Annotated in this window: 58 protein-coding genes, 5 tRNA genes and 2 pseudogenes (2 of these 65 cut by a window edge); 32 read left to right on the top strand and 33 right to left on the bottom strand. The window is 55.3% G+C overall.

Annotation, left to right across the window (positions count from 1 at the left end):
* Nucleotides 1-514, top strand: partial view of a phosphonate ABC transporter, permease protein PhnE gene (gene phnE, locus AWR26_RS05835; protein WP_064564265.1) — the 3' portion only. The gene continues 368 nt to the left of window position 1, outside the view; only the last 514 of its 882 coding nucleotides appear in the window; its start codon lies beyond the left edge, outside the window; it ends in the stop codon at nt 512-514.
* Here the strand turns inward: phnE and AWR26_RS05830 are convergent.
* Nucleotides 501-1,172, bottom strand: a complete 672-nt coding sequence (locus AWR26_RS05830; protein WP_064564263.1) for an HAD family hydrolase — start codon at nt 1,170-1,172, stop codon at nt 501-503. The two genes, phnE and AWR26_RS05830, sit on opposite strands and share 14 nt — an antisense overlap.
* 127 nt (nt 1,173-1,299) lie before the next feature.
* On the opposite strand from AWR26_RS05830, the gene AWR26_RS05825 reads away from it, so the two are divergent.
* From AWR26_RS05825 to AWR26_RS05805, 5 genes are all read left to right on the top strand, one after another.
* The gene (locus tag AWR26_RS05825; RefSeq protein WP_064564261.1) at nt 1,300-2,217 is read left to right on the top strand and encodes an aminoimidazole riboside kinase; all 918 of its coding nucleotides are present in this window, start codon (nt 1,300-1,302) and stop codon (nt 2,215-2,217) included.
* Between the two features lie 166 nt (nt 2,218-2,383).
* Nucleotides 2,384-3,901, top strand: coding sequence for a carbohydrate porin (locus AWR26_RS05820; RefSeq protein WP_064568964.1), 1,518 nt, complete (start codon nt 2,384-2,386; stop codon nt 3,899-3,901).
* A gap of 76 nt (nt 3,902-3,977) precedes the next feature.
* A complete protein-coding gene (locus tag AWR26_RS05815; protein ID WP_064564259.1) occupies nt 3,978-5,348 on the top strand; it encodes a sucrose-specific PTS transporter subunit IIBC in 1,371 nt (456 codons plus the stop codon).
* Nucleotides 5,348-6,757 (top strand): sucrose-6-phosphate hydrolase, encoded by a 1,410-nt coding sequence (locus AWR26_RS05810; RefSeq protein WP_064564257.1) that lies wholly within the window; start codon nt 5,348-5,350, stop codon nt 6,755-6,757. Before AWR26_RS05815 ends, AWR26_RS05810 begins: the two co-directional genes overlap by 1 nt.
* A gap of 29 nt (nt 6,758-6,786) precedes the next feature.
* Entirely contained in the window at nt 6,787-7,797 is a 1,011-nt protein-coding gene (locus AWR26_RS05805; protein ID WP_064564255.1) for a substrate-binding domain-containing protein, read from the top strand.
* A gap of 63 nt (nt 7,798-7,860) precedes the next feature.
* On the opposite strand, the gene nadS is transcribed toward AWR26_RS05805, so the two are convergent.
* From nadS to AWR26_RS05790, 3 genes and pseudogenes are all read right to left on the bottom strand, one after another.
* Complete coding sequence (nadS, locus tag AWR26_RS05800; RefSeq protein ID WP_064564253.1) at nt 7,861-8,145, bottom strand: NadS family protein; 285 nt, start codon at nt 8,143-8,145, stop codon at nt 7,861-7,863.
* Between the two features lie 8 nt (nt 8,146-8,153).
* Nucleotides 8,154-8,342, bottom strand: a pseudogene (locus AWR26_RS05795) (type II toxin-antitoxin system RelE/ParE family toxin); the annotation flags it as partial.
* Between the two features lie 31 nt (nt 8,343-8,373).
* On the bottom strand, nt 8,374-9,636 hold the full coding sequence (locus AWR26_RS05790) for a lipase family protein (RefSeq protein WP_064568963.1): 1,263 nt from the start codon (nt 9,634-9,636) through the stop codon (nt 8,374-8,376).
* 151 nt (nt 9,637-9,787) lie between these two features.
* Here AWR26_RS05790 and AWR26_RS05785 point away from each other — a divergent pair, with 151 nt between their 5' ends.
* The 5 genes and pseudogenes from AWR26_RS05785 to tcp all read left to right on the top strand — a co-directional run bounded on the left by AWR26_RS05785 (nt 9,788) and on the right by tcp (nt 14,085).
* Nucleotides 9,788-10,093: an ArsR/SmtB family transcription factor gene (locus tag AWR26_RS05785; RefSeq protein ID WP_064564251.1), complete on the top strand. Its 306-nt coding sequence runs from the start codon at nt 9,788-9,790 to the stop codon at nt 10,091-10,093.
* Between the two features lie 8 nt (nt 10,094-10,101).
* On the top strand, nt 10,102-10,626 hold the full coding sequence (locus AWR26_RS05780) for a rhodanese family protein (RefSeq protein ID WP_064564249.1): 525 nt from the start codon (nt 10,102-10,104) through the stop codon (nt 10,624-10,626).
* Nucleotides 10,627-10,830, top strand: a pseudogene (locus tag AWR26_RS05775) (RNA 2'-phosphotransferase); the annotation flags it as partial. It lies immediately after the preceding gene.
* Between the two features lie 36 nt (nt 10,831-10,866).
* Nucleotides 10,867-12,291 (top strand): DNA cytosine methyltransferase, encoded by a 1,425-nt coding sequence (locus AWR26_RS05770; RefSeq protein ID WP_064564245.1) that lies wholly within the window; start codon nt 10,867-10,869, stop codon nt 12,289-12,291.
* A 132-nt stretch (nt 12,292-12,423) separates the two neighbouring features.
* A complete protein-coding gene (gene tcp, locus AWR26_RS05765; protein WP_064564243.1) occupies nt 12,424-14,085 on the top strand; it encodes a methyl-accepting chemotaxis citrate transducer in 1,662 nt (553 codons plus the stop codon).
* Nucleotides 14,086-14,126: 41 nt separating this feature from the next.
* Here tcp and AWR26_RS05760 read toward each other — a convergent pair whose 3' ends face one another.
* On the bottom strand, nt 14,127-14,285 hold the full coding sequence (locus AWR26_RS05760) for a YqaE/Pmp3 family membrane protein (protein ID WP_035890145.1): 159 nt from the start codon (nt 14,283-14,285) through the stop codon (nt 14,127-14,129).
* 175 nt (nt 14,286-14,460) lie between these two features.
* On the opposite strand from AWR26_RS05760, the gene AWR26_RS05755 reads away from it, so the two are divergent.
* Both AWR26_RS05755 and alaE read left to right on the top strand, forming a co-directional pair.
* Nucleotides 14,461-14,640 carry a hypothetical protein gene (locus AWR26_RS05755; protein WP_064564241.1) on the top strand — a complete coding sequence of 60 codons (180 nt, stop codon included), beginning with the start codon at nt 14,461-14,463 and terminating at the stop codon, nt 14,638-14,640.
* Nucleotides 14,641-15,089: 449 nt separating this feature from the next.
* Nucleotides 15,090-15,539 (top strand): L-alanine exporter AlaE, encoded by a 450-nt coding sequence (gene alaE / locus AWR26_RS05750; RefSeq protein ID WP_007370584.1) that lies wholly within the window; start codon nt 15,090-15,092, stop codon nt 15,537-15,539.
* A gap of 30 nt (nt 15,540-15,569) precedes the next feature.
* Here the strand turns inward: alaE and AWR26_RS05745 are convergent, their stop codons facing one another.
* On the bottom strand, nt 15,570-15,914 hold the full coding sequence (locus tag AWR26_RS05745; RefSeq protein WP_043952526.1) for a DUF2002 family protein: 345 nt from the start codon (nt 15,912-15,914) through the stop codon (nt 15,570-15,572).
* A 162-nt stretch (nt 15,915-16,076) separates the two neighbouring features.
* Here AWR26_RS05745 and AWR26_RS05740 point away from each other — a divergent pair, with 162 nt between their 5' ends.
* The 15 genes from AWR26_RS05740 (at nt 16,077) to leuA (ending at nt 31,957) form a co-directional block, all read left to right on the top strand.
* Nucleotides 16,077-16,403 carry a DUF883 domain-containing protein gene (locus tag AWR26_RS05740; RefSeq protein ID WP_043952525.1) on the top strand — a complete coding sequence of 109 codons (327 nt, stop codon included), beginning with the start codon at nt 16,077-16,079 and terminating at the stop codon, nt 16,401-16,403.
* 265 nt (nt 16,404-16,668) lie between these two features.
* Nucleotides 16,669-16,914 carry a glutaredoxin-like protein NrdH gene (gene nrdH, locus AWR26_RS05735; RefSeq protein WP_064564239.1) on the top strand — a complete coding sequence of 82 codons (246 nt, stop codon included), beginning with the start codon at nt 16,669-16,671 and terminating at the stop codon, nt 16,912-16,914.
* Nucleotides 16,911-17,321, top strand: coding sequence for a class Ib ribonucleoside-diphosphate reductase assembly flavoprotein NrdI (gene nrdI / locus AWR26_RS05730; protein ID WP_035890132.1), 411 nt, complete (start codon nt 16,911-16,913; stop codon nt 17,319-17,321). Before nrdH ends, nrdI begins: the two co-directional genes overlap by 4 nt.
* Nucleotides 17,294-19,438, top strand: coding sequence for a class 1b ribonucleoside-diphosphate reductase subunit alpha (nrdE, locus tag AWR26_RS05725; RefSeq protein ID WP_064564237.1), 2,145 nt, complete (start codon nt 17,294-17,296; stop codon nt 19,436-19,438). The genes nrdI and nrdE overlap by 28 nt, the downstream gene beginning before the upstream one ends.
* Nucleotides 19,439-19,448: 10 nt before the next feature.
* On the top strand, nt 19,449-20,411 hold the full coding sequence (gene nrdF, locus AWR26_RS05720; RefSeq protein ID WP_064564236.1) for a class 1b ribonucleoside-diphosphate reductase subunit beta: 963 nt from the start codon (nt 19,449-19,451) through the stop codon (nt 20,409-20,411).
* Nucleotides 20,412-20,799: 388 nt separating this feature from the next.
* Nucleotides 20,800-22,002 carry a glycine betaine/L-proline ABC transporter ATP-binding protein ProV gene (gene proV / locus AWR26_RS05715; protein ID WP_043952522.1) on the top strand — a complete coding sequence of 401 codons (1,203 nt, stop codon included), beginning with the start codon at nt 20,800-20,802 and terminating at the stop codon, nt 22,000-22,002.
* The gene (gene proW, locus AWR26_RS05710) at nt 21,995-23,059 is read left to right on the top strand and encodes a glycine betaine/L-proline ABC transporter permease ProW (protein WP_064564234.1); all 1,065 of its coding nucleotides are present in this window, start codon (nt 21,995-21,997) and stop codon (nt 23,057-23,059) included. The genes proV and proW overlap by 8 nt, the downstream gene beginning before the upstream one ends.
* A 61-nt stretch (nt 23,060-23,120) precedes the next feature.
* Nucleotides 23,121-24,116, top strand: a complete 996-nt coding sequence (proX, locus tag AWR26_RS05705) for a glycine betaine/L-proline ABC transporter substrate-binding protein ProX (RefSeq protein WP_043952520.1) — start codon at nt 23,121-23,123, stop codon at nt 24,114-24,116.
* Between the two features lie 246 nt (nt 24,117-24,362).
* The gene (locus tag AWR26_RS05700; protein ID WP_064564233.1) at nt 24,363-25,547 is read left to right on the top strand and encodes an MFS transporter; all 1,185 of its coding nucleotides are present in this window, start codon (nt 24,363-24,365) and stop codon (nt 25,545-25,547) included.
* Between the two features lie 122 nt (nt 25,548-25,669).
* Nucleotides 25,670-26,416 carry an AzlC family ABC transporter permease gene (locus tag AWR26_RS05695; protein WP_043952518.1) on the top strand — a complete coding sequence of 249 codons (747 nt, stop codon included), beginning with the start codon at nt 25,670-25,672 and terminating at the stop codon, nt 26,414-26,416.
* Entirely contained in the window at nt 26,406-26,741 is a 336-nt protein-coding gene (gene ygaH, locus AWR26_RS05690) for an L-valine transporter subunit YgaH (RefSeq protein WP_035890139.1), read from the top strand. The genes AWR26_RS05695 and ygaH overlap by 11 nt, the downstream gene beginning before the upstream one ends.
* A 90-nt stretch (nt 26,742-26,831) precedes the next feature.
* Nucleotides 26,832-27,362: a transcriptional repressor MprA gene (gene mprA, locus AWR26_RS05685; protein WP_064564230.1), complete on the top strand. Its 531-nt coding sequence runs from the start codon at nt 26,832-26,834 to the stop codon at nt 27,360-27,362.
* A gap of 116 nt (nt 27,363-27,478) precedes the next feature.
* On the top strand, nt 27,479-28,651 hold the full coding sequence (emrA, locus tag AWR26_RS05680) for a multidrug efflux MFS transporter periplasmic adaptor subunit EmrA (protein WP_064564228.1): 1,173 nt from the start codon (nt 27,479-27,481) through the stop codon (nt 28,649-28,651).
* Between the two features lie 15 nt (nt 28,652-28,666).
* Nucleotides 28,667-30,202 (top strand): multidrug efflux MFS transporter permease subunit EmrB, encoded by a 1,536-nt coding sequence (emrB, locus tag AWR26_RS05675; RefSeq protein WP_043952515.1) that lies wholly within the window; start codon nt 28,667-28,669, stop codon nt 30,200-30,202.
* 105 nt (nt 30,203-30,307) lie between these two features.
* Entirely contained in the window at nt 30,308-31,957 is a 1,650-nt protein-coding gene (gene leuA / locus AWR26_RS05670) for a 2-isopropylmalate synthase (RefSeq protein WP_064564226.1), read from the top strand.
* On the opposite strand, the gene AWR26_RS05665 is transcribed toward leuA, so the two are convergent.
* From AWR26_RS05665 to mltB, 27 genes are all read right to left on the bottom strand, one after another.
* Nucleotides 31,954-32,724 carry an AraC family transcriptional regulator gene (locus AWR26_RS05665; protein ID WP_064564224.1) on the bottom strand — a complete coding sequence of 257 codons (771 nt, stop codon included), beginning with the start codon at nt 32,722-32,724 and terminating at the stop codon, nt 31,954-31,956. The genes leuA and AWR26_RS05665 overlap by 4 nt on opposite strands.
* 68 nt (nt 32,725-32,792) lie before the next feature.
* Nucleotides 32,793-33,308 (bottom strand): S-ribosylhomocysteine lyase, encoded by a 516-nt coding sequence (gene luxS, locus AWR26_RS05660; RefSeq protein ID WP_064564222.1) that lies wholly within the window; start codon nt 33,306-33,308, stop codon nt 32,793-32,795.
* A gap of 153 nt (nt 33,309-33,461) precedes the next feature.
* Complete coding sequence (gene gshA, locus AWR26_RS05655; RefSeq protein ID WP_064564220.1) at nt 33,462-35,006, bottom strand: glutamate--cysteine ligase; 1,545 nt, start codon at nt 35,004-35,006, stop codon at nt 33,462-33,464.
* Nucleotides 35,007-35,086: 80 nt separating this feature from the next.
* Nucleotides 35,087-35,515, bottom strand: coding sequence for a YqaA family protein (locus tag AWR26_RS05650; RefSeq protein ID WP_064564218.1), 429 nt, complete (start codon nt 35,513-35,515; stop codon nt 35,087-35,089).
* Nucleotides 35,512-36,078: a fructose-1-phosphate/6-phosphogluconate phosphatase gene (gene yqaB / locus AWR26_RS05645; RefSeq protein WP_043952510.1), complete on the bottom strand. Its 567-nt coding sequence runs from the start codon at nt 36,076-36,078 to the stop codon at nt 35,512-35,514. The genes AWR26_RS05650 and yqaB overlap by 4 nt, the downstream gene beginning before the upstream one ends.
* A 389-nt stretch (nt 36,079-36,467) precedes the next feature.
* Nucleotides 36,468-36,544 (bottom strand) — tRNA-Arg (locus AWR26_RS05640).
* Nucleotides 36,545-36,740: 196 nt separating this feature from the next.
* Nucleotides 36,741-36,817, bottom strand: a tRNA-Arg gene (locus AWR26_RS05635).
* Nucleotides 36,818-36,878: 61 nt separating this feature from the next.
* Nucleotides 36,879-36,955: transfer RNA gene (locus AWR26_RS05630), tRNA-Arg, on the bottom strand.
* A 196-nt stretch (nt 36,956-37,151) separates the two neighbouring features.
* Nucleotides 37,152-37,228, bottom strand: a tRNA-Arg gene (locus AWR26_RS05625).
* A 4-nt stretch (nt 37,229-37,232) separates the two neighbouring features.
* Nucleotides 37,233-37,325 (bottom strand) — tRNA-Ser (locus AWR26_RS05620).
* Nucleotides 37,326-37,661: 336 nt separating this feature from the next.
* Nucleotides 37,662-37,847 (bottom strand): carbon storage regulator CsrA, encoded by a 186-nt coding sequence (gene csrA / locus AWR26_RS05615; RefSeq protein WP_007370562.1) that lies wholly within the window; start codon nt 37,845-37,847, stop codon nt 37,662-37,664.
* Nucleotides 37,848-38,087: 240 nt separating this feature from the next.
* Entirely contained in the window at nt 38,088-40,718 is a 2,631-nt protein-coding gene (gene alaS / locus AWR26_RS05610) for an alanine--tRNA ligase (RefSeq protein WP_064564216.1), read from the bottom strand.
* 130 nt (nt 40,719-40,848) lie between these two features.
* Entirely contained in the window at nt 40,849-41,349 is a 501-nt protein-coding gene (gene recX, locus AWR26_RS05605; protein WP_064564214.1) for a recombination regulator RecX, read from the bottom strand.
* 68 nt (nt 41,350-41,417) lie between these two features.
* Nucleotides 41,418-42,482 (bottom strand): recombinase RecA, encoded by a 1,065-nt coding sequence (recA, locus tag AWR26_RS05600; RefSeq protein ID WP_007370558.1) that lies wholly within the window; start codon nt 42,480-42,482, stop codon nt 41,418-41,420.
* Between the two features lie 90 nt (nt 42,483-42,572).
* A complete protein-coding gene (gene pncC / locus AWR26_RS05595; protein ID WP_064564212.1) occupies nt 42,573-43,070 on the bottom strand; it encodes a nicotinamide-nucleotide amidase in 498 nt (165 codons plus the stop codon).
* 192 nt (nt 43,071-43,262) lie between these two features.
* Nucleotides 43,263-44,141 (bottom strand): metal ABC transporter substrate-binding protein, encoded by an 879-nt coding sequence (locus AWR26_RS05590; protein ID WP_064564210.1) that lies wholly within the window; start codon nt 44,139-44,141, stop codon nt 43,263-43,265.
* A gap of 12 nt (nt 44,142-44,153) precedes the next feature.
* Nucleotides 44,154-45,017, bottom strand: a complete 864-nt coding sequence (locus tag AWR26_RS05585) for a metal ABC transporter permease (RefSeq protein WP_064564208.1) — start codon at nt 45,015-45,017, stop codon at nt 44,154-44,156.
* Nucleotides 45,014-45,688 carry a metal ABC transporter ATP-binding protein gene (locus AWR26_RS05580; protein ID WP_064564206.1) on the bottom strand — a complete coding sequence of 225 codons (675 nt, stop codon included), beginning with the start codon at nt 45,686-45,688 and terminating at the stop codon, nt 45,014-45,016. The genes AWR26_RS05585 and AWR26_RS05580 overlap by 4 nt, the downstream gene beginning before the upstream one ends.
* Nucleotides 45,689-46,071: 383 nt before the next feature.
* Nucleotides 46,072-46,758: a D-lyxose/D-mannose family sugar isomerase gene (locus tag AWR26_RS05575; protein ID WP_064564202.1), complete on the bottom strand. Its 687-nt coding sequence runs from the start codon at nt 46,756-46,758 to the stop codon at nt 46,072-46,074.
* Nucleotides 46,755-47,672 (bottom strand): ROK family protein, encoded by a 918-nt coding sequence (locus AWR26_RS05570; RefSeq protein ID WP_064564200.1) that lies wholly within the window; start codon nt 47,670-47,672, stop codon nt 46,755-46,757. The genes AWR26_RS05575 and AWR26_RS05570 overlap by 4 nt, the downstream gene beginning before the upstream one ends.
* 48 nt (nt 47,673-47,720) lie before the next feature.
* On the bottom strand, nt 47,721-48,581 hold the full coding sequence (locus AWR26_RS05565; RefSeq protein ID WP_007370551.1) for a ketose-bisphosphate aldolase: 861 nt from the start codon (nt 48,579-48,581) through the stop codon (nt 47,721-47,723).
* An 81-nt stretch (nt 48,582-48,662) separates the two neighbouring features.
* Nucleotides 48,663-49,514 carry a class II fructose-bisphosphate aldolase gene (locus AWR26_RS05560; RefSeq protein WP_043952501.1) on the bottom strand — a complete coding sequence of 284 codons (852 nt, stop codon included), beginning with the start codon at nt 49,512-49,514 and terminating at the stop codon, nt 48,663-48,665.
* 11 nt (nt 49,515-49,525) lie between these two features.
* Complete coding sequence (locus AWR26_RS05555; protein WP_039080097.1) at nt 49,526-50,617, bottom strand: PTS fructose transporter subunit IIC; 1,092 nt, start codon at nt 50,615-50,617, stop codon at nt 49,526-49,528.
* 18 nt (nt 50,618-50,635) lie between these two features.
* Entirely contained in the window at nt 50,636-50,950 is a 315-nt protein-coding gene (locus tag AWR26_RS05550) for a PTS fructose transporter subunit IIB (protein ID WP_064564198.1), read from the bottom strand.
* Nucleotides 50,951-50,969: 19 nt separating this feature from the next.
* Complete coding sequence (locus tag AWR26_RS05545; RefSeq protein ID WP_035890276.1) at nt 50,970-51,440, bottom strand: PTS sugar transporter subunit IIA; 471 nt, start codon at nt 51,438-51,440, stop codon at nt 50,970-50,972.
* 26 nt (nt 51,441-51,466) lie between these two features.
* Entirely contained in the window at nt 51,467-53,020 is a 1,554-nt protein-coding gene (locus AWR26_RS05540) for a BglG family transcription antiterminator (RefSeq protein ID WP_064564196.1), read from the bottom strand.
* 354 nt (nt 53,021-53,374) lie between these two features.
* Nucleotides 53,375-54,457 carry a lytic murein transglycosylase B gene (mltB, locus tag AWR26_RS05535; RefSeq protein WP_064564194.1) on the bottom strand — a complete coding sequence of 361 codons (1,083 nt, stop codon included), beginning with the start codon at nt 54,455-54,457 and terminating at the stop codon, nt 53,375-53,377.
* Nucleotides 54,458-54,495: 38 nt separating this feature from the next.
* Between mltB and AWR26_RS05530 the strand changes: the two genes are divergently transcribed.
* The 4 genes from AWR26_RS05530 to srlB all read left to right on the top strand — a co-directional run.
* Nucleotides 54,496-54,651: a hypothetical protein gene (locus tag AWR26_RS05530; RefSeq protein ID WP_156525207.1), complete on the top strand. Its 156-nt coding sequence runs from the start codon at nt 54,496-54,498 to the stop codon at nt 54,649-54,651.
* A gap of 79 nt (nt 54,652-54,730) precedes the next feature.
* Nucleotides 54,731-55,291, top strand: coding sequence for a PTS glucitol/sorbitol transporter subunit IIC (srlA, locus tag AWR26_RS05525; RefSeq protein WP_043952498.1), 561 nt, complete (start codon nt 54,731-54,733; stop codon nt 55,289-55,291).
* The gene (gene srlE / locus AWR26_RS05520) at nt 55,288-56,247 is read left to right on the top strand and encodes a PTS glucitol/sorbitol transporter subunit IIB (protein WP_064564192.1); all 960 of its coding nucleotides are present in this window, start codon (nt 55,288-55,290) and stop codon (nt 56,245-56,247) included. Before srlA ends, srlE begins: the two co-directional genes overlap by 4 nt.
* A 9-nt stretch (nt 56,248-56,256) precedes the next feature.
* Nucleotides 56,257-56,532, top strand: the 5' portion of a protein-coding gene (srlB, locus tag AWR26_RS05515) for a PTS glucitol/sorbitol transporter subunit IIA (protein ID WP_007370542.1). 87 nt of this gene lie beyond the right edge of the window; 276 of the gene's 363 nt are visible here — the first part of the coding sequence; its start codon is at nt 56,257-56,259; its stop codon lies beyond the right edge, outside the window.

Here is a 56,532-nt window from a genome sequence, read left to right as displayed (position 1 = left end):
CGGCGCGGTGGCGTTTTGTATGCGTCGCCTGTTCGACATTCTGCGCGGCATCGATATGGCGATCTGGGGGCTGATTTTTGTGCGCGCCGTTGGCCTCGGGCCGCTGGCCGGGGTACTGGCAATCATCATGCAGGATACCGGTCTGCTTGGCCGCCTGTATGCAGAAAGCCATGAAGCGGTGGATCGTTCGCCGGGACGCGGTATGACGGCTGTCGGCGCGAGCGGCCTGCAAAAACACCGTTTCAGCACCTTTACCCAGTCATTCCCGACCTTCCTCGCGCTGAGCCTTTATCAGATCGAGTCCAACACCCGTTCGGCGGCGGTGCTGGGGTTTGTCGGCGCGGGCGGTATCGGCCTGATTTATGCCGAAAACATGCGGCTGTGGAACTGGGATGTCGTGATGTTTATCACGGTGATTCTGGTCGCGGTGGTGATGCTGATGGATATGGCATCGGCCTGGCTGCGCCGACGCTATATCATCGGTAAAGCGGTGCCGCTGTTTAAGCCGGAGTAAGCTGCCAGTTAAGTTGCGGCCAGCGGCGCAGCTCTCCGTGCGCCGCCAGTTGCGGACAGGGATTCACCATAAATACATGGTCGGCGTATTCACAGAGTGGCAAATCGTTAATCGAGTCGGTATAAAACGTCACCGCCCCACGATGCTGCGGGTGATGAACAAGGAAGTTTTCCAGACAGGTAATTTTGCCTTGCTGATAGCTCGGCGTACCGTCGATGAGCCCCGTGTAGCGCCCGTTATCAGTTTTCACTTCCACGCCAATCGCGTGCGCAATGCCCAGCACTGGCGCAATCGCCTTCACCAGTAAACTGACCGATGCGGAGATAATCAGCATCGCCTGGTTGCTGGCCTGCAATTCCCTGATTAATGCCAGCGCCTGCGGGTAGATGCGCGGCACAATCTCCGTTTTCACACACCGCGCCACCATACGATCCACCAGCGCCATCGGGAGATCGCGCAGCGGCGACATGGTCAGCGCCACATACTCATGCAGATTCATTTCGCCGCGCGCGTAATCCTGCATCATGCGCTCTTCATCGCGCAAATAGTCCGTGCCATCGGCAAAACCTTCGCGCACCAGGTAGCGGCTCCATAGCGTGCTACTGTCACCAGAAATCAAGGTGTTATCGAGATCGAAAACGTACAGCGGTTGCGGCATTGTCGCGTCCAGAGTAAAGAAATCCGCCCTGCACTCTAGCAAAAAAAGATGACAACTTAACGATGCGGTTGATTTGCTAAACCGGTTTAGTTAAGTTTTAGCGATTATTTTAAAGCGGGAGAGAGTTATGTCAGCACGAGTCTGGTGTCTGGGCGACGCCGTGGTCGATTTACTGCCGGAAGGCACAGGGCGCTTGTTGCAGTGCCCCGGCGGCGCACCAGCGAATGTGGCGGTCGGCATTGCACGTTTGCAGGGAAACAGCGGTTTTATCGGCCGCGTCGGTGACGATCCTTTTGGTCACTTTATGCGTCAAACCCTCGCCGCCGAACAGGTGAATACCGCGTTTATGTCCGCCGACCCGGCGCAGCGCACCTCCACGGTGGTGGTCGCACTCGATGAAGTGGGTGAGCGCTCATTTACCTTTATGGTACGACCGAGCGCCGATCTGTTTCTCGCGGTGGATGATTTACCGCCCTTTCAGCGCGGCGAATGGCTGCACTGCTGCTCGATTGCGCTCTCTGCCGAACCGTCACGCAGCACCACATTTACGGCGATGACGCGCATCCGCGACGCCGGGGGATTTGTCAGCTTCGACCCAAATATCCGCCACGATCTGTGGGCCGATCCGCAGCAGTTACATGACGCGCTGAGCCAGGCCTTCACGCTGGCCGACGTGGTGAAACTCTCGGAAGAAGAGCTGGCCTTTTTTAGCGACCAAGCGGATATGGATGCCAACATGCAGCAATTGGCCGAACGCTTCGCCATCCCACTGTTGCTGGTGACGCAAGGTAAAGCGGGTGTCAAAGCCTGCCTGCGCGGCGCGCTCAGTGCCTGGTCAACGCAGCCGGTTATCAGCGTCGATACCACCGGCGCGGGAGATGCGTTTGTTGCCGGGTTGCTGTGGGAACTGGCGCAGCACGGGCTACCGGATAACCAGGCGCAACTTGGTGCACGTCTTGCCACCGCGCAGCGCTGCGGGGCGCTTGCCACCACGGCAAAAGGTGCCATGACGGCCTTGCCCTATCGTCATCAACTGAAGGAGTAACCCACCTGCGTGCCGCTCCGTTTTGCGAGCCGTCTCACAATCACTAAACCGGTTTAGCAAATTTGATTGCGTGAAGAAATTAGCCTTGCGTATGATTCATCACCTAAACCGGTTTAGCAAAAAAAATAATCCTGTGATGATAGCTCTTCCTTAGGGATGCAAAATGATGAAAAAAAGCACGCTTGCCGTAACCCTTGGTTTGATATTCAGCTCTGGCTCTGCACTGGCCGCCGATCCCAGCATGAGCAGCATAGAAGCCCGTCTTGCCGCGCTGGAACAACGTTTACAGGCGGCAGAACAACGCGCAAATGCCGCAGAAACCCGCGCCAAAGCGGCAGAAAAACAGGCGCAGCAACTGGCTGCCGCGCAGCAGCAGACGCAAACCACCACCAGCCAGGTTGAGCAGCGCACCGCCAAACTGGAGCAAAAAGCCACCGATGAAGGCGGGTTTGAATTCCACGGCTACGCCCGCTCCGGTCTGCTGATGAATAACTCCGCCGCCAAAACGCAGGGCGGACCAACGGTGACCCCGGCAGGTGAAACCGGCGGTCATGTTGGTCGTCTGGGTAACGAACCGGATACCTATGTCGAGATGAACCTCGAACATAAACAGACGCTGGCAAACGGCGCGACCACGCGCTTTAAAGTGATGCTGGCCGACGGGCAAAAAACCTACAACGACTGGACCGCCTCCAGCAGCGATCTCAACCTGCGCCAGGCATTTACTGAAATCGGCCATCTGCCGAGCTTCACCGGCGCATTTAAAGACTCCACCGTCTGGGCCGGTAAACGTTTTGACCGCGATAACTTTGATATCCACTGGATCGACTCCGATGTGGTGTTCCTCGCCGGGACCGGCGCCGGGATCTACGACATGAAGTGGAATGATGACACACACAGCAACCTGTCAATTTACGGCCGCACCTTCGGCGACATTGAGAACAGTGAAAACACGGCGCAGAACTATATTCTGTCGCTGAACAACTTCTACGGCCCGCTGCAACTGATGGTCAGCGGCATGCGCGCCAAAGATAACGACGATCGTGTCGATCTCGACGGCAATAAAGTGAAGGGCGATGCCGCGAATACCGGCGTGCATGCGCTGCTCGGCCTGCATAACGACAGCTTCTATGGGCTGCGGGAAGGCTCGGCGAAAACCGCCCTGCTCTACGGCCACGGCCTGGGCGCAGAGGTGAAATCGATCGGCTCCGACGGCGCGCTGCTGCCGGAAGCGGACACCTGGCGCCTCGCCAGTTACGGCATTACGCCGCTGGGCGGCGGCTGGCATATTGCACCGGCCGTACTGGCGCAAAGCAGTAAAGATCGCTACGTCAAAGGCGACAGTTACCAGTGGGCGACCGCCAACTTGCGCCTGATTCAGGGGATCACTGAAAACTTCGAAATGCAGTACGAAGGCAGCTACCAGTACATGGATCTGCGCCCGGAAGGCTACAACAGCCGTAACGCGGTGAGCGGTAGCTTCTATAAACTGACCGTCGCCCCGACGCTGAAAGCCAGCGACGTCGGCGAATTCCTCAAGCGCCCGGAAATCCGCCTGTTTGCCACCTGGATGGACTGGGATCACCGTCTGGATAAGTACGCCAGCGATGATGCCTTTGGCAGCAACGGCTTTAAATCCGGCGGCGAGTGGAACTTCGGCGTCCAAATGGAGACCTGGTTCTAATGAGTTCGGCCCCTGCGGGGTGCGGGGGTCGTCTCAACCGGGTTAACACCACAATAACGAGAAGACAGAGGTTGTTATGGATTTTGCACAAATTGCCCGCGCGCTGCTGCCGCTGCTGGGCGGTAAGGATAATATCGCCAGCGCCGCGCACTGCGCCACGCGCCTGCGCTTAGTGCTGGTGGAAGACGCAAAAGCCGATACCGCGGCAATCGGCAAAATTGACGGTGTGAAAGGCTGTTTTCGTAACGCCGGGCAGTTGCAGATTATTTTCGGTACCGGCGTGGTGAATAAAGTCTACGCGGCGTTTATCGCCGAGGCCGGAATCAACGAATCGAGCAAGTCAGAAGCCGCCGATATCGCCGCGCGCAAGCTCAATCCGTTCCAGCGCATTGCCCGCCTGCTGTCGAACATTTTCGTGCCGATTATCCCGGCGATTGTTGCCTCCGGCTTGCTGATGGGGCTGCTGGGAATGGTGAAAACTTACGGCTGGGTGAACCCGGATAACGCCCTGTACATCATGCTCGACATGTTCAGTTCGGCGGCGTTTATCATCCTGCCAATCCTGATTGGCTTTACCGCCGCCCGCGAGTTTGGCGGTAACCCCTATCTTGGCGCGACGCTGGGCGGCATTCTGACGCACCCGGCACTGACCAACGCCTGGGGCGTGGCGGCGGGCTTCCATACCATGAACTTTTTCGGTATCGAAGTGGCGATGATCGGCTACCAGGGAACCGTTTTCCCGGTACTGCTGGCCGTGTGGTTTATGAGCCTGCTGGAGAAGCAACTGCGCCGGGTGATCCCGGATGCGCTGGATCTGATCCTGACGCCGTTCCTGACGGTGATTATCTCTGGTTTTATCGCCATGCTGGTTATCGGCCCGGCGGGTCGCGCACTGGGTGATGGCATCTCTTTTGTCCTCAGCACTTTGATTAGCCATGCAGGCTGGCTGGCCGGTATGTTGTTCGGCGGGCTCTATTCGGTGATTGTGATTACCGGCGTGCATCACAGTTTTCACGCGATTGAAGCCGGGCTGCTGGGCAACCCGTCGATCGGCGTCAACTTCCTGCTGCCGATCTGGGCGATGGCGAACGTCGCGCAGGGCGGTGCCTGTCTGGCGGTGTGGTTTAAAACGAAAGATGCGAAGATCAAAGCCATTACTCTGCCTTCGGCGTTCTCGGCGCTGCTCGGCATTACCGAGGCGGCGATTTTCGGTATCAACCTGCGCTTTGTAAAACCCTTTATCGCCGCGCTTATCGGCGGGGCTGCGGGCGGCGCGTGGGTGGTTTCGGTGCATGTGTATATGACAGCGGTCGGCTTAACGGGCATCCCTGGGATGGCGATTGTGCAGGCCAGCTCGCTGCTCAACTATGTTATTGGGATGGTGATTGCATTTAGCGTCGCGTTTGTTATCTCTTACCTGCTGAAATACAAAACGGACTCCGAATAATGGCTTCAATTCCCCTGCTGCCTGCCATGTTGCAGGCAGTAATGAAAGGCCAGCCGAAAGCGCTGGCCGACCCGCACTACCCCGCCTGGCATCTTGCGCCGGTGACCGGGCTGCTTAACGATCCGAACGGTTTTATCCAGTTCGCCGGGCGTTATCATCTGTTCTACCAGTGGAATGCGCTGGGGTGTCAGCACCTGCACAAATGCTGGGCGCACTGGAGTTCGGCGGATTTACTCCACTGGCAGCATGAACCGATCGCGCTGATGCCCGACGAAGAGTATGACCACAACGGGTGCTACTCCGGCAGCGCCATTGATAACAATGGCGTGCTGACGCTGTGCTACACCGGCAACGTGAAGTTTGACGATGGTTCCCGCACCGCGTGGCAGTGCCTGGCGGTACAAAACAGCGACGGCGGTTTCGACAAGCTCGGCCCGGCCATTCCGTTGCCGCACGGCTACACCGGCCATGTGCGCGACCCGAAAGTGTGGCGGCACGACGGGCAATGGTACATGGTGCTGGGCGCGCAGGATTTACAGTTGCAGGGCAAGGTGCTACTGCTGCGCTCAGAGAATTTGTGGAACTGGCAAAACCTCGGTGAAATCGCCGGTAGCGGCCTGAACGGGCTGGATGATGCGGGCTATATGTGGGAGTGCCCGGACATGTTCCCCCTTGGCGAGCACACCTTCCTGATCTGCTGCCCGCAGGGTGTCGCACGCGAGGAGAAACGCTACCTCAATACCTACCCGAGCGCCTATCTCAGCGGCACGCTGGATTACGCCCGCGCGCAGTATCAGCACGGTGAGTTTACCGAACTGGATGCCGGGTTTGAGTTTTACGCCCCGCAAACCACCCTCGCCGACGATGGCCGCCGCCTGCTGGTCGGCTGGATGGGCGTACCGGATGGCGAAGAGATGTTACAGCCAACCGTGGCGAATGGCTGGATCCACCAGATGACCTGCCTGCGTCAACTGACTGAACATAACGGTAAGCTCTATCAGCAGCCGGTGGCTGAGCTACAGGCGCTGCGCGGTGAAGAACAGCGCTATCGCGGTACGGCAGAAGCGATGCCTGCGCTGGAGGCAGAGCAACTTGAGCTGGTGCTGGAAGGCGAGGGCGGGTTAACGCTGAATTTCGCCGATACGCTGATTCTCGAATGGCGCGGCGACGAACTGCGTCTGGCCCGTCGCAGCCTGCAAACCGGCGAGTGGCTGTACCGTTACTGGCGCGGCAGCGCGCAGAAGTTGCAGATCCTTTGCGATCGCTCAAGCGTGGAGATCTTTATCAACGAGGGCGAAGGGGTGATGAGCAGCCGCTACTTCCCGACGCATCCGGCGCAATTAACCCTGCGCGGAGTCGCAGAAGTACAGGCCCACTACTGGTCGTTACGTTCTTGCATGGTAGAATAAGTGCTTGTTTCCTTAAACGATGCAAAACCGTGCGAAAAACAAAACGCGTTACCATCAGTGATATCGCTGCGCTGGCGGGGGTGTCGAAAGCCACTGCCAGCCTGGTGCTTAACGGCCGCGGCAAAGAGCTGCGCGTGGCGCAGGAGACGCGCGACCGCGTGCTGGCGATCGCCCAACAGCATCACTACCAGCCGAGCATTTATGCCCGTCTGCTGCGCGAAAACCGCAGCCACACGCTGGGGCTGGTGGTGCCGGAAATCACCAACTATGGTTTTGCCGTTTTTTCTCATGAGCTGGAAAACCTCTGCCGCGAAGCCGGTCTGCAACTGCTGATCGCCTGTACCGACGAAAATGCCAGCCAGGAGACAGTGGTGGTCAATAACCTGGTCGCGCGTCAGGTGGATGGCCTGATTGTCGCCTCCAGCATGCAGAGCGACAGCGACTATGTGAAGCTCAGCGAGCAGTTGCCGGTGGTGCTGTTTGACCGCCACATCAATGACACCCAGTTGCCGCTGGTGATCACCGATTCGCTGACGCCGACGGCGGATTTAGTCGAACGCCTGGCGCGGGCAAACCCCGATGAAATCTATTTTCTTGGCGGCCAGCCACGGCTTTCACCGACCAAAGATCGGCTTGCCGGGTTTATGCAGGGGCTGGAGCGTGCGGGCGTAACGCCGCGCCCGGAGTGGATTATTCACGGTAACTACCACCCGAGCAGCGGTTACGAGATGTTCGCCGCGCTGTGCGCCAGGCTGGGTCGCCCGCCGAAGGCGCTGTTTACCGCTGCCTGCGGGCTGCTTGAAGGGGTGCTGCGTTATATGAGCCAGCACCATTTGCTGGAGAGCGACATCCATATCGCCAGCTTTGACGACCACTACCTGTATGATTCGCTGTCGCTGCACATCGACACCGTCGAGCAGAACGTGCCGCGGCTGGCGCAGGATTGCTTCGAGATAATCACTCAAATGATTGAGGGCAATGAACCGACAATGCCGCAGCGCGTACTGCCCGCCACGTTGCGCTGGCGTCATGCCCAGTAATGGCGGCCCGGAATTCAGATACCTGGCCCGGTAACAGAACAAAAGCCCCGATAGGGCTTTTGTTTAATGAGCGGCAAGCTCATGAAAGAAAGCGGGATTTGCCTGAATTGTTGCCAGTACCTTGGCTGCCAGGCCTGTCGGGTTACGCCGTTTGGATTCCCAACTTTTAATGGTATCAACGCTGGTTCCCAGCGCTTTCGCCATCTCACTTTGTGAAACGTTGAGTTGCTCTCTAATCGCTTTTACATCAGCTATTTCATAGCGGGTGACATTTGCCGGCGCTTTATCCCCATTTTTGATGTCTACAGCCTCTTCCAGAGAGGTTTTTAGCTCGTCAAAAAAATGCATGTCACACCTCATTTTTTCAGTAATTTCGTCAGTTTTTTCAATTCACTCTTTTCCACATCAGTCAGGTTATCTTTGATGTTTTTCGGATAAGCCATAATCAAATAGATAACCTCTTTGGTCGCCAAAAAATAAATGACTCTGGCGCTACCGCTTTTCCCCTGCGAACCCGTAGCCATTCTGATTTTTCGCCGCTCACCGCTTTTCGGTATAAAGCTGACTTTTGTGCGACTAATTAAACGCCACGCCCTTTGTGGGTTGCTGCAATTTCCCGGGCGGCTGCAACGAGCCGCAACTGTTGGGCTGCGGAGCGTTTTCCATCACGCCGCGAACAAACTTCAGTTCATCGGCAAAAGCGACGTTGACGGTGCCGTTATGGGTAATGCCGGGATAGGTTTTCCACTCCACCGCATTGCCGCCAGCGCACAGCGCGGCCACTGCGGCGTATTGATGGTGCGGCGATAAGGTGTGATCGGCGAGACCGGTGGCGGCAAACAGCGGTGCCGGGAAGGCTTTGACTGGCATATCGGTTACCGGCAGCAGCGCGTTAGTGACCTGCGCAGAACCGCCGATAAATGCCGCGCTGCCGTCGAGTTTTTCGCGGCGCTCATAGCGGCCCAGTTCGCTCATACAGGCGGTTTTCGCCAATGCCAGCAGCTTCGCTCCCTTTTCTGTTACCCATTTTTCAGCGGGCGGTGCGCCATCCGGCAGCGAGCCGCCAATCAATCGTAACATCGTAAAGCGTGAGGGATCGCGATTACCCGGACGCGCATTGCCGGGTTTCACCGGCCCATCCGGAAACGTTGCCACCACGCCCGTGGCAAGGGTGGCGCGCAGTTTCAATTCCGGGGCGTAATCCGGTGCAATCAGGCTGGCGCCAAGCGACGCGCCCGATCCCTGCGACTGGCCGCTGATCACCAGGTTATTCGCGAGCTGCTGCGGCCAGGCCTGTAGCGCCGCGCGAACGCTGTCGAGCACCGAACGTCCTTCCGCTTCCCAGTTCATATAGGGATGAGGCCCCGGCCCGCCGAGCCCCTGATAATCGGTGGCGACCACCGCAAAGCCCTGCTGGAGCCACTGGTTAATATAGTGCGCATCCCGCGCTGTCGGGTTAGTCCACGACGGCGCACAGCTATCGGCAACGCCCAGCGTACCGTGCGCCCAGGCGAGAATCGGCCAGCCTCCGGCCGGTGGATTGCCTTTCGGGAACCAAAGCGCGCCGCTGACCGGCACAATTCCGGCGTTCCAGCGTTTATCGCGCGAGGTATACAGAATGCGTTGCGCCTTGCTGGCTGCGGTGATTTCCGGCTGTGCGGGCAGCGGCTCTTCGCGCAGCATTATGCCGGGGTTTGCAGGCAAAGAACCGTCCCAGATGTAGAAAGGTGAAAGCGATTGATCGCCTGCCGCAGGCCCGACGGGCAAAGCATTACTCCAGGCGCTCGCGCCATTAATCCAGACGCTGACAGCGCAGAGCGCATATTTCAAAACCTTCACATTCTTCTCCGGAAACATCGCCATACACTGCCCTCAGTAAACGAAGGTGTTACAGAGAATTCAAACCAAAAGTGTTAAGGATTTATTCAGTGCTTGAATTCTTCCGCCCTTTATTTTAGATTTATCTAAATTTAGAAAAATCTAAACAACCATGACCAAACCTGATATCCCGTTACTTCAGAAACAGGCTGAGCAGGCATCCGGATTGCTGAAAGCGATGAGCAACCCGCACCGGCTGCTGATCCTCTGCATGCTGTGCGATGCGCCGGGCACCTCTGCGGGTGAACTGAGCGCCATTACTGGCCTTAGCCCTTCAGCGACATCGCAACATCTGGCACGGATGAAAGAGGAAGGCCTGGTTGAAAGCCTGCGCCAGGCGCAGCGGGTCAACTACTTCATTAAAGGTGAAGCGGTTGGCAAAATTATCAGCACACTCAAGGGGCTCTACTGCCCGTAGGAGTAACTATGTCTTATACCCGGATCTCCGCGGCTGACGCCCGCGCACAGCAAGCGGCAGGCGCACTGCTTATCGATATTCGCCAGCCTGATGAATTTCGCCGCGAACACGTGCCCGGAGCCGTCTCACTGCCGTTGGAAGCATTGCTGAACGGTGCGCCGATTGCTACCGACTCGCCCACACAAACGGTGATTTTTCACTGTCAGTCCGGCAGACGTACGCAGGAAAATGCCGATGCGCTGATACGTGCCGCAGGACACGCGCCGGTGGCCATTCTCGAAGGCGGGCTAAATGGCTGGAAACAGGCGCATCTGCCGACGGTGGAAGATAAACACCAGCCGCGTCCGCTGATGCAGCAGGTGCAAATGGTGGCGGGCAGCCTGATCCTGCTCGGCGTGATACTCGGTTACGCAGCGCATCCGGGATTTTTCCTGCTCTCCGGTTTCGTCGGCGCAGGCCTGCTGTTCGCCGGAGTCAGCGGCTGGTGCGGCATGGCGCTGCTGCTGGCGAAAATGCCATGGAACAAAGTGTGAAAATATGTGCATTTCTCTGCCGATGAGGCAACGGCAACCGCCGTCGGTCAGCGCCACGGCAAACCGATAGTGCTGATCGTTGAAGCGGGGCGGATGCACGCGCAAGGCTTTGTTTTCTATCAGGCGGCTAACGGCGTGTGGTTGACGGAAAGCGTTTATCTGCCAATAACGGCTTGTCTGGCGTTTCTCCTCTGGGTCAAATGAGTGATATATTTCAGAGCGTCAATCCAAGGAGACGCCATGGCGGAATTTGATTCACTCGCGCAGGAACTGCTGGCGCAGGCAGAGACTGAACAACAGCGACAGCAGGAACGCGACCGGGCATTACTCGATCAGGTGCTTGAAATCTACGGACAAAAGTACGTGGCCGAGCAGTTGAAAAAGGCGGGCAAAGCGGAATGGAGCCGTGAATCGCTCAACCGTTGGATAAACGGCAAAGGCAGCGCCAAAACGCTGACCGCCGCCGAAGAGGCGCAACTGCGTGCGCTGCTCCCCTCGCCCCCCGCTCATCACCCCAACTATCGTTTCCGTTTTATCGATCTCTTTGCCGGTATTGGCGGTATTCGCAGCGGGTTTGAAGCTATCGGCGGGCAGTGCGTGTTCACCAGCGAATGGAACAAAAACGCGGTGCGCACCTATAAGGCCAACTGGTACAACGATAAGTCCACGCATATCTTTAATCAGGATATCCGCGAAGTGACGCTGAGCGGCAATCCTGCCGTCTCTGAAGCCCAGGCTTACGCCCACATCAAACAGCAGATCCCCAAGCACGACGTGCTGCTGGCGGGCTTTCCCTGCCAGCCTTTTAGCCTCGCCGGGGTGAGTAAAAAGAATGCCCTTGGTCGCGCCCACGGCTTTGAGTGCGAGGCGCAGGGAACGCTGTTTTTCGACGTTGCGCGCATTATCAAAGCCCGCCGTCCGGCAATCTTCGTGCTGGAGAACGTCAAAAACCTTAAAAGCCACGACAAAGGCAAAACCTTCAGCGTGATCATGAATACGCTGGATGAACTGGGCTATGACGTGGCCGATGCCGATGCTTCCGGCAAAGACGATCCGAAAATCATTGATGGCCGCCACTTTTTACCGCAGCACCGCGAACGCATTGTGCTGGTTGGTTTTCGCCGTGATTTACAGCTCAATGAAGGTTTTACCCTGCGCGATATCGACCGCTTTTACCCCACGCAGCGCCCGACCTTCGGCCAACTGCTCGACCCGACGGTCGACAGCAAATATGTGCTGTCGCCAAAGCTCTGGGAGTACCTCTATCGCTATGCGCAAAAACATGCAGCAAAAGGGAATGGCTTCGGTTTCGGACTGGTGGATCCCACCCATGCCGCAAGCGTGGCCCGCACGCTGTCGGCGCGCTATCACAAAGACGGTTCAGAGATCCTTGTCGATCGCGGCTGGGATAAAGCACTGGGTGAAGCTGATTTCGGCAATGCAGAGAACCAGGCGCGCCGTCCGCGTCGCCTGACGCCGCGTGAATGCGCGCGTCTGATGGGGTTTGAAAAAGTCGGCGAACAGCCGTTTCGCATCCCGGTTTCCGACACCCAGGCGTACCGCCAGTTTGGCAACTCGGTGGTAGTGCCGGTATTCGCCGCCGTGGCGAAATTACTGGAGCCGCGCATTGCGCTGGCAGTAAAAAAACGCCGCAACAACCTGTAACGCACTTCCCGGCATGTGATATGCCGGGCACTTATTAAAGTCTTATTTAAGCGTTTAAAAAGCGATTATAAAGTTACCTTTGGCCAGGCCGATATTAGCAGAGCAATCCCGACTCTCTCACGGACTATGGCCATGCTCAAAAATATACGGGTTATTACCGGCATCATTATTGCTCTTTCGGTATTTTGTCTTCTCCAGTTGGTCACCGGGGGACTTTTCTACTCTGCGGTCAATAATGACAGGCTGAACTTCCAGAACAGCGGGGTTCTTAACGCGCAGCAAGAAAACTTAGGCGACAGCGTTAACACGCTGATCAAAACGCGCGTCACCGTCACCCGCGTGGCGATTCGCTTTTTGAAAAACCAACGCGATCCGGCCTCCCTTGCCAGCATCGATAAACTCCTCACCACCGCAACCGACTCGCTCGGCAAAGCAGAAGGTTATTTTAATAACTACAAAAACACGCCGCGCGTGGCGGGCCAGGACAGCGCTTTAGCCGACGAAGTTTCGCAAAACATCAGCAAAATGCATGACGTTTTGCAGCAGTCGATCACCTTCCTGCGGGCCAATAATTACGAGGCTTACGGCAACCTGGATGCGCAACAGGCGCAGGATGATATGGACGCCAGCTATACGAAGTGGCGGGCGGAAAACAACACCTTCCTGCAAGCGGCAGCACAGCAAAACCAGAATAGCTTCACCAGTATGCAATGGACGCTGGGCGTAATTTTGCTGGTGGTAATTGCGGTAATGGTCATGATCTGGCTGGGTCTGCAACACCTTCTGCTGCGACCGCTGCACAGCATTATGGGGCATATTCGCGCCATTGCCGGGGGCGATCTGACGCAATCGATCGCTGCCGAAGGCCGCAACGAGATGAGCCAGCTGGCGACCGGCCTGCATGAGATGCAATCAGCGCTGGTGCAAACCGTCAGCGCGGTGCGTAACAGTTCTGATTCGATCTACACCGGCGCCAGCGAGATCTCCACCGGCAACAACGATCTCTCTTCCCGCACCGAGCAGCAGGCGGCTTCGCTGGAAGAGACTGCGGCCAGCATGGAACAACTCACCGCCACCGTGAAGCAGAACACCGATAACGCCCGCCAGGCATCGCTGCTGGCGAAAAATGCCTCCGATACGGCAGCTCGCGGCGGTGAAGTGGTCAGCAATGTGGTGCGGACCATGAGCGAGATTTCCGACAGCTCTCAGCAAATCGCACATATCACCAGCGTGATTGATAGTATCGCCTTCCAGACCAATATTCTGGCGCTGAACGCTGCGGTGGAAGCCGCCCGCGCAGGCGAACAGGGACGCGGCTTTGCCGTGGTGGCCGGTGAGGTGCGTACGCTGGCAAGCCGCAGCGCACAGGCAGCAAAAGAGATTAAGACGCTGATTGAAAACTCGGTGAACCGCGTAAACTCTGGCACCACGCTGGTTGCCGAAGCAGGCGATACCATGAAGGAGATCGTCAACGCGGTGACGCGCGTAACCGACATTATGGGTGAAATCGCCTCCGCTTCCGATGAGCAGAGCAAAGGGATTGAGCAGGTCAGCCTTGCGGTATCGCAGATGGACAGCGTCACGCAGCAGAACGCCTCGCTGGTGCAGGAATCGGCGGCGGCCTCAGCAGCGCTGGAAGAGCAGGCCGAGCAGTTGCGTCAGGCTGTGGCAGTGTTCCGCGTGAATGGACACAGCACGCTGCTGAGCAAAAAAGCCGGTACGCCAAAACCGTCAGCGCTTCGCCCGGCTACGCCAACGGCAGCCTCCGGGGACAGCAACTGGGAAACGTTCTGATAACTTCGCACAGGCGCGATACTTGTTATCGCGCCGCTGCGTTAATCGCGGGTTTGCACCCAGAAAGCGTGAATCAGGCCGGGAACGTAGCCCAGCAGGGTGAGCAGGATATTGATGATAAATGCCCAGCCAAAGCCTTTGCCCAGCAGCACGCCGAGCGGCGGAAGAATAATCGTCAGGACAATGCGCCAGAAACCCATGTTGCCTCCCATGCAGAAAATTTCAGGTAATTGAAATAAAAGACTTTCTCTTTAAGAATAGACACTCTGCAATGTACCGCCACTTCCACCACGCGCTTTTACCCTCTTTTACGCTGTACCCCCCACGGCCTCCAGGCTAAGGTTAGAGACACAACAAATGAGAAAGGAGGAAGGTATGTTTTCTGTCGGCGATATTGTGCAACCGCGCATTGGCGGGCCAAAACTTAAAGTGCTTGAAGTTCATCAGGATCAAATCGTTGCGGTTCCCGCCCACGACGAAACGGCAGACAAAATTACGCTGAAAGCGGAAGATGTCTCGCCGTATAAAGAAGACGGCGATTTCGGCGTCTGTTAATGCCTCAGCGGTGGGCGTTCCCCACCGCTCTGGACATTATTTTATGCAAAACATAAGCATAAATAATCACACACCATATCAGAATTAAACTCCGCAAAAACACCTTTATCAGCATAAAAAATTCTGTTGATTATTTTATCCGCATGCCGGAAGCAGAGTACGCTAAAACGCGCCCTGTATTCCTCCCGCAAAGTGCTGCATTTTTTCTCACATCAACCATAAGCTTTTGATATTGAATAAATTTAATAACCACTCCAGTTAAAATAATGAAATGGGCAGAAAACGCGCAAACGCAGAGCACTTTATCCAACAAAGAAAAGAAAATAAAAATTTATCTCTAGTTGTTAGTTTCAAACCAGATGGATACTCTATCCGCATTAATTCAGCCACTTCAAAACGCTAAAAGACCCGTTCATTCGCCTTTTCGTTGATTCTCAAGGAGCAGCACCATGTTCTCTTCGCAGTCTCGCCTGCGTCACGCCGCAGCAGACACCTTTGCGATGGTTGTCTATTGTTCGGTAGTGAACATGCTGATTGAAATATTTCTCTCCGGAATGAGCTTCGAACAGTCACTTTCATCGCGCCTGGTCGCCATCCCGGTGAACATTATTATTGCCTGGCCTTATGGTTTGTACCGCGATGCCTTTATGCGTTATGCGCGCCGTATTAGCCCTTCAGGCTGGATGAAAAATCTGGCGGATGTGCTGGCGTATGTCACCTTCCAGTCGCCGGTTTACGTGGCGATCCTCTGGTCGGTAGGTGCGGACTGGCATCAGATTGTCGCTGCGGTCAGTTCGAATATTGTGCTGTCGATGATGATGGGCGCCGTTTACGGCTACTTCCTCGATTACTGCCGCCGTCTGTTCCGGGTGAGCAGTTACCACCAGGCCAAAGCCTGATTGCGGATGGCAGGCGATGCCTGCCATCGTTTAGTGCTGTTCGCCAAATAATCCTTTTAGAAAACGTTCCAGCGCCACGCGCGAACTGAATCCGTGCGGAATGCCGTAATGCTCCTGGGAATCGCCGCCAAAATAGAGCGGGAAATTCTGGTAGTGATCGCACAACTTGATGTCCGAGGCGGGTTCCGCGAGCGACGAACTGCGTTCTTTCAGCGTGGGGTGGATCACCAGCGCCGTACGGCCCATTCGCGCTTCGCGATTCACATAAACATAATTTTCACCGCGACGATAACCATAGGTTTTTGGCGTCGCCACATCCATTGTAAATCCCACGTTTTCCAGAACGCGTGCCACTTCATCGGGTCTTAAATACATAGATTTTCCTCGTCATCTCTCTACAGCCTCGCCACCTTACATGACTAAGCATTGACCGTGATTCAGAAAATTCCACAAACTGGCGTGAAAGAGGTGATTGCCGTCAGGCCTTAAAAATTATGGTCTAAACTAAAATTCACATCAAAAACGAGGGAGGATCCTATGTTTAACAGACCGAATCGCCGTGATGTTGATGAAGGCGTCGAGGATATCAACAACGATGTCAGCCAATTAGCCGATAGTCTCGAAGAGGTACTTAAATCATGGGGCAGCGACGCCAAAGACGAAGCGGAAAGCGCACGTCGTAAAGCACAGGCGCTGTTAAAAGAGACCCGCGCACGTCTGCATGGCCGCAACCGTGTGCAACAAGCTGCGAGCGACGTTGTAAGTTGCGCAGATACCTTTGTGAAAGACAAACCCTGGTGCAGCGTTGGTGCTGCCGCCGCCATCGGTATTTTCGTCGGCGCGCTACTCAGTTTGCGTCGCTAAAATCCACGGTTTTCGCAAAAACCCCTGCCCGGTTAACCCGCGCAGGGGTTTTTATTTGCCCTCGCATCGCTGTATCCCTGTGTAAAATGTGTACAAATCACCCTTACCCATTGTGTCCATCCTTTGGGCAAAGCCTATGACAATTTCCTATATATTGTGTGGTTGCATCTTTCTATAACTACATCTAGTATTCTTCTCAGTGGCACACACACTAACTGACGCGAACCTTCGCGCCGTTCTTCTATTTTAAACGGAAATACGAATTATGCGCATTACCATTTACACTCGAAATGATTGTGTTCAGTGCCACGCCACGAAACGTGCCATGGAAAGCCGTGGCCTGGCGTTCGAAATGGTGAACGTTGACCATGTGCCCGAAGCAGCCGATGAGCTTCGCGCGATGGGCTTTCGTCAGTTACCGGTGGTTGTCGCCGGGGAAACGCGCTGGTCCGGCTTTCGCCCGGATATGATCAACCGTCTGCACAGCGCCCCCAACATGGCCAGCGCATGAGTACCCTCGTCTACTTCTCCAGCAGCTCCGAAAATACGCAGCGCTTTATTACGCGTCTTGGGCTGCCGGCAGTGCGTATTCCGCTCAATGAGCGGGAGCGCCTCCGGGTAGACGAACCTTATATCCTTGTTGTGCCCAGTTATGGCGGCGGCGGAACGGCAGGCGCGGTTCCCCGCCAGGTGATCCGCTTTTTAAACGATCCGCATAACCGGTCGTTGATTCGCGGCGTGATCGCCTCCGGTAACCGGAATTTTGGCGAAGCATACGGTCGTGCCGGCGATGTGGTGTCGCAGAAATGCGGCGTGCCGTATCTCTACCGTTTTGAGCTGATGGGTACGCAGCAGGACATCGACAATGTGCGTAAAGGAGTGAGCGAATTTTGGCAACGACAACCGCAGAGCGCGTGAAACACGAAACGCTGGATTACCATGCACTGAATGCGATGCTGAATCTTTATGATAAAGATGGCCGCATTCAGTTTGATAAAGATCGCGAGGCGGTTGACGCCTTTATGGCGAATCATGTGCGCCCCAATACCGTCACTTTCAGCAGCCAGGATGAACGGCTGAACTGGCTGATGAGCGAAGGTTATTACGATGCTACCGTGCTGGCGCGTTACGACCGTGCGTTCGTCGTCGATCTGATTGCGCACGCGCACGCCAGCGGTTTTCGTTTTCAGACCTTCCTTGGCGCATGGAAGTTTTACACCAGCTACACGCTAAAAACCTTCGACGGCAAACGCTATCTTGAGCACTTTGAAGACCGCGCCTGCCTGGTCGCGCTGACGCTGGCGCAGGGCGATGAAGCGCTGGCGCGGCAACTGGCGGAAGAGATCCTCTCTGGCCGTTTCCAGCCCGCGACGCCAACCTTCCTGAACTGCGGTAAACAGCAGCGCGGTGAACTGGTTTCCTGCTTCCTGCTGCGCATTGAAGACAATATGGAATCGATTGGCCGCGCGGTGAACTCGGCGTTGCAGCTCTCCAAACGTGGCGGCGGCGTGGCGTTTCTGCTCTCCAACCTGCGCGAAGCGGGCGCGCCAATCAAACGTATTGAAAACCAGTCTTCCGGCGTGATCCCGGTAATGAAAATGCTGGAAGATGCCTTTTCCTACGCCAACCAGCTTGGCGCGCGTCAGGGCGCGGGCGCGGTTTATCTGCATGCGCATCACCCGGACATTCTGCGTTTCCTCGATACCAAACGTGAAAACGCCGACGAGAAGATCCGCATCAAAACCCTGTCGCTGGGCGTGGTAATTCCGGATGTCACCTTCCGGCTGGCCAAAGAAAACGCGCAGATGGCGCTGTTTTCGCCCTATGATGTCGAGCGCCTGTATGGCAAACCGTTTGGCGATATAGCGATTAGCGAGCTGTATGATGAACTGCTGGCCGACGATCGCGTGCGCAAAAGCTACATTAACGCCCGCGACTTCTTCCAGACGCTGGCGGAGATCCAGTTTGAGTCCGGCTACCCGTACATCATGTTTGAAGACACGGTGAACCGCGCGAACCCGATTGCCGGGCGCATCAATATGAGCAACCTGTGCTCGGAGATTTTGCAGGTCAACAGCGCTTCGACATTTGATGAAAACCTCGATTACGCCACGACCGGCCACGATATTTCCTGCAACCTGGGTTCGCTGAATATCGCGCATACCATGGATTCGCCGGACTTCGGCCGCACGGTGGAAACCGCGATTCGCGGGCTGACGGCGGTGTCCGATATGAGCCACATCCGCTCTGTACCGTCGGTTGAGACCGGCAATGCCGCCTCGCACGCCATTGGGCTGGGCCAGATGAACCTGCACGGTTATCTGGCGCGCGAAGGCATCGCCTATGGCAGCCCGGAAGGGCTCGATTTCACCAACTTCTATTTCTACACCATCACCTGGCATGCGCTGCACACCTCGATGATGATTGCCCGCGAGCGCGGCCAGCATTTTGCCGGTTTCCCGGCGTCGCGCTACGCCAGCGGCGAATACTTCAGCCAGTACCTGGAAGGCGACTGGCAACCGAAAACGGAGAAAGTCCGTGCGCTGTTTGCCCGTTCCGGCATCACCCTCCCGACGCGCGAGATGTGGCAGCAACTGCGTGAAGATGTGATGCGTTACGGCATTTATAACCAGAATTTACAGGCGGTTCCGCCGACCGGCTCCATCTCGTACATCAACCATGCGACATCGAGTATTCACCCGATTGTGTCGAAAATTGAGATCCGCAAGGAAGGCAAAACCGGGCGCGTTTACTACCCGGCCCCGTTTATGACCAATGAAAACCTGGCGCTGTACGAAGATGCGTATGAGATTGGCCCGGAGAAGATCATTGATACCTATGCCGAAGCCACGCGCCATGTCGATCAGGGGCTGTCGCTGACGCTGTTCTTCAAAGACACCGCCACCACGCGCGATATCAACAAAGCACAGATCTACGCCTGGAAGAAAGGCATCAAGACGCTGTATTACATTCGCCTGCGCCAGCTTGCGCTGGAAGGCACTGAGATCCAGGGCTGCGTGTCCTGCGCGTTATAAGGAGAAAAGGATGAGCCAACTAACACGTATCAGCGCGGTGAACTGGAACAAAATCCAGGACGATAAAGATCTGGAAGTGTGGAACCGGCTGACCAGCAATTTCTGGCTGCCGGAAAAGGTGCCGCTGTCGAACGATATTCCCGCCTGGCAGACGTTAAGCCCGGCGGAGCAACAGCTTACCATCCGCGTTTTTACCGGCCTGACGCTGCTCGACACCATTCAGAATACCGTTGGTGCACCGGCGTTAATGAGCGACGCGCTGACACCGCATGAAGAGGCGGTGTTGTCGAACGTCAGCTTTATGGAAGCGGTGCATGCCCGCTCCTACAGTTCGATTTTTTCCACGCTATGCCAGACCAAGGATGTCGATGCCGCGTATAGCTGGAGCGAAGAAAACCCGGCGTTGCAGCGCAAGGCGCAGATCATCCTGCAACACTATCGCGCCGATGAGCCGCTGAAAAAGAAGATCGCCAGCGTTTTTCTGGAATCTTTTCTCTTCTATTCCGGTTTCTGGCTGCCGATGTACTGGTCAAGCCGCGGCAAACTGACCAACACGGCAGACCTGATTCGGCTGATCATCCGCGATGAAGCAGTACACGGTTACTACATTGGTTATAAGTACCAGAAAGGGCTGGAGAAAGTTAGCGCAGAAAAACGCGAGGAACTGAAGAATTTCGCGCTGGATCTGCTGATGGATCTCTACGATAACGAGCTGCAATACACCGAAGATGTATACGCGCAGAGCGGCTGGGCCGAAGAGGTGAAAGCGTTCCTCTGCTATAACGCCAACAAAGCGCTGATGAACCTCGGTTATGAAGCGCTCTTCCCGGCGGAAATGGCGGACGTGAACCCGGCCATTCTTGCCGCGCTTTCACCGAATGCTGACGAAAACCACGACTTTTTCTCCGGCTCCGGCTCTTCATATGTGATGGGAAAAGCCGTCGAAACCGAAGACGAAGACTGGAATTTTTAACCGCCTGTTCCTCTCCCTTTCCGGGAGAGGAATATTCCCGCCGATATTATTTTTTAAAAACCCGCTTGTGAAAAAGGTTATTGCTATTACGCGAATATCTGCGCATTTTCCCGGCATAATATTCAAACAGGCACTACACTGTAATTTCTTTGTCATTTTCACCTGAAGCGCTCCATTTCAGGTGCGATTTCGCGACGAAAACGAAAAAATTATCATCCGCCGTCAGCCCTTATCTCATGGGAAATAGAGACGATTCTGCAAACGTCAAATTCAGCAGGCCCGGCAATTGAGGGTTGTCTCAGATTCTGAGTATGTTAGGGTATAGCCAGTCAATTATTCTCATCAGGTATTATATCGACACAATAAATAACAGGAACTCTTTTATTGCATGGCAATTAAATTAGAAGTGAAGAATCTCTATAAAATATTTGGCGAGCATCCGCAGCGGGCTTTCAAATATATTGAGAAAGGATTTTCAAAAGAAGCGATTCTGGAAAAAACGGGTCTGTCGCTTGGCGTTAAAGACGCCAGTCTGGCCATTGAAGAAGGCGAGATATTTGTCATCATGGGGTTATCCGGATCGGGTAAATCCACTATGGTACGCCTTCTCAATCGCCTGATTGAACCCACCCGTGGACAGGTGCTGATTGATGGCGTGGATATCGCCAGAATATCAGACGCCGAGCTACGCGAGGTGCGCAGGAAAAAGATTGCGATGGTCTTCCAGTCGTTTGCGTTAATGCCCCATATGACGGTGCTGGATAACACCGCATTTGGTATGGAATTAGCGGGAATTGCACCGCAGGCGCGACAGGAAAAAGCGCTCGACGCCCTGCGTCAGGTCGGGCTGGAAAATTATGCGCACGCATATCCGGATGAACTCTCCGGCGGTATGCGTCAGCGTGTTGGTCTGGCGCGTGCGTTAGCGATTAATCCGGACATTCTATTAATGGATGAAGCCTTCTCGGCGCTCGATCCATTAATTCGTACGGAAATGCAGGATGAACTGGTAAAACTGCAAGCGAAACATCAGCGCACCATCGTATTTATTTCTCACGATCTGGATGAAGCTATGCGTATTGGCGACCGGATTGCCATTATGCAAAATGGCGAAGTGGTACAGGTCGGTACGCCGGATGAAATATTGAATAATCCGGCCAATGATTATGTGCGCACCTTCTTCCGCGGTGTGGATATTAGCCAGGTGTTTAGCGCGAAAGATATTGCACGTCGAACACCGGTGGGTTTGATCCGTAAAACGCCAGGTTTTGGCCCGCGCTCAGCGCTGAAATTGTTGCAGGATGAAGACCGTGAATACGGTTATGTGATTGAACGCGGCAATAAATTTGTCGGCATTGTCTCCATCGACTCCCTGAAAGCGGCGCTCAGCCAGAACGCGGGGATCGAGGCGGCGTTAATTGACTCCCCGCTTGCGGTGGAGGCGGAAACGCCGCTCAGCGAGTTGCTCTCCCATGTCGGACAGGCGCCCTGCGCCGTGCCGGTCGTCGGTGAAGAACAACAGTACGTGGGCATCATCTCGAAACGGATGCTGCTACAGGCTTTAGATCGCGAGGGGGCAAACAATGGCTGATCAAAATAACCCGTGGGATAGCGCGCCAGCAACCGATAGCGCGGCGCAGTCCGCAGATGCCTGGGGCGGCGGTTCTGCCGCGCCTGCCGACAGCGGCGGTGCCGACTGGCTGCACAGCGCGCCAGCACCCGCGCCGGAACATTTCAACATTATGGATCCGTTCCATAAAACGCTGATCCCGCTGGATAGCTGGGTAACGCAGGGGATCGACTGGGTAGTGATGCACTTCCGCCCGGTATTCCAGGGGATCCGTATCCCTATCGACTATATCCTGAGCACTTTCCAGCAACTGCTGCTTGGGATGCCCGCGCCGGTTGCGATCATCGTATTCTCGCTGATCGCCTGGCAGATGAGCAGTGCCGGAATGGGGATTGCCACGCTGGTATCGCTGATTGCCATTGGCGCGATTGGTGCCTGGTCGCAGGCGATGGTTACGCTGGCGCTGGTGCTGACCGCGCTGCTGTTCTGCGTGGTGATCGGTTTACCGCTGGGGATCTGGCTGGCGCGTAGCCCACGGGCGTCGAAAATCATTCGCCCGCTGCTGGATGCCATGCAGACCACGCCGGCGTTTGTTTACCTGGTGCCGATTGTGATGCTGTTTGGTATCGGCAACGTGCCCGGCGTGGTGGTGACGATTATCTTCGCCCTGCCGCCGGTGGTGCGTCTGACGATCCTCGGTATTAATCAGGTTCCGGCGGATTTGATTGAAGCTTCACGCTCATTTGGCGCCAGCCCGCGTCAAATGTTGTTCAAAGTACAGTTACCACTGGCCATGCCTACCATTATGGCGGGAATTAACCAGACGCTGATGCTTGCCCTCTCCATGGTAGTGATCGCCTCAATGATCGCCGTTGGCGGGCTTGGCCAGATGGTACTGCGCGGTATTGGCCGCCTCGATATGGGGCTGGCGACCGTCGGCGGCGTTGGGATTGTCATCCTCGCCATCATTCTCGACCGCCTGACGCAGGCTGTCGGCCGCGATTCCCGCAGCCGTGGAAATCGTCGCTGGTATCAAACCGGCCCGCTGGGTCTGCTGACCCGTCCATTCGCCAAATAAACCTGTTTCCCGGCGCTCAGCGCCGGGTCAACACGTCCCACCTGAACAATAAGGAACAACGATGCGACATAGCGTACTTTTTGCCACAGCGTTTGCCACCCTTGTCTCTACCAGCACATTTGCTGCAGACCTGCCCGGCAAAGGCATCACCGTACAGCCCTTCCAGAGCACCATTTCTGAAGAAACCTTCCAGACGCTGCTGGTCAGCCGCGGGCTGGAAAAACTCGGTTATACGGTGAATAAACCGAGCGAAGTGGATTACAACGTCGGTTATACCTCTCTTGCCGCTGGCGACGTCACCTTTACCGCCGTTAACTGGCAGCCGCTGCACGACGACATGTATGCCGCCGCAGGCGGTGACAGCAAGTTTTACCGCTCCGGAGTATTTGTCACCGGCGCGGCGCAGGGTTACCTGATCGATAAGAAAACCGCCGAGCAGTACCACATTAAAAGCATCGATCAGCTTAAAGATCCGAAAATCGCCAAACTGTTCGACACCAATGGCGACGGCAAAGCCGATCTGACCGGCTGCACACCCGGCTGGGGCTGTGAAGCGGTAATTAATCACCAGATCGACGCTTACGGCCTGAGCAACACCGTGGTGCATAATCAGGGCAACTATGCGGCGATGATGGCGGACACCATTACCCGTTTCAAAGAGGGTAAACCGGTGCTTTATTACACCTGGACGCCGTACTGGGTGAGCGATGTGCTGAAACCGGGTAAAGATGTGGTCTGGTTGCAGGTACCGTTCTCTTCCCTGCCGGGCAAGCAGAAAGATATCGACACCAAACTGCCGAACGGCATGAACTACGGCTTCCCGGTGAACACCATGCACATTGTCGCCAACAAAGCCTGGGCGGAGAAAAACCCGGCAGCGGCGAAATTGTTCTCGCTGATGAAGCTGCCTATCGCCGATATCAATGCGCAGAACGCGATGATGCATGACGGCAAAGCCTCCGAAGCGGATATTCAGGGTCATGTTGACGGCTGGATTAAAGCCCACCAGCAGCAGTTTGACGGCTGGGTAAAAGAAGCGCTGGCCGCGCAGAAGTAATCCTCTCCTGATAAAGCGCCATTCGGTTTATGCCGGATGGCGCTTTCGCGTATCCGGCCTGCGCGCCATATACCGCCAGCGTTGCAAATTCAGGTATCGCCCGTAAGTCGGATAAGGCTGCGCCGTCATCCGGTAATCGACGCGCCATCGGCTCTCCCCGCAACGACTGCACAGATAACAACACGCCCTCTCAAGTAATTGACTATGATAGGTTTCTGAAAAAACCATTACTGATTACGCATTCCTATGACACAAGCAAACCACGGTCTTAGCCCGGCGCTGATTGCGCTGATGTCCGTCGCCACGGGCCTTGCGGTCGCCAGCAATTACTATGCGCAACCGCTGCTCGACACCATCGCTCATGCCTTTTCGCTGTCGCCTAATCAGGCGGGCTTTATTGTTACCGCCGCCCAGCTTGGCTATGCCGCTGGCCTGCTGTTTCTGGTGCCGCTCGGCGATATGTTTGAGCGGCGCACGCTCATTGTGGTGATGACGCTGCTGTCGGCGGGCGGCATGTTGATTACCGCCAGTAGTTCGTCGCTGAGCTTCATGATCCTCGGCACCGCGCTGACCGGACTATTTTCCGTCGTCGCGCAGATCCTCGTGCCGCTGGCCGCAACATTAGCCACGCCGGATAAACGTGGCAAAGTGGTCGGTACCATCATGAGCGGGCTGCTGCTGGGGATTTTACTGGCGCGCACCGTTGCCGGATTGCTCGCCAGTCTCGGCGGCTGGCGCACGGTGTATTGGGTCGCCAGCGTGCTCATGGTGCTGATGGCGCTGGCGCTGTGGCGCGGTCTGCCGAAGCTCAAACAGGAAACGCACCTCAATTATCCGCAACTACTCGGCTCTGTGTTTACGCTGTTCGCCGGGGATAAAGTGCTGCGCACCCGCGCCCTGCTCGGCTGCCTGAGCTTCGCCAACTTCAGTATTCTCTGGACGTCAATGGCGTTCCTGCTGGCCTCGCCGCCGTTCAACTTCTCCGAAGCGGTCATCGGTTTGTTCGGCCTGGTCGGCGCGGCGGGCGCATTAGGCGCGCGCCAGGCTGGCGGTCTGGCGGATCGCGGTAAATCGCATCTCACCACCACGGGCGGTCTGCTATTGCTGCTGCTTTCCTGGCTGGCCATTTGGCTCGGTCACAGCTCGATTATCGCGCTGATTATTGGCATTATTGTGCTCGATCTCACCGTGCAGGGCGTGCATATCACCAACCAGACGGTGATTTACCGCATCAAACCGGATGCGCGTAATCGCCTGACCGCCGGGTATATGACCAGCTACTTTATTGGCGGCGCAGCAGGTTCGTTGATCTCGGCCTCCGCCTGGCAGCATGCGGGCTGGACGGGCGTCTGCGCGGCGGGCAGTACGCTGGCGCTGTTGAATCTGCTGGTCTGGTGGCGAGGATTTCACCGCCAGCAAGTGACGAAGTAAGCAAGCGCTCACATTTACATCATTCCACTAAAAACCGGGTGTTAACGAGTCCTTCAGTCTGTTAAGGTTATAGGACTTGTTTATCCCGGTTATATTAACGTGGGTGATATATAACAAACACTATGGATAGTTCAGCAATACCTCCAGACGCCGAGCCAGTGAAAGTAGCCACGCTACAGGAAGGCATCAAAGACAGTCTTCCTATCGTTTTAAGCTACATCCCCGTTGCATTTGCCTTTGGTATGAATGCCAGCAAACTCGGTTTTTCTCCTCTCGAAAGCCTCTTTTTCTCCTGCATTATCTACGCGGGCGCCAGCCAGTTCGTGATTACCACCCTGCTTGCTGCAGGCAGCACCTTGTGGGTTGCCGCGCTGACCGTCATGGCGATGGATGTTCGCCACGTGCTGTATGGCCCGTCGTTACGCAGCCGTATTCTGCAACCGCTTAAAAATCCGAAAACCGCGATCTGGGCCTTCGGCCTGACGGACGAAGTGTTTGCCGCCGCAACCGCTAAACTGGTGCGTGATAACCGTCGCTGGAGCGAAAACTGGATGATCGGCATCGCATTATTTTCCTGGCTCTCCTGGGTTGCGGGAACGGTGCTGGGTGCGTTTTCCGGTAGCGGCCTGCTGGAGGGATATCCGGCGGTTGAATCGGCGTTAGGTTTTATGCTGCCTGCCCTGTTTATGAGCTTCCTGCTGGCATCGTTCCAGCGTCGCCAGACGCCGAGCGTCACCGCCGCGCTGCTTGGCGCACTGGCCGGTTTAATGCTGTTCTCTATCCCTGCGGCGATCCTCGCCGGGATCGGTTCTGGCTGCGTTGCCGCGCTAGTGCAGGCGTTTTATCAGGGTGTTCCCGATGAGGCATGAAATTTTACTGCTCGGTCTGCTGGTGGGCGGCGTTAATTTTTTATTTCGCTACCTTCCTCTGCGCGTTCGCGTCGGGCGGCCAAATCCGACAAAACGCGGGGTCGCTGGCATCCTGTTGGACACTATCGGCATCGCCTCTATTTGTTCATTACTGGTGGTGTCATGCGTACCAGAAATTATTCATGACGGCCGCCGCCTGTTGCCAACGCTGATTGGCTTCGCGGTATTGGGCCTGAGTTTCTGGAAAACACGCAGCATTATTCTCCCCACGCTACTGAGCGCGCTTGCGTACGGAATCGCATGGAAACTGCTGACGGATGCATAGATGAGGCAAATTTATTAGCAGCAATAATACATTTACTTTATTTGTCACTGTCGTTACTATATCGACTGCAATTAATGAGGTCATACACAAATGGATAGTTCGTTTACGCCCATAGAGCAAATGCTTAAGTTTCGCGCCAGCCGCTATGAGGATTTTCCGTTTCAGGAGATTTTGCTCACCCGTCTTTGCATGCACATGCAGGGTAAGCTGCTGGAAAACCGCAACAAAATGCTGAAAGCGCAGGGTATTAACGAGACGTTGTTTATGGCATTGATCACGCTGGAGTCGCAGGAAAACCACAGCATTCAGCCGTCTGAATTGAGCAGCGCGCTGGGTTCTTCGCGTACCAATGCCACACGTATTGCCGATGAACTGGAAAAACGCGGCTGGATCGAGCGTCGCGAAAGCGATAACGATCGTCGCTGCCTGCATCTGCAACTGACCGATAAAGGTCACGAATTCCTGCGTCAGGTTCTGCCCCCGCAGCACAACTGTCTGCATCAACTGTGGTCTTCCCTGAGTGACGCGGAAAAAGACCAGCTTGAGCAGATCACACGCAAGTTACTTACGCGTCTCGACCAGATGGACGAAGACGGCGTCATTCTTGAGGCGCTGCGCTAACGCGACAAGCCGCTCGAATATCCAGGATATAAGAATATAAGGGCCAGCCTGATGCTGGCCTTTCTAACGGAAGGTCGGCTGTGCCGACATCAAAAAATAAGATCGTGGAGAAAAGCATGAGCGCAAATGCGGAGAGTCAAACCCCGCAGCAACCGGTCAAAAAGAAAGGCAAACGTAAAGGCGCCCTTCTGCTGTTGACCTTGCTCTTTGTTGTTATTGCCGTGGCATATGGAATTTATTGGTTTTTGGTACTGCGTCATTATGAAGAAACCGATGACGCTTATGTAGCAGGGAACCAGGTGCAAATCATGGCGCAGGTATCCGGCAGCGTGACGAAAGTCTGGGCTGACAATACCGATTTTGTAAAACAGGGAGATGTACTGGTTACGCTGGATGCCACCGATGCGCAGCAGGCGTTTGAAAAAGCGCAGACGGCACTGGCAAGCAGCGTTCGTCAAACCCGTCAGTCGATGATCAACAGCAAGCAGTTGCTGGCGAGCATCGAAGTGAAAAAAACCGCCCTCGCCCAGGCGCAGAGCGATTTAAACCGTCGTATTCCGCTTGGTACTGCCAATTTGATTGGTCGCGAAGAGCTGCAGCACGCCCGTGATGCCGTGACCAGTGCGCAGGCCGATCTGGACGTGGCCATTCAGCAATACAATGCCAACCAGGCGATCGTGCTTGATACGCCGCTGGAAGATCAGCCGGCCGTTAAGCAAGCCGCGACGGAAGTCCGCAATAGCTGGCTGGCGCTGCAACGTACGAAGATCGTCAGCCCAATCACCGGCTACGTTTCGCGTCGCGCGGTACAGCCTGGCGCACAAATCAGCCCAACCACCGCATTAATGGCCGTCGTTCCGGCCACCAATTTGTGGGTGGACGCAAACTTCAAAGAGACGCAGCTTGCGCATATGCGTATTGGCCAGACGGCAACTGTGGTCAGCGACATCTATGGCGATGAAGTGACCTACAACGGGAAAGTGGTCGGGCTCGATATGGGCACCGGCAGCGCGTTCTCACTGTTGCCTGCGCAAAACGCGACCGGTAACTGGATCAAAGTGGTTCAGCGTCTGCCGGTTCGTATTGAGCTGGACGCCAAACAACTTGCCGATCATCCGCTGCGTATTGGTCTCTCTACGCTGGTGAAAGTCGATACCGCCGATCGTGAAGGTCAGGTACTGGCAAGCCAGGTGCGTAGCAGCCCGGCGTATGAAAGCAACGCCCGGGAAATTAGCCTTGAGCCGGTCAACACACTGATCGAAAACATCGTGAAAGCCAACGCCGGTTAATCTGAGGTGAGTGCAATGCAACAGAAACCGCTGGAAGGCGCGCAGCTGGTCATTATGACCATTGCGCTGTCGCTTGCGACCTTCATGCAGGTGCTGGACTCCACCATCGCTAACGTGGCGATTCCCACGATCGCTGGCAACCTTGGCTCGTCGCTGAGCCAGGGGACATGGGTGATCACCTCTTTCGGGGTGGCGAATGCCATCTCGATCCCGATCACCGGCTGGCTGGCAAAGCGCGTCGGGGAAGTAAAGCTGTTCCTGTGGTCAACGGTGGCCTTCGCTATCGCCTCCTGGGCGTGCGGCGTCTCCAACAGCCTGACAATGCTGATCTTCTTCCGCGTGATCCAGGGGATTGTCGCCGGGCCGTTGATCCCGCTCTCCCAGAGTTTGTTGCTGAGCAACTATCCGCCCGCTAAACGCTCTGTCGCGCTGGCGCTGTGGTCAATGACGGTGATCGTCGCGCCGATTTGCGGGCCGATCCTCGGCGGTTATATCAGCGATAACTACCACTGGGGCTGGATCTTCTTTATCAACGTGCCGATCGGCGCGCTGGTGGTGTTGCTGACGCTGCAAAGCCTGCGCGGCCGCGAGACGCGAACCGAACAGCGACGCATTGACGGTATTGGTCTGGCGCTGTTGATTATCGGTATCGGCAGCTTGCAGGTGATGCTCGACCAGGGCAAAGAGCTGGACTGGTTTAACTCGACAGAGATCATCGTGCTGACGATTGTCGCCGTGGTGTCGATCAGCTTCCTGGTGGTCTGGGAGTTGACCGATGAAAACCCGATAGTCGATCTGTCGCTGTTTAAGTCGCGCAACTTTACCATCGGCTGCCTCTGCATCAGCCTCGCCTATATGCTCTACTTCGGCGCGATTGTGCTGCTGCCGCAGCTCTTGCAGGAAGTCTATGGCTATACGGCAACGTGGGCGGGCCTGGCCTCCGCGCCTGTCGGGGTGATTCCCGTACTGCTGTCGCCAATTATTGGCCGCTTCGCCCATAAGCTGGATATGCGCCGTCTGGTGACCTTCAGCTTTATTATGTATGCGGTGTGCTTCTATTGGCGTGCGTATACTTTCGAACCGGGAATGGACTTTGGCGCTTCCGCGTGGCCGCAGTTTATTCAGGGTTTCGCCGTGGCCTGTTTCTTTATGCCGCTCACCACCATTACGCTCTCCGGTCTGCCGCCTGAGCGACTGGCGGCGGCGTCCAGCCTGTCGAACTTCACCCGTACGCTGGCCGGTTCGATTGGGACATCGATCACCACCACGCTGTGGACTAACCGGGAATCGCTGCACCACGCGCAGCTCACCGAGTCGGTCAACCCGTACAACCCCAACGCGCAGGAGATGTATAACCAACTGCAAGGCATGGGGATGTCGCAACAGCAGGCGTCCGGCTGGATAGCGCAGCAGATCACTAACCAAGGGCTAATCATTTCCGCCAATGAGATTTTCTGGTTCTCGGCGGGCATATTCCTGATCCTGCTCAGTCTGGTGTGGTTTGCCAAACCCCCTTTCGGCGCCGGTGGCGGCGGAGGCGGCGCGCACTAATTTTTGTCGCGCCTTGTCCAGAACGCGACAGTAGTTGTCAGTTCCGATAAAGCAGCGCTCCTGAAATCGCTTCACGATGGTGAAAAGACAACAGGAGCGCATCACATGCTGAAAAACCCCGCAGAAAAATATTCCCCGTTCATCCCTTTCGCCCTGCCCGATCGCCGCTGGCCGGAACAGCGCATTAGCCATGCGCCGCGCTGGCTCTCCACCGATCTGCGCGACGGCAACCAGGCGCTGGCAGAACCGATGGACAGCGCACGCAAGCTGCAATTCTGGGAGCTGCTGCTGGCGTGCGGCTTTAAAGAGATTGAGGTGGCTTTCCCTTCGGCCTCGCAAACGGATTTCAACTTTGTTCGCCAGTTGATTGAAGAGCAGCGCATTCCCGACGATGTGACGATTCAGGTATTAACCCAGGCGCGGGAGGATTTAATTCACCGTACCTTTGCTTCGCTGCACGGAGCCAGGCAGGCGACAATTCATTTGTATAACGCCACAGCGCCGCTGTTTCGCCGCCTGGTATTTGGCATGGAGAAAGCGCAGATTGTCGAGCTGGCGACGCGTTCCACACAACTGATTCGCCGGCTGTGCGAAGAGAATACGCAAACGCGCTGGCAGTATGAGTATTCGCCGGAGACGTTTTGCTTTACCGAAGCCGACTTCGCGCTGGAGATTTGCGAAGCGGTGGCCGATGTCTGGCAACCGTGCGCCGAACGCCCGATGATCATTAACCTGCCGGCGACCGTGGAAGTCAGTACGCCGAATGTGTATGCCGATCAAATTGAACATTTCTGCCGTCACTTCAGCCGCCGTAGCGACGTGTGCATTAGTGTGCATCCGCATAACGATCGCGGCACCGGCGTTGCCTGCGCAGAGCTGGCGGTGATGGCCGGAGCCGATCGCGTTGAAGGCTGTCTGTTTGGTAACGGTGAGCGTACCGGTAATGTCTGTCTGGTAACGCTGGCAATGAATCTCTACAGCCAGGGGATCAGCCCGCAACTCGATTTCAGCGATATGCAGCGCGTAGTGGAAGTGGTGGAAAGCTGTAACCAACTGCCAGTACACCCGCGTCATCCGTGGGCTGGCAGCCTGGCCTATACCGCGTTTTCCGGCTCGCATCAGGATGCGATCAAAAAAGGGTTCGATGCCCGTAAAGCAGGTAGCCGCTGGGAGATGCCCTACCTGCCAGTCGATCCGCAGGATATTGGCTGTAGTTATGAAGCGGTGATCCGTGTGAACAGCCAGTCTGGAAAAAGCGGTAGTGCCTGGCTGATTGAACAAAACCATGGCCTGAAACTGCCTCGCGCCCTGCAACAGGATTTTAGCCAGCATGTGCAGCAGGAGACGGATAAACACGGCAAAGAGATGACGCAAAATGCGCTGTGGCAACTGTTCCGCAATCGCTACGGTCTTATACCTTCGCCGCCGCTGGCGCTGCAACGCTATCGCAGCGACAGCCAGCAGGATGGTCAGTTGCGCCTGACGGCGACGGTCATGCGCGAAGGTAAAACACGCGAGCTGACCGGCAGCGGCAATGGCTTGCTTTCGGCGGCCGCCAACGCCATCACGCCATGGCTGGGCACCCCGTTTGTCATCAAGGATTACCATGAACATACGCTTGGCGCGCGCAGCGACAGCCGTTCAGTGGCGTATATTCGCTGCCTGTACCAGGATGGCAGCAGCCGCTGGGGCGTGGGGATTGATAATGATGTCGCGCGCGCCTCATTACAGGCGTTGCTGAACGCGGTGGGCTAAAGGGAAGATTCGCGGAAGTAATCGCTGGGTGAGACGCCCATCACCCGGCGAAACATCGCCGTAAAGGCGCTATGGCTGCCATATCCCAGATCCAGCGCCACGCGCAGTACCGATTGCCCTTGCGCCAGGCGCAGCAACGCCGCCAATAAACGGGCGCGTCGCACCCATTCGCCGTAACTTAGCCCCGTTTGCTGCTGAAAATGCCGGTTCAGCGTGCGCTCGCTCATGTTCGTCAGGCTGGCTGACTGCGCACTGCTCCAGCTTAATCCCGGTTCGGCGCGGATCTGTTCGCAGAGCTGGCGAAACGCTGCGCTTTGCGGCTCCGGCAGGTGAAATGGCAGCACCGGCATGGCGCGGATTTCATCCAGAATCAGTTCATAGATGCGTTCATCACGGCTGCCGGGCGCATACTCCTGGGTCAGATCGAACGCAGCGACGATGAGTTCGCGCAGCAGCGGCGTGATCTGCACGATTTGGCAGGACGCAGGCAGATCGGCGCGAGCCAGCGGATCGATAAACAGCGTGCGGGCTGCGACGCTACCGGTAATGCGGATAGCATGCTGTGTTCCGGCGGGTAACCACACGCCGCGACCAGGCGGAACGACCCAGCATCCGGCAGCGGTATCCACGCGCACCACGCCGCTCAGGCTATGCAATAGCTGTGCGCAGTCGTGCTGATGCCACGGTTCGCTGTCGCCGTGCTGATAATCATGGGCGAAGGGATGCAGAGGACGGTGCGTAAAGGAGAAGGTTAAGGTGGTGGTCATTGGGTTGCCGCTGGGTGGCGAGAAAGCAGGCCCGGTAAGCGAAGCTACCGGGCGCTACAATGACAGCACTAGATGTGCAGTTCCTGCAATTTTTCTTTCGGCAGGGCCAGCTCTTCGTTGCTGTTAACGCGGACATCGCGGTCGAGAATGTGACGGGCGATTTCCTGCGCCTCTTCCAGCGAGTGCATGGTATAGGTGCCGCACTGGTAGACGTTCAGTTCCGGGATCTGGCTCTGTTCTTTCACCTTCAGCACATCGGCCATCGACGCTTTCCACGCATCCGCAACGCGCTGCTCACCCGGCGCGCCGATCAGGCTCATATAGAAGCCCGTGCGACAACCCATCGGTGAAATATCGATGATCTCAACGCCGTTGCCGTTGAGGTGGTTACGCATGAAACCAGCAAACAGATGCTCAAGCGTATGGATTCCTTTTTCCGGCATGACTTCTTTGTTAGGGACGCAGAAACGCAGGTCGAATACGGTGATGGTATCGCCATGCGGCGTGTCCATGGTCTTGGCTACACGGACAGCAGGGGCTTCCATACGGGTATGATCGACAGTGAAGCTATCCAACAATGGCATTTAGTCACCTCCGACAGTGATTTTTTTTAAATAAAAGTGAACTCTTCTTTTTCATGCGAGTCTGAGTATATGAAAGACGCGCATTTGTTATCATCATCCCTGATTTTCAGAGATGAAATTTTGGCCACAGCAATGTGGCCTTTTTCTTTTCTGTCAGGCGTGACGCGCGAGTAACGCTTCAAATGATTCGCTATCCCCGGCTTCAACCTCTGCCTGACGCGCCAGTGATGCTTTGCACTCGGCGATAAAATCTTCCTCGTGCAGGATTTCCAGCGGCTCTTCGCGAAGCTGTGAACGATACTGATCGCCCAGCGCTTTGCCGGTGCCACCAATGCCGTTATCGATCATCGAACGCAGGATGCGCGCCGAGAAAGTGAGCTCCGGATCGTCAAAGCTGGCAACCAGTTGTTCACACACCTGCTCGTATTCGTTGCCACCGTACACGCCATCGAGCGTCTGCGCCACTCGTTTCAAATCCCGGAACAGATCTTTGCCGACGTTCACCAGCGGGAATTGCGCGGTTTCACAGCCAATTCCCAGCGTCAGACCCGGCTTACGCCCTTCCAGAATCACGCGATTCCAGTTTGTACGCGTACACAGCAGTTCGTCACTGCTCATCTCCGGCGCATCGGCCAGCACGCACCAGACCATAAACAGATCGAGGAAGCGAACCTGCTGCTCGTCAACGCCAATCGCCGTGAAGGGGTTGATGTCCAGCGAGCGCACTTCAATATATTCAATGCCGCCGCGCAGCAGCGCATCCGACGGCGTTTCACCGCTGCGGGTCACGCGTTTCGGGCGAATCGGCGCATACAGCTCATTCTCGATCTGCAAAATATTGGTATTGATTTGCAGATACTTATCGCCTTTCTTCAGACCAATTTTAGCGTACTCTTCCGAAGGCGTTTTTATTGCCCGCTTCAGCGCCACCACATAATCGTGCAGATTATTAAAGGTGATGCCCAGGTTGTTCTGCGATTTATTGGTATAGCCCAGATCGCTCAAGCGCAGCGATGTGGCATACGGCAGGTAATACATACCGTTCGGCGTTTTCTCAAACGGCAGCGTGGTCGGTTTCCCTTGCAGGAACGACGGGCAGATCGCCGGAGACGCCCCAAACAGATATGGGATCACCCAGCCAAAACGGTAATAGTTACGGATCAGGCGGAAATAGCCGTCGGATACCGTTTCTTTATCGGTACCGCCGCTTTTCGCTTCCCAGAATGCCATCGGCAACGAGAAGTTGTAATGCACGCCGGAAATGGTTTGCATCAGCGCGCCATAGCGGTTTTTCAACCCTTCGCGATAGAGCGTTTTCAGGCGACCGATGTTGGAGGTGCCGTACTGCGCCAGCTCAATCTGCTGGCCGTCTTTGATATAGCACGGCATACTCAGCGGCCACATCCGCTCGTCGCCAATCTGGCGGGCAGTGTAGCGATGAATATCACGCATGATCGTCAACATATGGTCGATATCGCCATCGACCGGCGTAATAAACTCCAGAAGCGCTTCCGCAAAATCAGTAGTGATCCACTGATGAGTTAAGGCAGAGCCGAGCGTCGCCGCATGACCGGTGGTCGCCAGCGAGCCATCTGCGTTTACGCGCAGCGTCTCACGTTCAAGACCGCGTTGAATCCCCTTTACTGCCTGAGGATGTTTTTCCAGCCAGGACAATGCCTGTGATACGTCCGGGATCAAGTTGACCTCCCGCCTGTAATAATCATTTTATTAAGCATAATTGTAATGGTTGACGATTAAAGGTCACTCACTCAGTCCAATTAGTGCCACCACGTCATACCCTGTAGCGTTACCAGGGCTATCGCCACATAGCGTAACGCCTTGCCAAGGCATAAAAAAAACAGCACTGGTCCCCATGAAAGGCGCATCCAGCCCGCCAGCAGACACAGCACATCGCCTATAACAGGCATCCAGCTCAGAAGCAGCGCTGCCGCGCCGTAACGTCTGAGCCAGTGAGTCGCTTTTTCCTGCCAGCGCGATGTTTTACGCTGCGGAAAGAAACGCCCAAGAATAACGTTAGTCAGCCCTCCAAGGCTATTACCCATTGTTGCTATTACTACGAGTAGCCAGGGCTGACTGACACCAGAGAGCAGCATCGCAATCAGCACAACCTCAGAATTGCCGGGCAACAGCGTGGCGCTGAGGAAGCTACTGGCAAACAATGACAGGAGCGACAGACTGTCACTCACAATAAGCGTACATCAACTGCATCCATACCGGCGGCCTGCGCCGCCTGGATACCGAAATCTGCATCTTCAAATACCACGCACTGCGCCGGTTCCACGCCCATTTGTTGGGCGCAAAGCAGGAAGGTATCCGGTGCAGGTTTGTGATTTTTAACATGATCGGCGGCAACAACCGCATTGAAATAGTGACGCAGACCAAGGTGCGCCAATAGTGCTTCCGCAATAGCGCTTTCACTGCCGGTTCCCACCGACATGGGGCGACGGCCGTGCCACTCTTTTACAACGTCGATTAATGGCAGAGGGCGTACTGAATCCAGCAGCATCGCTTTGACCGCTGCGGTTTTCTCCTGCGCCAGCGCATGCGGATCGAGATCGCCCTGATTCGCTTCAATGATGAACTGCGCGATACGCCAGGTCGGTGAGCCGTTTAGCCCGACCATGGACTGCTCGTCAAAACGCATCCCGTAACGTCCCAGCACTTCATGCCAGGCTTTACGGTGGGTCGGCTCGGTGTCCAGGATGGTGCCATCCATATCAAAAATCAGACCAGCGTAACGTTCGTACATCATGTTCTCACAAAGCGGATAACAAACAGTTACTTTAACGTAAACAACGTTTTTTGTCGCTGCTGGTAAGAGAAAGCTGAGATGTCTTTACTGGAAGGAGGTTCGCAGAATATGTTTTTTCAGAAGAGGCAGAGTTTATAGAAGATGCAGTGGAGATTTTGCAGAGATGGTGTAAACAACGATGCCCGCCCTGGTGCAGGCGGTTTTATCCGCGACGTCAGAAACATCAGGCTGGCTGTTATTTTATAAGAAGATGGTGCATCCGGGAGGATGACTCGTCTTTCGACTCGCCCTGCGGGCCGTTGCTAAAGCAACGTTATCCGCCCTGGTGCAGGCGGTTTTATCCGCCGTTTCGGAAACGACAAACTCGCTGTCATTTCCTCAAAATATGGTGCATCCGGGAGGATTCGAACCTCCGACCGCTCGGTTCGTAGCCGAGTACTCTATCCAGCTGAGCTACGGATGCATCGGAAATACTTATTTACTACGCTGATTCAGTGCTGCGTTCCTCGCCACACTGATAAAGATGGTGCATCCGGGAGGATGACTCGTCTTACGACTCGCCCTGCGGGCCGTTGCTAATGCAACGTTATCCCCCCTGGTGCAGGCGGTTTTATCCGCCGTTTCGGAAACAACAAACTCGCTGTCATTTCCTCAAAATATGGTGCATCCGGGAGGATTCGAACCTCCGACCGCTCGGTTCGTAGCCGAGTACTCTATCCAGCTGAGCTACGGATGCATCGGGATTACTTATTTACTACGCTGATTCAGTGCTGCGTTCCTCGCCACACTGATAAAGATGGTGCATCCGGGAGGATTCGAACCTCCGACCGCTCGGTTCGTAGCCGAGTACTCTATCCAGCTGAGCTACGGATGCATCGGGAATACTTATTTACTGCGCTGATTCAGTGCTGCGTTCCTCGCCACACTGACAAAGATGGTGCATCCGGGAGGATGACTCGTCTTGCGACTCGCCCTGCGGGCCGTTGCTAATGCAACGTTATCCCCCCTGGTGCAGGCGGTTTTATCCGCCGTTTCGGAAACAACAAACTCGCTGTCATTTCCTCAAAATATGGTGCATCCGGGAGGATTCGAACCTCCGACCGCTCGGTTCGTAGCCGAGTACTCTATCCAGCTGAGCTACGGATGCAAAATGGCGGTGAGGCGGGGATTCGAACCCCGGATGCAGCTTTTGACCGCATACTCCCTTAGCAGGGGAGCGCCTTCAGCCTCTCGGCCACCTCACCACACGCCTCTTTCGAGTGCTTTGAAGAACTTGTTGAGAGCTCATCGTCGCTGCGTGGCGCACATATTACTTTCTGGGACTTATAAGTCAAACAATTTTTCCAGCCCCTGAATCGTTTGCACACTTCGCAGTCAATTAGCCTGTAAAAAGGCCAAAAAGGATGTTTTCTCAGCAGAATTTCCGCCGCTTCGTTGAAGAAAGACAAAAACAAGCCAGCCACGAAAATACGAGGCTGATATAAAAAATCAGCGGGCTGAAATAAAAAGGAAACCTGGAGAGGAGAAAATCTGGAGGAGGTGTTGCGTCTCGCCGTAGAGCCGCGAGACGCATAATAGCATCAGTAGTTGGACTGCTGTGATTTTTCAGCCTGGATACGCTGGTAGATCTCTTCACGGTGAACAGATACTTCTTTCGGGGCATTAACGCCAATGCGCACCTGGTTACCCTTAACCCCTAAGACAGTCACAGTGACCTCATCCCCAATCATGAGGGTTTCACCAACTCGACGAGTCAGAATCAGCATTCTTTGCTCCTTGAAAGATTAAAAGAGTCGGGTCTCTCTGTATCCCGGCATTATCCATCATATAACGCCAAAAAGTAAGCGATGACAAACACGTAAAGTGTAAGCAGTCACGGCATCACATTCTGTTAAACGTAAGTTTAGCCGATATACACAACTTCAACCTGACTTTCTTGTTATCAATAGCGTAGTGGCAACAAGGCCATAATCGGTAAGATTATGGCCTGTGCATTCGCTTTGTAGTTATGACAGTTTTGCGCTTACCCAGTCTTTAACACTGGCAAGAGCAGCAGGAAGCGCAGCCGCGTCGGTACCACCGGCTTGCGCCATGTCCGGACGTCCGCCCCCTTTGCCCCCGACCTGCTGGGCAACCATACCAACCAGATCCCCTGCTTTCACACGGTCAGTCACATCCTTCGAGACGCCCGCAATCAGAGAAACTTTCCCTTCAGCCACAGTGGCGAGAACAATAACAGAAGCACCCAACTGGTTCTTCAGATCGTCCACCATGGTACGCAGCATCTTCGGCTCGACGCCTGCCAGTTCGCTGACCAGCAATTTCACACCGTTAAGATCGATAGCTTTACCGGACAGGTTCGCGCTCTCCTGCGCTGCCGCCTGCTCTTTAAGCTGCTGCAACTCTTTTTCCAGCTGACGCGTACGATCAATAACGGTACGCACTTTGTCGCCAAGGTTCTGGCTATCACCTTTCAGCAACTGCGCGATATCGTGCAGCTGATCGCTCTGTGCATGCAGACTGGCAATCGCACCTTCACCGGTAACCGCTTCGATACGACGCACACCCGCAGCAGTGCCGGATTCAGACACAATGCGGAACAGACCGATATCACCGGTGCGGGAAGCATGTGTACCGCCACACAATTCGGTAGAGAAATCGCCCATGCTCAGTACACGTACGCGCTCATCGTATTTCTCGCCAAACAGCGCCATCGCGCCATTCGCTTTCGCAGCTTCCAGATCCATGATGTTAGTTTCGATCGGCAGGTTACGGCGAATTTGCGCGTTCACCAGATCTTCCACCGCGCGGATCTCAGACGGCTTCATAGCTTCGAAATGAGAGAAGTCAAAGCGCAGCGCTTTGTCATTCACCAGCGAGCCTTTCTGGGCGACGTGGGTGCCAAGAACGGAACGCAACGCAGCGTGCATCAGGTGCGTTGCAGAGTGGTTCAGGCGGATGCGCGCGCGACGCGCTTCGTCGACTTCCGCTTTCACGCCGTCACCCAGTTTCAGGGTCCCGGTCGCCAGCTTGCCGATGTGGCCAATTGCCTGACCATATTTCTGTGTGTCCTGCACGGCAAACGCAAAACCGTTGCCTTTCAGTTCGCCTTTATCGCCAACCTGACCGCCGGATTCTGCATAGAATGGCGTTTCATCAAGCACGACAACCGCTTCCTGCCCTGCAGCAATCGCGTTCACCGGTTTGCCATCGACAAACAGCGCAGTCACTTTGCCGTTCAGTTCAAGATGATCGTAGCCTTTAAATTCAGAGGCGCTATCCACGCGAATCATCGCGTTGTAGTCCGCGCCAAAACCGCTGGATTCGCGGGCGCGACGGCGCTGCTCTTCCATGGCGGCTTCAAAACCGGCTTCATCAATTTTCAGGTTACGCTCGCGGCAAACGTCCGCTGTCAGATCCATCGGGAAACCGTAGGTATCGTACAGACGGAAGACCGTTTCACCGTCCAGCGTATCCCCTTTCAGTTTTGCCAGCTCTTCGTCCAGCAGCGCCAGACCGCGCTCCAGAGTACGGGCAAACTGCTCTTCTTCGGTTTTCAGAACCTGTTCAACCTGCGCCTGCTGGCGTTGCAGATCTTCACCGGCAGAGCCCATCACAGCGATCAGCGGCGCAACCAGTTTATAGAAGAAGGTGTCCTTCGCGCCCAGCATGTTACCGTGGCGGATAGCACGACGGATGATACGACGCAGCACGTAGCCGCGGTTTTCGTTCGATGGGATCACGCCGTCAGCAATAAGGAAAGCACAGGAGCGAATGTGGTCCGCGATAACACGCAGGGATTTGTTGCTCAAATCCGTCGCGCCGGTTACTTTCGCTACGGCTTCGATCAGCTTAACGAACAGATCGATTTCATAGTTGGAGTTCACATGTTGCAGTACGGCTGCCACACGCTCCAGGCCCATACCAGTGTCCACTGACGGTTTCGGCAGCGGTTCCATGGTGCCATCAGCCTGGCGGTTAAACTGCATAAAGACGATGTTCCAGATTTCGATGTAACGGTCGCCATCTTCTTCCGGACTGCCCGGAGGGCCGCCCCAGATGTGATCGCCGTGATCGTAGAAAATCTCAGTACACGGGCCGCACGGGCCGGTATCGCCCATCTGCCAGAAGTTATCAGACGCGTAAGCTGCGCCTTTGTTATCACCGATGCGAATAATACGCTCACGCGGGATACCAACTTCTTTTTCCCAAATTTCGTAAGCTTCATCATCCGTTTCGTACACCGTCACCCACAGACGCTCTTTCGGCAGGTTGAACCAGTTTTCACCGGTCAGCAGTTCCCATGCATATTGAATAGCATCATGTTTGAAGTAATCGCCGAAGCTGAAGTTGCCCAGCATTTCAAAAAAGGTGTGATGACGTGCAGTGTAACCGACATTTTCCAGGTCATTGTGTTTACCACCGGCACGGACACAACGCTGTGCCGTGGTGGCGCGGGAATAATTACGCTTGTCGAGCCCAAGGAACACATCCTTGAACTGGTTCATCCCTGCATTGGTAAACAGCAAAGTCGGGTCGTTATTTGGCACAAGGGAGCTGCTGGCAACTACCTGATGTCCTTTGCTATGGAAAAAATCGAGAAACGCCTGACGGATCTCAGCGGTGCTCTTGCTCATAATTATCCTGAAATCAAGCTAACGAAATATGGTAACCAGCCGCCGCCATGACATAGCAGACGCGCCAGTTACTGGAAAAAGTGGGAATAAGATAAGTTTTCTTTAGTGCGAAGTAAAATCCCGTGTGCGCTCAGTCGGCAAAATTTCGCCATATCTCCTGAATATCTTCCTGCAAAAAGCCCCGATAGAGCAAAAAGCGTTGCACCTTTACTTTCGCGACAAATTCCGTTGGTAGTGGTTCTCCATACTTGCGCAGCGCCTGATCGCGGGCACTGGCGACCCAGTCAACATCGCATTCCCGCATCGCCTGCTCCGTCGTTTCCCGCGCGATCCCTTTTTGATTCAGTTCCTGGCGAATACGAACAGGCCCATAGCCTTTGCGTGCGCGACTGGAGATAAACTGTCGCACGAAACGGGCATCATCGAGAAAATGGTGCTCAAGACACCACTCCACAATCTGCTCCACCTCTTCTTCCGTACAGTCGAGCTCCTCCGGGCCGTTTTTTCCCATTACCGGCGCCGTTAATTTGCGGCGAAACTCTTTTTCGCTGTGATCGCGCATCGCCAGAATCCGCATCGCCCGATCGCGCAAACGGGGAAGAGCAGAACGGCGGGGAGTATCATCAGACATGGCACATTCCTGTGGTCGCAGAAAAGCAAAAGGGCTGCGTCAGCAGCCCTCGATTGCGGTTCAGATTATCAGAAATCTTCGTTGGTTTCTTCAACGTCTTCGCCGTTGCTATCCACCGAGAATTCCGCAGCGGAATTCTGATTACTGAGCAGAATCTCGCGCACTTTTTTCTCGATCTCTTTCGCCGTTGCCGGGTTCTCTTTCAGCCAGGTTGTTGCATTCGCTTTACCCTGTCCGATTTTTTCACCGTTGTAGCTGTACCAGGCACCCGCTTTTTCGATCAGCTTCTCTTTCACGCCGAGGTCAACCAACTCGCCGTAGAAGTTGATACCTTCACCGTAAAGGATCTGGAATTCAGCCTGTTTGAACGGCGCAGCGATTTTGTTTTTCACCACTTTTACGCGGGTTTCGCTGCCGATAACGTTGTCACCCTCTTTTACCGCGCCGATGCGACGGATATCCAGGCGCACAGAAGCGTAAAACTTCAGCGCGTTACCGCCGGTGGTGGTTTCCGGGTTGCCGAACATCACGCCAATTTTCATACGGATCTGGTTGATAAAGATCAGCAGCGTGTTGGACTGTTTCAGGTTACCGGCCAGCTTACGCATCGCCTGGCTCATCATACGTGCCGCGAGGCCCATGTGAGAGTCGCCGATTTCGCCTTCGATTTCCGCTTTCGGCGTCAATGCTGCTACGGAGTCGACAACCAGCACGTCAACTGCGCCTGAACGCGCCAGCGCATCGCAGATCTCCAGCGCCTGCTCACCGGTGTCCGGCTGAGAGCACAGCAGGTTGTCGATATCAACGCCCAGCTTACGGGCATAGATCGGATCCAGCGCGTGCTCCGCATCGATAAACGCACAGGTTTTACCTTCGCGCTGCGCTGCGGCAATCACCTGCAATGTCAGCGTGGTTTTACCGGATGATTCCGGCCCGTAGATTTCGACGATACGCCCCATCGGCAGACCGCCTGCGCCCAGCGCGATATCCAGCGAGAGCGAACCGGTGGAGATAGTTTCCACATCCATGGAGCGGTCTTCACCCAGACGCATGATGGAGCCTTTACCGAATTGCTTTTCGATCTGACCCAGTGCAGCTGCAAGCGCCTTTTGTTTGTTTTCGTCGATAGCCATTATTACTCCTGTCATGCAGAGTGAAGCGCATTACGCCCCGCGGTGAATTACTGTTCTGTTGTCACAATTATACTGTATAGTCATACAGTATCAAGTCTTTTGTAGAAAATGTTGCCAGAGTGTTTGCAGCGCATAAGCCGTCGCCTGCCTGCGTACCGACTCACGGTCGCCAGGAAAGCATTCGCGCCGTGTAATCCCTTCCCCGCTGACGCAGGCAATGCCAAACCAGACGGTGCCGACCGGCTTCTCCTCACTGCCGCCGTCCGGGCCAGCGATGCCGCTGATCGAAATAGCATAATCGGCACGCGCGGCTTTCAGCGCGCCAATCGCCATTTCCACCACCACCGGCTCGCTCACCGCACCGTGCGCATCCAGGGTGTCGGGCTGCACGCCAATCATTTGCGCTTTGGCTTCATTACTGTAGGTAACAAACCCACGTTCAAACCAGGCGGAACTGCCGGCAATGTCGGTGATGACCTTTGCAACCCAGCCGCCGGTGCAGGATTCCGCCGTCGTTAGCGTTGCGCCGCGCGCTTTTAACGCCTGCCCGATACGCTCACTCAGTTGCATTAATTCAGTGTCCGTCATGATGGCTCCCGTGCGCAAAAAATCGTGGCGGAAAAGATACCACTTTCCGGGCAAATGTGGGGATGGGTTAATGAATTTACGAGGAGGCTTCCGAAAAAAGCGCGGTAGAGAAAATGGCGGCCTGAAGCACAAGCCCGGCCGCCGGGTAATTCGCCGGATGGCGGTTGTCGCTTATCCGGCTTACAGAGGGGGTTATTTCATGCTGTTTGCGATGGTGTCAACGTTATGGCGAAACGCTTTCTGATAAGTATCCGCCACGCCGCCTTTCGAGCTGAGCGCTTCCGGATAGAGTTCACCGCCCGGCTGCGCGCCGGTGGCACTGGCAATCTGTTTCACCAGGCGCGGATCGAGCTGGTTCTCCATAAACCAGACATGTACGCCATCGGCTTTGATCTGCTTAATCAGCGAGGCCACCTGCTCTGCGCTGGCTTCGCTCTCCGAAGAGATCCCCTGCGGCGCCATAAACTCCACGTTATAGGCACGGGCGAAATAACCGAAGGCATCATGGCTGGTCAGCACTTTGCGTTTCGCCTGCGGGATTGCACTGAAGCGCTCTTTCGCCCAGCTATCCATTTGTTTTAATTCGGCGATATAGCGCTGGCCGGACGCATTGAGCGCAGCTTCATCTTCCGGATCGGCTTTCACCAGCGCAGCCAGAATATTTTGTGCATACAGCGCACCGTTAGCGGCGCTGTTCCAGGCGTGGGGATCGGTCACGGTTTTACCATCCTCTTCCAGCGTATGCGTGGATACGCCAGTTGAAGCCACCACCAGTTGGCCTTTAAAACCGGAGGCTTTCACCAGCCTGTCGAGCCAACCTTCCAGCCCTAAACCATTAACCACCACCACATCGGCTTTATTCAGCAGCGCACTATCTTTCGCTGAGGGTTCAAAGGTGTGCGGATCGCCATCCGGCCCGACCAGCGTCGTCACCTTTACATGCTCGCCGCCCACTTCTTTTGTAATGTCGCCCAGAATCGAAAAACTGGTGACCACATTTAACGTTTTTGCCATCGCGCCCTGCGCCATCAAGCCCAGCGCAAGCGCCAGTATCACCCCTGTACGTTTCATCATTTCCCCTTGCTACGTTAAAAGTGCGCGCAGGCTTTGAGCCAGCCCGCTGCGCGTGCCAAATAAAACGGAAAAAAAGAACACCGCGCTGGCGGTCAGCACGATGGCAGGGCCCGCAGGCAGGCCCGCCATCCACGATAAACTTAAGCCCAGCCAGGCACAGAGCGCACCGGTCACCGCCGCCAGCAGCAGCAAGGCGGGTAGCGTGCGTACCCAACAGCGTGCTGCCACGGCGGGCAGCATCATGACGCCCACTGCCATCAACGTGCCGAGAACCTGAAACCCGGCGACCAGATTTAATACCAGTAGCGCCAGAAACAGCCCGTGCAGCAACCCCGGCAAGCGGGAGGCATTCACCTGCAAAAACGCACTGTCGAACGCTTCGCTGACCAACCCGCGATAACCCACCGCCAGCACGATCAGCGTCAGGCTGGCGACACCTGCAACAAACAGCGCCGCATCACTATCCACCGCCAGAATCGAACCAAACAGCAGGTGCAACAGATCGACGTTTGAGCCACGTAACGACACCAGCGTGACGCCCAGCGCCAGTGAGCCGAGATAAAAACCGGCAAAGCTGGCGTCCTCTTTCAGCGGCGTACGGCGGCTGACCCAGCCGGCGACCAGCGCCACGGTGATGCCGGCAACGAAGCCACCAATACTCATCGCCAGCAGCGACATACCGCTCAGTAAGTAACCAACTGCCACACCCGGCAGAATGGCGTGCGAAAGCGCATCGCCCATCAGGCTCATACGACGCAGCAGCAAAAAGACGCCCAGCGCCGTAGTGCTAACCGAAAGCGCCAGGCAAACCACCAGCGCGCGGCGCATAAAACCAAATTCAATAAACGGCTGGAAAAAGAGATGCCAAATCATGCGCTGCACACCTCAGCCGTCGCCTGAAACTGAGCGGATGCGCCCCACTGCGCGGCTTTTTCGCCAAGGCGCAGAGTTTGCGGAAAGTAACGCGCCACGCGTTCGCTATCGTGCAGCACTGCCAGAATGGTCTGCCCTGCGCGATGCATATCAACGATTTGTTCCATCAATACCTGCGAGGTAATTTCATCAATGCCGGTGAAGGGTTCATCCAGCATGACCAGCGGCGCGTTTTGTACCCAGACGCGGGCAAATAACATGCGCTGGAATTGCCCGCCGGAGAGCGTATCAATAGTTTCACGCGCCATGGCCGTTAAGCCCACGCGTTCCAGCCCCTGCGCAACCCGCTTACGCGCATCACGATTCAGGCCGCGAAACAGGGAGATACGCGGCCAACAGCCCATACAAACCACATCCTGAACGGTGAGTGGAAACTGTGATTCCAGCGCGTGACGCTGCGCCAGCCAGCCAATTGTCGGGCGAGACGGTTGCCAGCGCAGTACGCCGCTCACCGGCGGTAAAAAGCCGGCCAGCGTTTTTAGTAATGTCGATTTGCCGCAGCCGTTAGCGCCGACAATAGCAGTCATACTTCCGCGCTCCAGAGTGCCACAAAGCGCAGGCGTAATTGCCAGCCGGTCATATCCCGCCACTAAATGGTCAAGTTCAATCATGGCAACGTGACCGCCCAATCAGTCAGGAGCCAGAGCACCAGCAATAACGCGACGGCCAGCAGCAGCCGGGTCGCACCAGACAGAGAAAACAGAGTTACGGGGATCATCGACACGCCTCAAATATGTTATAACGTAACAATAAACATTCACGGCGTTGATGTAAATGCAGAGGCGAAACGGGAGTGCATCGAAATGTTTCAGATTCCCCTTCCGCAAGCTATCTCTTGATCAGATCTTCGCAAGAGCCATTTACGCTCATGTTTTGCCCATGGACGGGGAAAAGGTTCAAAAAAATCCCCGACGACCACATCAGGGATTTGAATATAAGAAACAGAAAAGGGAAAGGGGGAAAAAGGCGCTGTACATATAAGATACCGTTCGTGTCACGTCACATTCAAACGATCATATTCTTTGCATAACAACCACTTCACGGGGACATCCTCCTCAATGGTCGGAAAACGCCCGCCAGGTTCGAGGAAATAGTTATCGCGCTTATCGTCATTCACCATCGAAATCTCCCAACCGAGCACAAGTGTTTTCTCGGCCCAGAAACGGTGATACAAACGCGGCGGCAGACACACCCCCTGCCCCGGTTTTAACACCAGCGTCTCGCCGGGCTTAAACGTACGTTGCCGCCCGTCCACGCTCACTTCAACCGTGCGCCGCTCGTCAAACAGCGCCTCATCCGTCGCCCAGCCGAGCTGCATACACAAATCGCCGCGGCCCCGGTTCAGAATGTCTTTCATCTTATGGGTATGAAAATGCCACGGCGTCTGCTGCTCCTGCTGAATTTGCAGCATCTTTTCGGCATACGGCTTTGGGTACGCTCTCGAATTCAGCGCGCCGTTACGCAACGTCAACAGCGTCAGGCCAATCTTGCCGAAATCACTCCGGCCAAAATCGGTGATATCCCAGCCCAACTGCAGATCCAGCACTTCGCCCCACTCCCCCAGCGGCTGCTTTCGCCAGGCATCGGCGGTAAAAAACGCAAACTCCGGCAGGCACACCCCGAACGTCTCGGCGATGGCATGAGCTTTATCAATGGCATAGTTAATCTGCGAACGTTTCATTCTGTTCTCCCGGTTCGAATGGCAAGCCAGGCAGCGCCACGCATGCCGCTGCTGTCGCCGTGATGGGCTTTCACAATAGGAGTGGAGAAATGATCGGTAAAAACAAAGTGGGCCACTTCGGTGTCCAGGTTCGTGATAAGCAACGCCGCATTCGACAGCCCGCCGCCAATCACAATCACACCTGGATCGAGAAGATTCACCACCGTCGCCAGAGTGCGGGCAAGCTGCTGGCGAAACCGCGCGACCTGCCGCACGGCATCGGGCTCCCCCTGCTGCGCCAGCGCCACAATCGCATCGCCCGTAAGATCCTGCCCGTTAAGCCATTGATAGCGTTCACTCAACCCCGTCCCGGAGACAAACGACTCCACGCAGTTATCTTTACCGCAGTAACAGCGCACTGGCGGCCCATCGAGTTGCTCGCTGTAGCCAGGCAGGGTGATATGTCCGCACTCGGCGGCATTCCCCCACGCGCCAACAAACGGCTGGCGGTGAATGGCTATCCCGCCACCGCAGCCGGTACCGAGCGTGATACCGAACACGACTTCATGCTGCTGCCCCGCACCGTCACAGGCTTCCGACAAAGCGAAACAGTTCCCGTCGTTTGCCATTACAATTGTCTGCCCCAGCAACTGCTGGAGATCCGTCTGCAACGCGCGACCATTAATCACCTGGATATTAGAGTTCTTAATCAGACCGCTCAGCGGCGAGACGCTGCCCGGCAGGGCAATCCCGGTCATCATCGGCAGTTGTATGTCATGGCTAATCTGGTCGATAAAGGCGACCACCGACTCCACAAACTGCGGATAACTCGCTTTCTGCGTCGGGCAACGGTAACGGGCTATTTCCTGCCCTTGTGCGTCCATCACCACCGCCGCCATTTTCGTGCCGCCGATATCCAGCCCCAGGTAGTACATATCTCTTTCCTTATTGCGAAAAAGGCGGGCGACCCCGCCTTAATGGCCTTAGTAGAGTGATGCTTTCCCGGTTGATCCAAACAGCTTCATTTTGTGGCGGATCACATCTCGCGCAGCGTTGATCGCATCCGGATAGATCACGTTTGGATCCCACCAGGTTTCTCTGGCAAGGATCTCACGCACTTTCTGGAAGTAGGCGTACTTCATGTCGCTGGAGATATTGATTTTACCCACCCCCAGGGTCACGGACTCGGCGATTTCTACATCCGGGTTGGCCGAACCTCCATGTAGCACCAGCGGAATATCCAGACGCCCGGCAATATCGCGCAGAATGTTCATTTGCAGCTTCGGCTGCATCCCTTTCGGGTAGATGCCGTGTGCCGTCCCGATCGCCACCGCCAGAGTATCTGCCCCGGTGCGGGCAATAAAATCCTCTGCCTGTGCCGGGTCGGTATAGGTCACTTCCGACACGCCGCCTTCCACAGACGTGCCCGTCTGGCCGATGGTGCCCAGTTCCCCTTCCACCGAAACGCCCACCGCATGCGCCAGACGCACCACTTCTTTGGTCAGCGCCACGTTCTCCTCATAGGGCAGCAGCGAGCCGTCGATCATCACCGAGGTGAACCCGCACTGGATTGCCCGAAGCACATGCTCGACCGATGCGCCGTGATCCAGGTGCAGGGTGAACGGCACCGGGCTGCGCATGGTGATATCGCGGACATAGCCGAAAAAGCTATCCCCGACAAAATCGTGTTCGCTGGGGTGGATAGAGATAATTGCAGGCGTGTTGGTGGCTTCCGCTTCTTCCACCACCGCGCGAATGAAGCAGCTGTCCGCTACGTTGAACGCACCAATGGCGAAACCGTGTTGGCGGGTGGGTTTCAGTAACTCTTTCATCGAAATTAACATGTTAATTCTCCAGTTTCAGGGTGTAGCAAGCCCTGCCGGTGCATCGTTGCAGAGGCATAGAAGGCGTTACAGAAAAATGAATCAGGCTTTGCCGATGGCGCCGCTGGCCTGTAGATACGGGATAATGGCTTCCTCGCTGGCCTGCTCCATGGCCATCAACACATCCACCAGTTCGCGAGAATTGTCATGACACAGGGTATGCAGCAGCGCGGCTTTCCCGGCTTCGAACACCGCAGCGCCAACGTTGATCTTGGCGACGCCAAATGACGGACAGCGCTGCATCTGGTCAAACGGGGTTCCGCTGCCGCCGTGCAATGCCAGGGGCACCGTCGATTTGCGAGCCACCTCTTCCAGGCGCTGAAAATCGATGGCGGGCGTGATGCCGGGGGCGTACATGCCGTGCGCGGTTCCGACTGACACTGCCAGAAGGTCAATCCCAGTCTGCTGGATAAACGGCTCGACGTCGGCGGCCTGGGTCATCAGATCCGCATTGGTGGCGTGATCGTAGCGCGGTGCATCGGCCAGATGGCCCAACTCTCCCTCCACACACAGCCCGGCGCTGGCAGCCAGCTCAACCACCGCGCGGGTCTGACGGACGTTCTCTTCCAGCGGGAAGGCGGACGCATCAATCATCAGCCCGCTAAACCCGGCGCGAAACGCCTGGCGAATGCGCACGGGATCTTTCCCGTGGTCCAGCGCCAGTGTGACCGGCACCGTGGCCTCCTCGGCCAACGCTTTTACCACCGCCACGGCAACCGGTGCCGGGAAATGGGCAAGATGCTCCTGATACAGGTTCAGGATGATCGGTGCGCGGTGTTTCTCGGCAACCCGAACCGCCGCACGGGCGCTTTCCAGGTTCATACAGTTGATAGCGAGCAATGCATAGTGTTCACACCAGGCTTTGGTCACCATGCTTTTCATATCGGCAAACATAGGGTCTCCGTTTATTCCAGGGTGAAGGTGATCTCTTCGTCTTTCAGTTTCTTATCGCTGAGCTCGTCAAACTCTTCGTCACGCTCGGTCACCGGTTTCTTCCACAGTGACAGCATCACGCCGCAGATAACCGTGCCGATCCCCAGCGCCAGGCAGAACAGCAGCGGATGGGTAAACAGCGGGACCACGAACATGCCACCGTGCGGCACCGGGCTTTCCACGCCCCACACCATGATCAGACCACCCGCAATAGCCGAGGCCACCACACAGGAGCCGACCACGCGCAGCAGGTCACGCGCCGCAATCGGAATAACCCCTTCGGTAATCATGCAGATCCCCATCGGGAAGGCGGCTTTCAGCGCTTCACGTTCAGCGCGAGTGTATTTGTGGCGTGTCAGCAGGAACGAGAGGGTAATGCCGAACGGCGGAATAATAGAGCCGACAAACTTCACCGCTTCCGGCCCGTACACACCACTCACCAGCAGCCCATCGGCGAACAGCGACATGGTTTTGTTCACCGGGCCGCCGAAGTCGAACGTCGCCATTGCACCGAGGATGGCCCCCATCAGGAAGCGTGAACCGCCCTGCATCGACTCCAGCATGTGGATCAGCGCTTCCTGCAGCCAGGCGATGGGTTTGCCGATCAGCGTCATCATCAGCAGGCCGCCGATAATGGTGCTCAGCACTGGTAGCACCATGATGGGCATCAGACCCTGCATTGATTTCGGCAGGCGAATATAGTGCTTAAGCAGCAGGACGGTATAACCCACCAGGAACCCCCCCAGCATCCCGCCAATAAACCCGGTATGAATCTGCCCGCAGACAAAGCCAACAATCAGGCCCGGCGCGAATCCGGGACGGTCAGCAATGGAGTAGGCAATGGCGGCGCTGATCAGGGGAACAATCAACCCCATTCCCCAGCCGCCAATCTGATTGAGCATCCAGGGGATGGTGCCCGTTTTTTCTCCAACGTTTGTGCCGCCGAGTACCTGGCCGAGGGCAATACAAATGCCCGCTGCCACAATTAACGGAATCATCCACGAGATGCCCGTCAAAAGATGTCTTTTTATTTCCTGCGAAACAGGAACTTTATTTTCACTCATGTGACCTCCAGATAAGGATCACGCATTAGCTAATGATTTCTCGACCTTTTCAAGAAACTGAACGGATGATTTAATGACAATTTCGGTTTTAACTCGCACGATGCGTTTATTAATAAAGCGCTCTTCTCCTTTTATTTTGACATCGACCGCAAGAATAACGACGTCGGCTGCAGAAATATCTTCCGCCAGCAACTCATTTTCAGTACCGATAGTGCCCTGAGTTTCAACTTTAATATTATGCCCAAGCGCTTTCGCGCCTTTAATCAACTTCTCGCGGGCAATATACGTATGTGCAATTCCTGCCGTACAGGCAGCGACACAAACAATATTCATAACATACCCCACTTTTTATTTAGCAAACATCGGATTCAGCATATTGACTAAATAAGTCAATAATCTTTTGTGGACTGCTCTCTTCAAGCAATTGCTCGATGATTTCTTCATCCGCCAGTGCACCTGCCACCTGAGAAAGCAGGCGAATATGCGTCGTATTTTGATCTTCAAGCCGTACAGCAAATAAAATAATGCAGCGCACGTTACTGCCATCCAGTGTTTCCCAGGGAATATCGTGGTGTGTACGTCCAATCGCCAGGGTGGTATTAACTACCGCCGAGGATTTACCATGGGGTATCGCGATATGATTTTCGAAGCCGGTCGATCCTTCTGATTCACGTTGCCAGACATCCTGAATAAACGTTTCCCGGCAACTAATAGCGCCATCTTTTTGTAAAAGATCGGTTAATTCCTCAATCGCCTCCGTTTTATTCGTAGCTTTCATATTTAAAATAACGCGATTTGTATTCAGGATTTTTGTTATGTCCATTAAACATACCTCATGGATTCATGATATTAATGTTCGACGACCAGAGACGTCGCACGATGCAATTTTTCCGTAATAATCGTTTCCGTCACGCGCTTAATATCGGCGTCATTAAAAAAAGCGGTGACGTATACCACTGGCAGAGCAATGGCCGGCAGATTGATCGTCGAGACAACCAGTTCAATATCTTCTGTCAGTACCGACGGCAAGCTCCCCGCAGAGACCACGCCAACGATGGTCCAGTCCGGGAAAGCGCGCAGAATGCGGCTTTTCAGCAGATGCGAGGTGCCGACCCCCGTCGAACAGACCAGCAGTACGCGCTTACGGGCAATCTGTCGCTCCATCGCCGCCTGGAAATGCACGGTTAAATAGCCGACTTCATCTTCCGATACCGCCTGCTCGCCCCAGCCGCTGAACACCCGGTTCACCGCACACTGGGTCAGCCGCCAGACGTCCTGTAACTCGCCTTTGATATCGTCCAGCAGCGGGTTACGAATGCAAATCTGGTAATTGAGACGGTTAATCAAAGGCTTAATGTGAATCAGCAGTCCGTCGTACAGCGCGATGTCCTGGCTAAAATCGCTGTCAACCATCTCGGCGAAGGTTGCGATAAGCCGCCAGGTAATCAGCCGGGCCTCATCGCTGGAGTGCATATGGCCAATCACGCTGACATCGTTATGCTCTTCGATGACCACGCCGGAAGAGATAATATATTGATAAATAAACCAGACTTCGTCTTCCGGCAGCGGATGGGCAATGCGTGTTTCGATACGCTGAATCATGCGGCTGGCAACGGAAAAGATGTTTTCATCGAAGACGCTGGCGTTATCGTCCTTTTTCGGCAGCGCATTGCCGCGCGTAATGCGGTACATCATGATCAGGATATGAGTAAAAATATTGACGTAATACGGCTCGCCCAGCGACCAGCAGAGATCGTTTTCCATCTCCTGTAATAATGACTGAACGAATAAAACGTCTTCTTCGCCAAAATAATTGACCAGCGCGTTATAACTTCCCGGGTCGAGGCGGGAATAGATCACGCTGCCCGGTTCGTTATGGTTAATGATGCCATTAATCAGCGATGCCATTGCCTGACGCACACTACTTTCGCTACCTTCGATATGCGTTCCGCTCTGGCTACGAATCAACGTCAATCCCAGCGGAGCAATCCAGGATTCAATCACTTTCAGATCGTTAACAATTGAAGCATTGCTGATAAAATAACGTTCCGATAATTTGCTGATAGACGTTTCATGTGGCGTTTCGCTTAATAATTGTGAGGCTATTTTCACTCGACGGGAATTGTTCATCATGCCATCGGTATCGTCACCTTCCACACCAAGCAGCTGATCGAGATGCAACAGGTCGGTTATATTATCTGCGCTTAACATGATCCCGGCACCGGCACGTTTATTTATGCCAATATTCCATTGTGCTAGCCACGGCTCCAGTATTCGTAAATCGCGTTGAATGGTTTTTTCCGAAACATTTAAGTATTCAGCGATTTTTAACAAGGTAATAAATTCCCTTCGTGGAAGAAGGAATTTCAATAATCTGTTTTGTCGCGAGGTAATCATTTGCATTATTTACCCTTACGCAGATTAAAAATAATTAAGAAGCTCTGAACAGATAAGCTCCACTTGCAATCCGTGATGATAAATATAAAAGGGCATTGAAATAACGACAATACTAAATCGTGTCCTGCCTTCCGGACAGAGAATAAGACAAGAAGGGAAATCCAGGAGATATTTCCAGCGCAGATCACACTTTTCACGCTAATTAACGTGATAGCGCTCGCAAATATGGGGAGGATAAAAATTTTAAATCAGATAATTTTTTTGCGGATGTCCGGCATTGCCCGTGTCAGGTGCAAAAAAATCCCCGATGACCACATCAGGGATTTGTGCATAAGAGACAGCCCGCAGGAGGGGAAAAGATCAGCGCACGCGCGCTAACGCTACAGCCTGGCCGAGCTGCCAGACCGCCATCGCGTAGTGGGTGCTGTGGTTATAGCGGGTGATGGTGTAGAAGTTCGGCAACCCGTACCAGTATTCATAACCCGTACCAATATCCAGGCGCAGCAGGCTGGCCTGTTGATGATTGCCCAGCGGCTGCTGCGGCGTTAAACCTGCCGCCGCCAGCTGTCCGACGCTGTAGTTGGTTTTAAAGCCATTCTCCAGCCCCGGCGCCTGGCCGTTGGCCGGAACGGCCACCAGATCGCCTTTCACCCAGCCGTGCTGTTTGAAGTAGTTCGCCACGCTGCCGATAGCATCGACCGGATCCCACAAGTTGATGTGACCATCACCATTAAAATCAACGGCAAACTCTTTATAGGAGGAAGGCATAAACTGGCCGTAGCCCATCGCGCCGGCGAAAGAACCTTTCAGATCGAGCGGATCATCGCTCTCATCGCGCGCCATCAGCAGGAAGGTTTCCAGTTCGCTGGCAAAATATTGCGCACGGCGCGGATAAGCAAAGGCCAGCGTCGCCAGACCATCCAGAATACGGGTTTTGCCCATCACCCGGCCCCAGCGCGTTTCCACGCCGATAATGCCGACGATGATTTCCGGCGGTACGCCATAGACCATCCACGCGCGGTTGAGCGCATCTTCATACTGGTTCCAGAACGCCACGCCGTTTTGCACGTTATCCGGGGTAATGAACTGTTTGCGATAGCGCAGCCAGGCGCCATTCGGCCCCGTCGGCCCGGTGTATATCGGTGCCTGTTTGTCCATCAGGCGCAGCACGTAGTCCAGACGTTTCGCCTGCGACAGAATTTCGTGCAGTTGCTGGCGGTCAAAACCGTGCTTACTCACCATCATATCGATGAATTGTTCCGCAGCCGGATTATTGGCGAAGTCGCCGCTGGTCATCACTACCGAATGCTGCGGCTCCAGCAAAAAACCGCCGGAAGGCTTAGGTGATACGGTTTGAGGGGTTTCGGCAAGCTGGGGTTTACTGCTACAGGCACAGAGCACAACAAACGCAGGCAGCAACGCTGCGTAATAACGCTTCAACATGGGAGGTCCATTTTAAACGAATTCAGCCAGGAGCAAGTATGGTAAAGCATCTGGCTACCGACAAGGAAGCGACATCAGCCCTGCGCGCACGATCGCACCCCACTTTTTCTCTTCTCATTGCGTGTTCATTTAAAAGCGGCGCTCTTCGCACAATCTTTCACAATGATCATTTTTTCTTTCATAACGAGATCTAAATAACACATTTCAACCTTTCATCATGATTATGATAGCGCACAGTTAAACAACAAAACGACAACCCTACAGGAGAGAACAATGGAAACCATCACGCATGGTGCCGAATGGTTCATCGGGCTGTTTCAGAAAGGCGGAGAAGTTTTTACCGGCATGGTGACCGGTATTCTGCCGCTGCTGATAAGCCTGCTGGTGATCATGAATGCGCTGATTAACTTTATTGGTCAGCAGCGAATTGAAAAGCTCGCGCAGCGCTGCGCGGGCAATCCGCTGACCCGTTACCTGCTGCTGCCGTGCGTCGGCACTTTTGTCTTCTGCAACCCGATGACATTAAGCCTCGGGCGCTTTATGCCGGAGCGCTACAAACCCAGTTATTACGCTGCGGCATCTTACAGTTGCCACTCGATGAACGGCCTGTTTCCGCACATTAACCCCGGCGAGCTGTTTGTCTATCTCGGCATCGCCAACGGCCTGACCACACTCGGTTTACCGTTAGGCCCGCTGGCAGTGAGCTATCTGCTGGTTGGCCTGGTCACTAACTTCTTCCGTGGCTGGATTACCGATCTCACGACGGCCATTTTCGAGAAGAAAATGGGTATTCAACTTGAACAGGATGTCCAACTCGCCGGAGCAGCATCATGACCCGCATTGTGATTGAAAAAGGCGCCGGCGGCTGGGGCGGCCCGCTGGAAATCGACGCCAGCGTTGAGAAGAAAATCGTCTATATCACTGCCGGAACGCGTCCGGCCATCGTTGACAAGCTGGCGCAGCTTACCGGCTGGCAGGCAGTGGACGGTTTTAAAGAGGGCGAACCGGCGGAATCAGAGATCGGCGTGGCGGTGATTGACTGCGGCGGCACGCTGCGCTGTGGCATCTACCCGAAACGGCGCATCCCGACGGTGAACATCCATGCAACGGGGAAATCCGGGCCGCTGGCGCAGTACATCCTCGAAGATATCTATGTCTCTGGCGTGAAAGAGGAAAACATTCATCTGCAAGGCGAAGCAGCCACGGCCAAACCGGCCGCCCGGCGGGATTACGACAGCAGCAAAAAAATCACCGAGCAGAGCGACGGGCTGCTGGCAAAAGTCGGTATGGGCATGGGCTCGGCTGTGGCGGTGCTGTTTCAGGCCGGGCGCGACACCATCGATACGGTGCTGAAAACCATCCTGCCGTTTATGGCCTTCGTCTCGGCGTTAATCGGCATCATTATCGCCTCTGGTCTCGGCGACTGGATCGCCCACGGTCTGGCACCGCTGGCCAGCCATCCGCTGGGTCTGGTAACGCTGGCGCTGATCTGCTCTTTCCCGCTGCTGTCGCCGTTTCTCGGCCCTGGTGCCGTCATCGCGCAGGTGATTGGCGTGCTGATCGGTGTGCAAATTGGCCAGGGGAATATCCCACCGCATCTCGCCCTGCCCGCGCTGTTTGCCATTAACGCGCAGGCGGCTTGTGACTTTATCCCGGTCGGTTTGTCACTGGCGGAAGCCCGCCAGGACACGGTTCGCGTCGGTGTGCCGTCAGTGCTGGTCAGCCGCTTTTTGACCGGCGCGCCAACGGTGCTGATTGCCTGGTTTGTTTCCGGTTTCATTTATCAGTAAGGAGCTGTCATGAGCGTTATTTATCAAACCACCATTACCCGCATCGGCGACAGCGCAGCGGATGCGCTCAGTGACAACATGCTGATTACCTTCAGGGAAGGCGCGCCCGCCGATGTCGCCGAGTTCTGTTTTATCCATAACCACGGTGCGCTTAGCGGCGCACTGCTACCCGGCGCGCAATTCGAGCTTGGCGAGCAGCATTACCCGGTTACCGCCGTTGGCGATGTCGCCGAACAGAATTTGCGCGAGCTGGGCCATATCACCCTGCGTTTTGATGGGCAAACG

Origin of the sequence: Kosakonia oryzae (genome assembly GCF_001658025.2) — a bacterium.
Lineage (GTDB): Bacteria > Pseudomonadota > Gammaproteobacteria > Enterobacterales > Enterobacteriaceae > Kosakonia > Kosakonia oryzae.
This window is presented reverse-complemented; position numbering and strand designations above follow the sequence as displayed.

Bases quoted from the DNA above. Each gene is read 5' to 3' on its own strand.
- AWR26_RS05560 (WP_043952501.1), bottom strand. From the start codon at position 49,514: ATGTTTGCCGATATGAAAAGCATGGTGACCAAAGCCTGGTGTGAACAC.
- proW (WP_064564234.1), top strand. From the start codon at position 21,995: ATGGCTGATCAAAATAACCCGTGGGATAGCGCGCCAGCAACCGATAGC.
- AWR26_RS05540 (WP_064564196.1), bottom strand. From the start codon at position 53,020: ATGCAAATGATTACCTCGCGACAAAACAGATTATTGAAATTCCTTCTT.
- AWR26_RS05760 (WP_035890145.1), bottom strand. From the start codon at position 14,285: ATGGGTTTCTGGCGCATTGTCCTGACGATTATTCTTCCGCCGCTCGGC.
- nadS (WP_064564253.1), bottom strand. From the start codon at position 8,145: ATGCATTTTTTTGACGAGCTAAAAACCTCTCTGGAAGAGGCTGTAGAC.
- AWR26_RS05820 (WP_064568964.1), top strand. From the start codon at position 2,384: ATGAAAAAAAGCACGCTTGCCGTAACCCTTGGTTTGATATTCAGCTCT.
- tcp (WP_064564243.1), top strand. From the start codon at position 12,424: ATGCTCAAAAATATACGGGTTATTACCGGCATCATTATTGCTCTTTCG.
- AWR26_RS05575 (WP_064564202.1), bottom strand. From the start codon at position 46,758: ATGAAACGTTCGCAGATTAACTATGCCATTGATAAAGCTCATGCCATC.
- alaS (WP_064564216.1), bottom strand. From the start codon at position 40,718: ATGAGCAAGAGCACCGCTGAGATCCGTCAGGCGTTTCTCGATTTTTTC.
- csrA (WP_007370562.1), bottom strand. From the start codon at position 37,847: ATGCTGATTCTGACTCGTCGAGTTGGTGAAACCCTCATGATTGGGGAT.
- AWR26_RS05665 (WP_064564224.1), bottom strand. From the start codon at position 32,724: ATGACCACCACCTTAACCTTCTCCTTTACGCACCGTCCTCTGCATCCC.
- mprA (WP_064564230.1), top strand. From the start codon at position 26,832: ATGGATAGTTCGTTTACGCCCATAGAGCAAATGCTTAAGTTTCGCGCC.
- emrA (WP_064564228.1), top strand. From the start codon at position 27,479: ATGAGCGCAAATGCGGAGAGTCAAACCCCGCAGCAACCGGTCAAAAAG.
- nrdH (WP_064564239.1), top strand. From the start codon at position 16,669: ATGCGCATTACCATTTACACTCGAAATGATTGTGTTCAGTGCCACGCC.
- AWR26_RS05825 (WP_064564261.1), top strand. From the start codon at position 1,300: ATGTCAGCACGAGTCTGGTGTCTGGGCGACGCCGTGGTCGATTTACTG.
- recA (WP_007370558.1), bottom strand. From the start codon at position 42,482: ATGGCTATCGACGAAAACAAACAAAAGGCGCTTGCAGCTGCACTGGGT.
- AWR26_RS05550 (WP_064564198.1), bottom strand. From the start codon at position 50,950: ATGAATATTGTTTGTGTCGCTGCCTGTACGGCAGGAATTGCACATACG.
- AWR26_RS05770 (WP_064564245.1), top strand. From the start codon at position 10,867: ATGGCGGAATTTGATTCACTCGCGCAGGAACTGCTGGCGCAGGCAGAG.
- AWR26_RS05810 (WP_064564257.1), top strand. From the start codon at position 5,348: ATGGCTTCAATTCCCCTGCTGCCTGCCATGTTGCAGGCAGTAATGAAA.
- AWR26_RS05580 (WP_064564206.1), bottom strand. From the start codon at position 45,688: ATGATTGAACTTGACCATTTAGTGGCGGGATATGACCGGCTGGCAATT.
- AWR26_RS05785 (WP_064564251.1), top strand. From the start codon at position 9,788: ATGACCAAACCTGATATCCCGTTACTTCAGAAACAGGCTGAGCAGGCA.
- nrdF (WP_064564236.1), top strand. From the start codon at position 19,449: ATGAGCCAACTAACACGTATCAGCGCGGTGAACTGGAACAAAATCCAG.
- srlE (WP_064564192.1), top strand. From the start codon at position 55,288: ATGACCCGCATTGTGATTGAAAAAGGCGCCGGCGGCTGGGGCGGCCCG.
- AWR26_RS05700 (WP_064564233.1), top strand. From the start codon at position 24,363: ATGACACAAGCAAACCACGGTCTTAGCCCGGCGCTGATTGCGCTGATG.
- AWR26_RS05740 (WP_043952525.1), top strand. From the start codon at position 16,077: ATGTTTAACAGACCGAATCGCCGTGATGTTGATGAAGGCGTCGAGGAT.
- AWR26_RS05530 (WP_156525207.1), top strand. From the start codon at position 54,496: ATGGTAAAGCATCTGGCTACCGACAAGGAAGCGACATCAGCCCTGCGC.
- proX (WP_043952520.1), top strand. From the start codon at position 23,121: ATGCGACATAGCGTACTTTTTGCCACAGCGTTTGCCACCCTTGTCTCT.
- srlA (WP_043952498.1), top strand. From the start codon at position 54,731: ATGGAAACCATCACGCATGGTGCCGAATGGTTCATCGGGCTGTTTCAG.
- recX (WP_064564214.1), bottom strand. From the start codon at position 41,349: ATGTCTGATGATACTCCCCGCCGTTCTGCTCTTCCCCGTTTGCGCGAT.
- AWR26_RS05745 (WP_043952526.1), bottom strand. From the start codon at position 15,914: ATGTATTTAAGACCCGATGAAGTGGCACGCGTTCTGGAAAACGTGGGA.
- AWR26_RS05545 (WP_035890276.1), bottom strand. From the start codon at position 51,440: ATGGACATAACAAAAATCCTGAATACAAATCGCGTTATTTTAAATATG.
- pncC (WP_064564212.1), bottom strand. From the start codon at position 43,070: ATGACGGACACTGAATTAATGCAACTGAGTGAGCGTATCGGGCAGGCG.
- proV (WP_043952522.1), top strand. From the start codon at position 20,800: ATGGCAATTAAATTAGAAGTGAAGAATCTCTATAAAATATTTGGCGAG.
- AWR26_RS05830 (WP_064564263.1), bottom strand. From the start codon at position 1,172: ATGCCGCAACCGCTGTACGTTTTCGATCTCGATAACACCTTGATTTCT.
- AWR26_RS05585 (WP_064564208.1), bottom strand. From the start codon at position 45,017: ATGATTTGGCATCTCTTTTTCCAGCCGTTTATTGAATTTGGTTTTATG.
- mltB (WP_064564194.1), bottom strand. From the start codon at position 54,457: ATGTTGAAGCGTTATTACGCAGCGTTGCTGCCTGCGTTTGTTGTGCTC.
- leuA (WP_064564226.1), top strand. From the start codon at position 30,308: ATGCTGAAAAACCCCGCAGAAAAATATTCCCCGTTCATCCCTTTCGCC.
- AWR26_RS05565 (WP_007370551.1), bottom strand. From the start codon at position 48,581: ATGTTAATTTCGATGAAAGAGTTACTGAAACCCACCCGCCAACACGGT.
- AWR26_RS05590 (WP_064564210.1), bottom strand. From the start codon at position 44,141: ATGAAACGTACAGGGGTGATACTGGCGCTTGCGCTGGGCTTGATGGCG.
- AWR26_RS05570 (WP_064564200.1), bottom strand. From the start codon at position 47,672: ATGTACTACCTGGGGCTGGATATCGGCGGCACGAAAATGGCGGCGGTG.
- AWR26_RS05780 (WP_064564249.1), top strand. From the start codon at position 10,102: ATGTCTTATACCCGGATCTCCGCGGCTGACGCCCGCGCACAGCAAGCG.
- nrdI (WP_035890132.1), top strand. From the start codon at position 16,911: ATGAGTACCCTCGTCTACTTCTCCAGCAGCTCCGAAAATACGCAGCGC.
- alaE (WP_007370584.1), top strand. From the start codon at position 15,090: ATGTTCTCTTCGCAGTCTCGCCTGCGTCACGCCGCAGCAGACACCTTT.
- yqaB (WP_043952510.1), bottom strand. From the start codon at position 36,078: ATGTACGAACGTTACGCTGGTCTGATTTTTGATATGGATGGCACCATC.
- luxS (WP_064564222.1), bottom strand. From the start codon at position 33,308: ATGCCATTGTTGGATAGCTTCACTGTCGATCATACCCGTATGGAAGCC.
- emrB (WP_043952515.1), top strand. From the start codon at position 28,667: ATGCAACAGAAACCGCTGGAAGGCGCGCAGCTGGTCATTATGACCATT.
- AWR26_RS05695 (WP_043952518.1), top strand. From the start codon at position 25,670: ATGGATAGTTCAGCAATACCTCCAGACGCCGAGCCAGTGAAAGTAGCC.
- ygaH (WP_035890139.1), top strand. From the start codon at position 26,406: ATGAGGCATGAAATTTTACTGCTCGGTCTGCTGGTGGGCGGCGTTAAT.
- AWR26_RS05815 (WP_064564259.1), top strand. From the start codon at position 3,978: ATGGATTTTGCACAAATTGCCCGCGCGCTGCTGCCGCTGCTGGGCGGT.
- AWR26_RS05755 (WP_064564241.1), top strand. From the start codon at position 14,461: ATGTTTTCTGTCGGCGATATTGTGCAACCGCGCATTGGCGGGCCAAAA.
- AWR26_RS05555 (WP_039080097.1), bottom strand. From the start codon at position 50,617: ATGAGTGAAAATAAAGTTCCTGTTTCGCAGGAAATAAAAAGACATCTT.